The following is a 56576-nucleotide window of genomic DNA, read 5'->3' on the forward strand; positions in this document are numbered from 1 at the left end:
CGCAGCTCCTCTATCCGCCCGGATCGCGGCCGGTCTCGGTGGCGATCAACTTATACGTCTCCGGACTCCACTACGACACGGGCACCGCGATGACGGTCGTCGCCCTCGTCGAGGAGTTCGCGGTCATCGTGATCGCCCTCGGCCTGTTCCGACTCCTCGCCCCGCGCGGATGGCGCCGCGGCCTCGGTCCCACCTGATGCAGTTCAGGCGGAGCGCCGGAGACCCGACGGGCCTGCAGCGGCACGATCCGCCGGCGGTCAGTGTGGAGCGCGTGACGAAGCGGTTCGGATCGAAGGTCGCGCTCGACAGCGTGACCGTGGACGTGCCGCCGGGCGCCTTCCTCGTGCTCCTCGGCCCGTCAGGCTCAGGAAAGACGACGCTCCTCCGCTGCGTCGCGGGGATCGAGCGACTCGACAGCGGCACGATCGCCATCGGCGGCCGGATCGTCGCGGACAGGGTCCGGCACGCGCCCCCGGAGCGGCGCGATCTCTCGATGGTCTTCCAGGACTACGCCCTGTGGCCGCACCTGACCGCGGTCGAGAACGTTCGCTTCGCGCTCCGGCGGCGGCGCCTTGCGACGGCCGATGCGGCACGGCGGGCGAACGAGATGCTCGAGCGGGTCGGTCTGGCCGGGCTCGCCGGACGGTACCCGAACGAGCTCTCCGGCGGCGAGCAGCAGCGAGTGGCCCTCGCGCGCGCGCTCGCCGCGAACACCGGCCTCCTCCTCTTCGACGAGCCGCTCTCGAACCTCGACGCCAACCTCCGGGAGCAACTCCGGGTCGAGATCTCGACGCTCGCTCGCGACGCCAACGCCACTTCCATCTACATCACCCACGACCAGAGCGAGGCGTTCGCGCTGGCCGACGTCGTCGGCGTGCTGCACGGCGGGCGTCTCGTCCAGCTCGGCGCGCCGCAGGACATCTACTCACGGCCGGCGACGACGTTCGTCGCCCGGTTCACGGGACTCGCCGGTGAGGTCGCAGTCGTCGTCGTCGGGGTGGACGGCGGCGGCGCGCCGCTCGTGAGGATCGCCGCGAGCGAGGGCCCGCCGATCAGTGCGCGCGCGACCGCGCCGGCGGCGACGGATGCGGCGGGCCGACTTCTCGTTCGACCGTCGGCGGTCCGTCTCGGACCGCCGAGCGAGGCGTGCGAGGCGGGCGACGGCCTCCGGGGCCGGGTCGCCGACGTCGCGTTTCGCGGTCGTGGCTACGATCACGCCGTCGTCCTCGCGAACGGGACGCGCCTCGTCGGCATCCACGACGAGCGTCCGTGGAACCGGGGCGACGAGGTCGCCGTGACCTTCGATCGAGCCGGCTGCTTCTTCTTCGCCGCCGGCTCCGACCCGGCGATGACACCGGACCAGTCCGTCCAGGCGAGCGCAGGGGCGGTGGTGCCTGCCCCCTCCCTCTGACGCTCGACCGGAGCGCGGCCCCTGAGACAGCCCGGGCCCACAGCCCGCGCTTACCCGAACCTGACGAGAGCGAGCGTCCCCACGACGACGCAGTAGATGGCGAACGGGGTCAGCGTGCGGGTCGTGAAATAGCGGGTGAGGAATCGGACTGACAGGTAGGCGGCGATGCCCGCCGCGACACTGCCGGCGAGGATCTGGGTCCGCACGCCGTCGCCGTTCGGGCCGATGAGATCCGGCAGCTTGTAGACGCCGGCGGCGAGGATGATCGGTGTCGCGAGGAGGAACGAGAACCGGGCCGCATCCTCGTGATCGAGGCCGCGGACGAGGCCGGCGACCATGGTGATGCCGGACCGGCTGATCCCGGCGAGGAGCGCGAACGTCTGGGCGCAACCCACGATGACCGCGACGGGAAACCCGAGGGCACCGAGCCGTCGCTCGGCGGCCTCCTCGTCCGCGGACGCGCGCGCCGCCGACGATGCCGGACGCACTGCCGCCGATCCGGTCCGGGACGTCGGCGATGCGGCCCGGATCGCGCCTCGCGGCACGGCCATGTCGCGCCCCGAGGCTCGTCGCCTGAGCCACTCCCCGGCGGCGAGGATGATGCCGTTGACGACGAGGAACCCGGCCGCGAACAGCGGCGTCGCGAAGACGACGCGGAACGTGTGCTCGAAGATGAGCCCGGCAAGCCCGGCCGGGATCGTCGCGACCACGAGGAGCCAGCCGAGCCGCGCCTCCGGCGTCTCGATCCGCCGGTCACGGAGCGAGCCGAGAACGCCGCCGACGATCCGGATCCACGTCCGCCGGTAGAAGATGAGGAGCGCGGTCGCGGTCGCGACATGGAGGCCGACGAGGAAGGCGAGGAAGTACGACTCCTTGGCGGATTGAGCAGCGACGACGTCCGTCCAGCCGAGGAGCTGCGGCAGGATGACCGAGTGCCCGAGGCTCGAGACCGGGAACAGCTCCGTGACCCCCTGGAGGAGGCCGAGGATGATCGCCTGGGGAAAGGTCAGCACGGATCACTCCTGAGATCGTCGGCGATTCGTTCGGCCGATGGCCGGGAGAGCCTATCGCATGCGGACGGAGGAGCCCCGAATATCCCCGAGACGTCGCGGACCGCGGGGCGCCCGTGCGCGCGGGGTGCGGGGCGTCCGTACGCGTGGACTGCGGGTGTGTCGGGTACGCGCGGGGTGCGTCATGTGCGCGATGTGTCGGCCTCGCGGCCGTGTCCGGGTGCCCGGCCGTGCGCGCTCTGATCCATCCCCGGTCGGATCTGGCCTCGCACGCCCCGGCTGCTCGACGTTACGACGCACCGGGCGCGTAAGCGACGCTGCCGAGCCACGCCCAAGGCTGCGGGCAGTCGCCCAGCCGAGCGCGCCGGAACGCCCGGACCGCGCTCATGGCGAGAGCCGGCCGGCGCCTGCGATGGCACCGGCCGGCCCGGAGTGAGGTGGGAGGGTGTTACTGCTGGACGTTGGACTGGAAGTCGACGTTCTGGCCGCCGATGTCCGTGTGGCCGCCGGGGCCGTCCGTCTCGATGCCGGCCTTCGCCGCCGTCTCGGTGGCTGACTCTGCGGCGATCGTCGTCGACTCGGTGGCCGACTCAGCGGCGACTCCGGGCACGGTGACGTCCGGGGTCAGCTGATCGCCGAGCTGGCCCGTGCCGCCCGTCTGGGTGCTCGGTCCGACGACCGTCACGTTCGGCGTCGGGGATGGGGTGGGGTTGCCGGCGAACGCGATCCCGCCTCCGGAAATCAGGAGGACGGCGGTTGCGGCGAGCGCCGGGGCGCGAAATCGATCGAGCTTCATGGTGGATGCTCCACTTCGACGACCGGGGCATCTGCCCGATCTGGAGGTAGCCTGCTCCCCGGGTCGTGAGCGTTCGGTTAATCGGGAGCGGCCACCGATTCACGATCGATTCACATGAAGGGTGGATGATGACGTCATGAAGATCCTCATGCTCGAGGATGACCAGCGCCTTCGATCGGTCGTCGTCCGCGGACTCCATCGCGCCGGTCACTCCGTCGAGGTCGCGGGCACCCTCGAGGAAGCGCGCTGGTTCCTCTCGGAAACGACCTCCGACGTCCTCATCCTCGACGTCATGCTGCCGGACGGCGACGGGTTCGGCCTGTGCGCCGAGCTTCGTGCCAAGGGCGACTGGACGCCCGTCCTCATGCTCACGGCGCGGGACGCGGTCACGGACCGGGTACGCGGCCTCGACGTGGGTGCGGACGACTATCTCGTCAAGCCGTTCGCATTCGCGGAGCTCGAGGCGCGCCTCCGGGCGCTCGACCGTCGCGGCACGAGCGAGCGTCCGCCGACGCTCATCGTCGGGACCCTCGAGCTTGATCCGGCGAGCCACCGGGCGACCCTGGGATCGCGGCGACTCGAGCTGACCGGACGGCAGTTCTCGCTGCTCGAGTTCTTCGCCCGGCGGGCGGACCAGGTCCTCCCCCGCTCCACGATCCTCGACCAGGTCTGGGACTGGGCCTTCGATGGCGACCCCCGGATCGTCGATGTGTACGTCCGCGCCCTCCGCCAGGCCCTGTCGTCCGGCCCGGGGGACCCGTCCATCGAGACGATCCGCGGCGTCGGATACACACTCCGCCCCGGCGGTCCCGCCGCCGAGCGCGAGCCCGCGCCATCGTGACGTGACGATCAGGGCGCGGCTCGCCGCGACCTACGCCGTGGGGCTCGTCATCACCGTCGCAGTGGTCGGCGCCCTCGTCTGGTGGCAGATGGACGGTGCGCTTCGAGCGTCGCTCGGGATGACCATCCAGACTCGCGCCGACGCCGTCCTCACCGCCGTCGAGAACGCCGGCCAGTCGGGACTCCAGAACACCGATCAGGCCGCCCCAGGCGTGTTCGCCGCACTCTTCTCACCGGCCGGAGTGCGTCTTGATGCAAGCGCGGACACGCCGCCAGGCATCCTCCCAGTGGCGGGCGTCCAGCAGCTCGGCGGCCGGCAGTATCTCGTCCTGACCACGATCGCCCAGGATGGGACGATCATCGTGACCGGCGCGGACCTCCGATCGATCTCCGATGCCGAGGCCGCGCTGGCCCGCGTGCTGGTCGGGGCGGGAGCGGCGACCGGAGCCGCGTCCGTGCTCGTGGCCTGGCTCCTCGCGCGGCGGGCGCTGCGACCGATCGACCGCCTCATCGAGTCCGCCTCCTCCCTCGGCCCGGACGATCTCACGCGGCGGCTCGACGCCCCGGACCGGGCGGACGAGGTGGGCCAGCTCACCGTCACCCTCAACGGGATGCTCGACCGGATCGCTGAGTCCGTCGAGCGCCAGCGGCTGTTCGTCGCCATGGCGTCACATGAGCTGCGCACCCCGCTCGCCTCTCTTCGGGTGGAGCTCGATCTCGTCGATCGGGACGATGCCACGCCGGACGAGCTCCGCGACGCGCTCCGCCAGGCGCGGGGTGACGCGATCCGGCTCAGCGGTCTCTCGACGAGCCTGCTCGAGCTCGCCGCCGTCGGCGTGGACGCGCGGGCGCTCGTCCTCGCGCCGGTCCGTGTCAACGAGCTGCTCCTCGGCGTCGTCCGAGGGCTGGACGGCCTCGCCCGTCAGCGGAGCGTCGAGGTCACCGTGGATGCGCCCGACGTCGTCGCCCGGGTCGACCGGACGAGGATCGAGCACGCCGTCGGCAATCTCATCGCCAACGCGATCGTCCACGGCGGCAGCGGTGGCAGCGTCGAGGTCCACTGCCGCATCGAACCGGCGGCAATGGACAGGAGCCTCGTCGTGGAGGTCCTCGATCGCGGACCCGGCGTTGGGAGCGCACCGATCAGCGCCCTGTTCGAGCCGTTCCAGCAGGGTGCCGGGGGCCGGCATCGCGGCGCCGGGCTCGGCCTGGCGACCGTCGCGAGCGCGATCACGGCCCACGGCGGCACGTTCGGTGCGGCGAATCGCGACGGTGGAGGCGCGCGCTTCTGGTTCGCCGTGCCATTCAGCGACGCCGACCGGCCGGTCCCCGATCCGGTCCCTGAAGCCGCTCCCGGACCGGCGCCGCGATCGGCCCCCCGCTGACGGGACGCGTCAGGCGCGCGAGCGCTGGGCGAGGACGAACAGGGCGACCATCGATGGAACGACCAGGACGGCGCCGACGAGCAGGCTGATGAGGAGCGCGGTGAGGGTCGCCGGCGGGCCGGCCGCTTGGTCGATCGTCAACGAGCCCACGAGCAGATACGGGTACTGGGCCACCGCCCAGCCCCACAGAACCGCACCGACCGCGAGGCCGGCGGTGCCGCGGGCGAGGGCGAACCGGCGCCGTGCGAGGAGTGCGAGCGACGCGATCCCGGTAACGGCGGAAAGCACGACGAGCGGGAGCGCGCCGGCGGTCAGACCGGCGAACAGCGTGGGCGCATCGGCGTGGATGACGACGATGCCGAGGAGGGCGCCGGTGCCCACCGTCAGGCCGCTCGCGAGCGCCCGTCCCCGGAACGCCTCGACGAGCGCGGCGTCGCCGGTCCGTCGAGCATCCGAGGTGAGGTAGACCGCCGCCAGAAACGCGCACAGGCCGACCGCGAGGACGCCGCCGAGCACGGACGTCGGGTTGAGCCAGCTGCCGATCGGATCGCCGGCCGCATTGCCGGGCGGCACCCGGCCCGATGCGACACCTCCCGCGATCGCCCCGAGGAAGAACGGTGTGACGATCGATGAAAGCCCGAAGATCATCCCGAAGCGGCGCCGCAGATCGGGATCCGCGACGGACTTCCGGAACGCGAACCCGGAGCCGCGGAGGATGATCCCGATGGCGACGAGCGTGAGCGGGATGTAGAGGGTCGACGCGACCGCGGCGAAGACCACCGGGAACGCGGTCCAGACCACGACGATGGCGAAGATGAGCCAGACATGGTTCGCCTCCCACACCGGGCCGATCGTGTCCTCGATGAGGTCACGGATCGCGGCGCCCTGACGGCGGCCGGCCGTCAGGTCCCAGAAACCGGCCCCGAAGTCGGCGCCACCGAACAGCGCATACGCCGTGAGGCCGGCCCAGGTGAGGAACAGGATGGCGTCGGCCGTGGTCATGACGGGGGGCCGTCCTCCGGCATCGCGGCGAGGGTCCGGCGGAGGACGAGGATCGTGCCGGCCGTGAGGGCGAGGTAGACGCCGATGAGGGTGAAGAACCCGATCGGGAGCCCGCGCGCCGCGGTCACCGCGTCCTCCACCCGCATGACCCGGTAGACGATCCACGGCTGACGACCGAGCTCGGTGACCATCCATCCGGCCTCCATCGCGACGACGGCGCCCGGGCCGGCCGCGATGGCGGCGAGGATGAACCGTCTCGAGCGCGGCATGTCCCGGCGTCGCCACCACGACCAGGCGAGCCAGGCTCCGAGGGCGAGGAGGCCGAAGCCGATGGCGACCATCACCTGGAAGGCGAGGTGGACCGGCAGGACCGGCGGCCGGTCAGCAGCCGGAACGGTGTCGAGGCCGACGACGAGGGCGTTCGGGTCGCGGAACGCGAGGAGCGACAGCCCGTCCGGGATCTGGAGGGCAAAGTGCATCGCGCCGTCCACCGGGATCCCGCCGATCGAGAGCGGGGCCCCCCGCTGCGACTGGTAGAGGCCCTCGATCGCGGCGAGCTTGATCGGCTGGTTCGTGGCGAGGAACTGGGCCGCCGCATCGCCGACGACGATCTGGGCCGGGGTGAGGATCGCGCCGAGGGAGAACGCGATGAGGAACCCCGTCCGATGGAGCTGCGAGGCCGGGTTCCGGCGGAGCCCCCAGGCGTGGGCCGCCGCCACGCCGAACCCACTCACCATGAACGCGGCGAGGATCATGTGGGTCGTCTCGACCGGCGTCGCCGGGTTGAGGATCGCAGCCCACGGGTCCACGCCGCTGACGACCCCGTTCGTCAGCGTGAAGCCGACCGGCTGATTGAGCCAGGCATTCGCGGTCACGACGAACCACGCCGAGGCGATCCCGCCCACGACGACCGGCAGGCCGGTGAGGAGATGGACGGTCGGCGGCAGGCGATCCCAGCCATACAGGTAGATGCCGATGAAAATCGCCTCGATGAAGAACGCGATGCCCTCGATCGCGAACGGCAGGCCGAGGACGGAGCCGAAGGTTGCCATGAGGCGCGGCCAGAGGATCCCCATCTCGAACGAGAGGATCGTCCCGGACACCGCGCCCACGGCGAAGAGGATGCCGAGGATCTTGGCCCAGCGGTGGGCGAGCGCGTCGTAGACCGCGCCGCCGCCATGTCGGCTGCGGTACTCGGCGATGAGAACGAGCGTCGGGAAGCCCACGCCGAAGCAGGCGATGACGATGTGCCAGGCGAGGGAGAGCGCCATCTGGGCCCGGGCCGCCCAGAGATCCGGCTGGTCGACCGCGCTGAAGACGTCGATGGCGTTCATCGCTCTCGAGCTCCGTTTCTGGGACGATGCCAGCCTACACCGCGCTCGCCGTCACCGCCGTGAGGTCCGCCCGCTCCATGCCGCCCGCTGCCGCCGAGCCGACCGCGCGCGAGCGGCTGGCCGCGCTTCACCCACCGGCGGCGGATCCGTACCGCCGGCTCAACCCGCTCACCCAGGTCGTCGTCGCCGTCGGCGGATTCGCTGCCGCCCTTCTCGCCCCGACCCTGCTCGGTCCGCTGGTCGGCATCGTCGTGGTCGCCATGCTCGCGTCGCTCGCGGGTGCCGCCGGGCCGGTGAGACGGGCTGGCGCGATCTCGGGCCTAGTCGTCGGAGGGGTCGTGGCGGTCGTCGACGTCCTCTCCGGTCACGATGTGTCGACGATCGCCGGAGGACCGCTCGACGCAGGGCTACGCGGCGCGCTGGCCGGGATGAGCCTGCGTCTGTGGACCTCGACCGTCGACCTGCCGGCCCTTCGGCTCGATCTGGAGCGGCGGGGACTCCCCCATCGGGTCGCCGTCGGCCTCGTGGGGGTCCTCGGGGCGGGACCCGGCCTCGCCGAGCGGCTCGACGCGGTGACGGCCGCGCAGCAGGCCCGCGGATACGAGCGCTCCGGCGGTCGGCTCGGCGCCCTCGGTCGCGTCCCGGCGCGGGCGCCGATCCTTTTGCCGGCACTCGTCTCGACGCTGGCGAACCTCACCGAGCGGAGTCTCGCTCTCGAGTCGCGGGCGATCGGGCGGCCCGGTCGGCGGGCCACGCTCTGGACGCCCGCCGATCCGCTGGCCGAACGCCTCCTCCGCTGGGCGATCGTCGTCGCGGGCGCCATCGGGATCGTCGTCCGGCTCCTCGGGATCGTGCGCTGATGCTCCACCTTCATTGCACGGCGTACCGCTACCCGGCCGCGAGGGTCGCCGCTCTCCACGACATCGACCTCGCGATCCCCCACGGTGTGGTCGTGGGGCTGGTCGGACCCAACGAGAGCGGCAAGTCCACGCTCTGCCTCGTGGCGTCCGGGATGGCTCCGGCGGTCGTCGGCGGCGAGCTCGTCGGGCACCTCGAGATCGACGGCGAGTCGATGACCGGCCGGCCGCCACACGAGCTCGCGGAGCGGGTCGGGCTCGGGTTCGCGAACCCCACGACACAGCTGACGGGGCTCACCGCGACGGTCTTCGAGGAGGTCGCGATCGGACCGCTCAACCTCGGGCTGTCCGCGACGGAGACCGTGGCCCGCGTGGACGAAGCCCTCGCCGCCGTGGGGATCGAGCGGCTCGCCGGCCAGAACCCGCGCCGGCTCTCGGGCGGTGAATCGCAGCTCGTCGCGATCGCGAGCCTCCTCGCGATGCGGCCGAGCCATCTCGTCCTCGACGAGCCGACCTCCGAGCTCGACCCGGCAGGAGCGCGGCTCGTCGCCGAAGCGCTCCACGCGGTCGCCCATGGCGGGACGGCCCTCCTCATCGCCGAGCATCGGATGGACCTGCTCGACGGTCTGTGCGACCGGATCGTCGTGCTCGACGGCGGAACGATCGTCCGGGACGGTCCGGCCGAGACAGCCCTCGCCGACCCCGGCCTCGCCGCGCTGGGCCTCGAACGGCCCGCTCGCCATCGCATCGCCGACGCATCCAGGGCCGCCGGAGCCCCGCTCGACCCTGCCGAGCTCCGGTCCGCCCTCGGCGGATGGCCCCACCGGTGATCCCGGCGATCGCCCTCGAGGGGCTCGGGTTCGTCTACCCCGACGGTCATCGCGTCCTCGCCGCCGTCGACCTCGCGATCGGCGCGGGCGAGACGATCGCGCTCGTGGGCCAGAACGGGAGCGGAAAGTCAACCCTCGTCCGGCACCTGAACGGTCTCCTGCGATCCACGGAGGGGCGAGTGCTGCTGGACGGTCGAGACATCGCCGCCGTGCCGGTCGCGTCCCTCGCCGCACACGTCGGGCTCCTGTTCCAGAACCCGGACCGGCAGCTCTTCGAGGAACGCGTCCGCGACGAGGTCGCGTTCGGCCCGCGCAATCTCGGCCGCCGCGGCGATGACCTCGACGCGGTCGTCGCGGACGCTCTCGAGGCCGTCGGTCTGAGCGACCTGGATGACGCGAACCCCTTCGTCCTCGGTCAGTCGCGGCGGAAGCTCGTCGCCCTCGCGTCCATCCTCGCGATGCGGACCCCGATCGTCGTCCTCGACGAGCCGACGACAGGCCAGGACGCCCGCGGCGTCGACCGGATCCGCTCCATCGTCCGCGGACTGGCCGCCGAGGGCCGGACGACGATCGCGATCTCCCACGACCTGCGGTTCGTCGCCGAGACCTTCGATCGGGTCGTCATCCTCCGCGACGGCACGGTCGCCCTCGACGGCACGCCAGCCGAGGTGTTCGGGCCGGAGGCGGGTCCCGTGCTCGCAGCGGCGAATCTCGAACCCCCGCCCGCCGCCCGCGTCGGGATGCACCTCGGACTCGGCAGCACGCCGAGCGAGGCGGACCTGGTCGCCAGGCTTGCCGCCCGGGCCGCCGCGGGGCGCTGACCCCCGGTCACCCCGGCTGCCCTTATTGCGACGTGTTGTAAGAACGGGGTATCCTCACCGTCCGGACCGGCTGCCTGCCGGTCACGAAGCGGAGAGCCGGATTGATCGCGACCGCCATGCGGATGGCGACCACGTCGAGCCCGTTGCGGAACCGGATCGTGGGGATCTACGCGTTCCTCATCGCGTTCACCGTGGCCTGCGTCGGCCTCCTCTTCGCCGTCGGAACGGCCTATCCGGCGCTCATCGGGGCCGGCATCCTCGCCTACACGCTCGGGCTCCGGCACGGCGTCGACGCGGACCACATCGCCGCGATCGACAACACGACGCGCAAGCTCATCCAGGACGGCCAGCGTCCGGTGACGGTGGGGCTCTTCTTCTCGCTCGGCCACTCGACGATCGTCATCGGCCTCTCCGTGGTCCTCGCGATCTCCGGTGCGATCGTCCACGACATCCCGGCGCTCCAGGATGTCGGAGGACTCGTCGGGACCGCCGTCTCGGCCGCGTTCCTCCTCGCGATCGGCCTCGTCAACCTCGTCGCCCTCGTGGAGATCGGACGGCTGTTCCGGACCGTTTCCGGCGGCGGCAGCTACAGCGACGCGTCGCTCGAGGACTTCCTCGCCGGGCGCGGGCTCCTCGCCCGGATCTTCCGGCCGATGCTGCGGCTCGTTCGAAGGAGCTGGCACATGTACCCGGTGGGGGTCCTCTTCGGCCTCGGCTTCGACACGGCGAGCGAGGTCGGCCTCCTCGGCCTTGCCGCGACCGCCGGCGGCCAGGCCATCCCAATCGGGTTCATCCTCATCCTCCCGGCCCTCTTCGCGGCCGGGATGATGACGGTGGACACGACCGACCAGGTGCTCATGCTCGGCGCCTACGAGTGGGCCTTCCTCCGCCCGATCCGCAAGCTGTACTACAACCTGACGATCACCTTCATCTCGGTCGTCATCGCCTTCCTCATCGGCGGGATCGAGGTCCTCAGCATCGTCGCGGCGCGGTTCCGGCTCAGCGGCGGTGTGTGGGACTTCGTCGCCCACCTCGACTTCGAGATCGTCGGCTTCGCGGTCATCGCGATCTTCATCGGGACGTGGATCGTCGCGACGATCATCTATCGCCTCAGGGGCTACGACGAGCTCGGGGGCGATCAGCCCGGGTCGGCGGCCTGACAGGCGGCGCAGCGACCGACGATCGTCAGGTGCGAGAGATCCACCGCGAAGCCTCGACTCCGCTCCAGCGAGGCCATCGTCGCCGCGGCCTCGGCCTCGTCGATCTCCCAGCTCGCACCGCATCCCTCACAATGCAGATGGCCGTGTTCGACCGCCGGTCGGACGTGGTATTCCTCCCGGCCGTCGGCACCATGGGCATGTCTGACGACGCCGAGCTCCTCGAATACACGGAGGGTCCGGTAGACCGTCGAGGGGGTCGTGAGCGGGTCGAGCGATCGGCAGCGATCGACGAGCTCGGCGCCGGTGATGTGGCCATCTGTCCGGTCGAGGACCTCGAGGATCTGGCGGCGCTGCGCCGTCCAGCGCAGACCCAGGGTCCGGAAGTGATCGCGGATCGCGGCAAGCGAGGGTGGCGTGGTGGCGTCCCGCGCCGAACCGGCGCCGCTCGGCCTTCGGACGGTCATGTGGGACGTGCTCGGCGTCGCTGGACGTGCGTCGTGCATCGGGCGCGAGTATAGGGCTGGCCTGAGTGGCTGCCCGGTGTGGCTGCCCCGTGAGGGCGCCCGCATTCGGATGCCGGGCACCGAGTGCGCCAGGACGGCGCATATCCGCCCCGGGAGACGCTTACGCGAGATCGTGGCCCCATCGCGGGTCGGATGAGCCCCATCGGACCGGAGCCGCACGCACGGCACGACTGCACTCCGGGGCGCCTGAGCGTGGATCGGGCCTTCAGTGTTCCGTAACGCTCTCCCAGTGCGGTTCTGCGATGAAATCGCGGGCGCATCGGCCGTGGAGCTCAGCGGCGCAGCGGATCGGAACCGCGAGGGCCGCAACGGAGTGGGAGGCGCGAGGGCCGAGAAGCGCCGAACATGGACGAGCGACGCGCCGGTGATCGGGCGTCGCTCGTCGTGGGAGCGCGAACGGGAGGAGGATCGTCCGCGTCGTATTCGGTTGTTCTTCAGTTGTCGGATGCATCGTGACACCCGGGACCTTGCGATCTCATTACGCCGCAGGGCCGGTCCCTCGATCAGAGCATCCAAAATCGGTGGGCGAGATATCTAGACATCATCTCTCTTGGTGGTGATACTTCCTCGGTATGGATGCGGAACCGTCTGGACGATCCACGGCCGGCATGCGGATGGGTCAGGCGGCCGAGATGGTCGGCGTCACGGTCGAGACGCTCCGCCGCTGGGAGGTGGACGGACGCCTCCGGGTGGAGCGCTCGGGCGGCGGCCAGCGTCTCGTCCCGCTCGCCGAGGTCTCGCGACTCATCGACGAACGACGGCGCGCGGTCGTGGATCGGCCGATCGTCGCCCAATCGGCACGGAATCGGTTCCCTGGTGTCGTGACCCGCGTCGAGCGCGACGGCGTCGCTGCCGTGGTCGAGGTCGTCGCCGGCCCGCACCGGCTCGTGAGCCTCATGACCGCCGAGGCGGTCATCGAGCTCGGTCTTGCCGTCGGCGTCGAGGCGATCTGCGTCGTGAAGGCGACGAACGTCATCGTCGAGATCCCCGCGTCGCGCGAGCGCGGCGGATGAGACACGGCCGGCGGATCGCCACGCTCTCCGCCGCAGCGCTGCTCCTCCTCGCCGGCTGCTCGGGCACCGCCACCGCACCCGGCAACGCCACCGCACCGGGCAGTGCCACGGCGCCACCGATCGCCACAAGCCTGACCGTCGACGCAGCCGCCTCGCTCGCGGGCGTCCTCGAAGCGGCGCGCTCCCGCTACGACGCCACCCACCCCGGGACGTCCCTCACGATCGACACGGACTCCTCGGCTGCGCTCGCGACGCAGATCGAGCAGGGAGCGCCGGTCGACGTCTTCCTCTCCGCCGACACGACGAACCCGCAGGCGCTGATCGATCGCGGTCTCGCCAGCGGCGCGCTCGTGCCGTTCGCGGCCAACCTCCTCACGATCATCGTTCCGACCGCGGATCCGGCCGCCATCCGGACGCCGGCGGACCTCGCTCGGCCCGGGGTCAAGATCATCGCGGCGGGCCCGGCCGTCCCGATCACCAGGTACGCGACCCGGCTCGTCGCGAACCTCGCCGCCCTGCCCGGGTATCCGGCCGGATTCGCCGCCGCCTATGCCGCGAACGTCGCGTCGAGGGAGGACAACGTCGCCGCGGTCGTGGCGAAGGTCGCCCTCGGCGAAGGCGACGCGGCGATCGTCTACGTCACCGATGCGGCGACATCGCCCGGCGTGATCGCGGTCCCCGTCCCGGCCGCCGCGAACGTCCCGGCGACGTACGCGGGCGTCGTCGTGCGGGCCTCGCGAGATCTCATCGGCGCGCAGGCCTTCCTCGCCTGGTTCGCCGGGCCGGACGGTCAGGCGATTCTCCGCTCGTTCGGGTTCCTTCCGCCGCCGTGAGTCGAGCGCCCGCGCGACCCGGCCGGACATTCGCGTCGCGCCGGAACCATGATGGACGAGCGATCATCACCCTCGCGGTCGTGCTCGGCCTCCTGCTCGCCCTGCCGGTCGCGACCCTCGTCGCCAGGGCGATCGTTGACGGCTCGCTGGCGGCGAGCGCGACGAACCGGGTAGTCCTCGACGCGCTGACCTTGAGCCTTGCGACGACCACGGCGAGTCTCGCCATCACCGTCGCCATCGGGCTCCCACTGGCGTTCGTCCTCGCCCGCCGGCGGTTCATGGGTTCCGCGCTCCTCGAGACGGCGGTCGATCTGCCGATCGTCCTCCCGCCGTCCGTGGCAGGGCTCGCGCTCCTCCTCGTCCTCGGCCGGCGCGGACTCCTCGGGGAGCCGCTCGCCGGGGCGGGCATCGAGCTCCCGTTCACGACGGCTGCCGTCATCCTCGCCCAGGCGTTCGTCTCGGCGCCGTTCTTCATCCGCTCGGCGCGGGCCGGGATCGCGGCCGTCGATCGCGATCTCGAGGACGCGGCGCGCGTCGACGGCGCCTCCGAGGCCGGGGTCTTCCGGCAGATCACGATCCCGCTCGCCGGGCCCGCGCTCGCGGCGGGCCTCGTCATGAGCTGGGCCCGATCGCTCGGCGAGTTCGGGGCGACGATCATGTTCGCCGGCAATATCGAAGGGCGGACCCAGACGCTCCCGCTCGTTGTGTACAGCGAGTTCACCGGCGGCGCGCTCGGGCACTCGATCGCCGCCGCGGCGATCCTCGTCGTCGCCGCCTTCGGTGTGCTCGTCGCCGTCCGCGTGCTCCACTGGGGCCGCGTCCTCGACCTCCGCGCCCTCGCCTGATCCGCTCGGGTAGCGCGGCGGCGGCCGGCCGGACCGGACTCGCGACCGTCAGTCGAGGGCGATGCGGAAATCGGCGCCAGTGCGGGCGCGCACCTCCTCCACGGTGACCCCGGGCGCGAGCTCGATGAGGACGAGACCCGCGCCGGGTGCGACCTCGAAGACGGCAAGATCCGTGATCACCCGGTCCACGACCCCTCGGCCGGTGAGCGGGAGCGTGCACTCGCGGAGGATCTTCGGACTGCCGTCCTTCGCGACGTGGTCCATGAGGACGATCACCCGCCGCACTCCCGAGACGAGGTCCATCGCGCCACCCGGGCCCTTCACCATCCGGCCCGGCACCATCCAGTTCGCGAGATCGCCGTTCTCGGCGACCTCCAGCCCGCCGAGGATCACCACGTCGATGTGGCCGCCCCGGATCATCGCGAACGAATCCGCGCTGGAGAAGAAGCTCGAGCCGGCGATCGTCGTCACGGTCTGCTTGCCGGCGTTGATGAGATCGGGATCCACGTCCGCCTCATCCGGGAACGGCCCGATGCCGAGCAGTCCGTTCTCCGACTGGAGGACGACCGTGATCTCCGGCGGGATGTGGTTCGCCACGAGCGTCGGGATGCCGATGCCGAGGTTGACGTAATCGCCGTCGTGGAGCTCCGCAGCGGCCCGGCGGGCCATCCGTTCGCGCGACGGCGAGGTGACGGCGGACAGGTCGGTCCCGGCGACGGTGCGGAACTCGATCCGCCGCTCGTACTTCGCCCCCTCGACGATCCGGTCGACATAGATGCCCGGCGTGTCCACCGCGTCCGGATCGAGCTCGCCGACCTCGACCAGGTGCTCCACCTCCGCGACCGTGACCGTGCCGCAGGTGGCGATCATCGGGTTGAAGTTCCGCGCCGTGCGGCGGTAGACGAGGTTGCCCGCACGGTCGCCGCGCCAGGCCTTGACGAGCGAGACGTCCGTGCGGATCGCCTCCTCGAGGACGTACTCGCGGCCATCGAAGACCCGCGTCTCGCGGTCGGCGGCGATGCTCGTCCCGATCCCGGTCCGGGTGTAGAAGCCGGGGATCCCGGCACCGCCCGCCCGGAGCCGTTCCGCGAGCGTCCCCTGGGGAACGAGCTCGAGCTCGAGCTCGCCGGCGAGCGCCTGGCGCTCGAACTCGCGGTTCTCGCCGACGTACGAGGCGATCACCCGGCGGACCTGCCGCCCGGCGAGGAGGAGGCCCATCCCGAAGTCATCGACCCCGGCGTTGTTGCCGACGATCGTGAGGTCGCGGACACCGCTCGCGACGACGGCAGCAATGAGGTGCTCCGGTATCCCGCAGAGGCCGAAACCGCCGGCACCGATGGTCATCCCGTCGTGGAGGAGCCCATCGAGGGCTGCCGCTGCACTCGGATGGACCTTCTCGCGGCGGCCGCTCATCGCCGTATCGTCGCCGATTCGCCGACCGCGTGGAACACCGGGGCGCGCGTCCGGTGTCTGGTCCTCCGTCAGCCGTTGACCACCGCGAGGAACGGGAACGCCGCCCGTGGATCGAGGGCATCGAGATCCACCCGCCGGAGGTTCGGCGCGGCGGACGGTCGGGCGAGGAGATACCCCTGGGCGGCGGGGACGTCGAGGTCGCGGAGCATCTCGAGCTGGGCCGGCGTTTCCACGCCTTCCGCGATCACGCCGGCCCGCCACCGCGCGGCGAGTTCGGTGAGGCTCCGGATCACCTCGAGTGAGGCGGCGTTGCGGGCACCCGCCTGGATGAGGCTCAGGTCGATCTTCATGATGTCGAAATGGATCTGGCTGAGCAGCCGCAGCCCGGCGTTCCCCGCACCGACATCGTCGATGGCGATCCGGAAGCCGGCATCGCGGCAGGCGGCGAGCCGGCGGCGCACCGCGTCGATGTCGACGACCTCCTCGCGCTCGGTCAGCTCGAGGATGACCCGCTCGGGCGTGAGGCGACCTCGGCGGAGGAGCGCCGTGAGGAACGCCGGCGAGAACTCGGGCGACTCGACCGTCTGGGGCGACAGGTTGAGGCTGATCGACTGGTCGGGACCGAGGTCGCGGATCCCGTCGATGATCGCGGTGATGCACGCCCGATCGAGTTCGACGGACCGGCCGGTCGCCTCCGCGGCCGCGAACATCGAACCCGGGTCCGAGAACCCGGATCCGGGCGCCGGTCGCGTGAGGCCCTCGAACCCGATGACCACGCCGCTGTCGAGCGCGACGATCGGCTGATAGGCCGGCACGAGGAGGCCGGACCCGACGATGTGGGCAATCGCGGCGGACGCCTCGGCGAGCTGGCCGGCCGCGATCCCCTCGATGTGGGCGACCGAGTCGTAGAGACGGACGTCCGTCCGTCCGCCGTGCTTCGCCTCGTAGAGCGCCCGGTCCGCGTTGGCGAGGAGCTCGGCTCGCGACATGCCGTCCGCCGGCGCCGAACTGATCCCGCCGGAGAACGAGAAGCCGCGGGCGAAGCCAGCGCTCGGGCGGGGCTCGACGCACGCGGCGAGCAGTCGGCGGGCCACGACGAGGGCCTCCTGGGCGTTCGTGTGGGGCATGAGGATCGCGAACTCGTCACCGCCGATCCGGAACGCCCGGTCGGATCGGCGGGTCGCGGCGACGAGGAGGTGGGCGAGCTCGACGAGCGTCGCGTCGCCGAGCGCGTGACCGGCCGAGTCGTTGATGAGCTTGAAGTCGTCGAGATCGATCGTGAGCAGCGCGAGCGGCGTGCCGTAGCGTTCGACGTCGGCGAGCGCGCGGTCGAACTCCTCGTGGAACGCCCGGTGATTGCCGAGCCGGGTGAGCGAATCCTCGAGCGCCGTCGAGCGCGCCTCCTCATAGAGCTCACCGTACCGATGGTTCTCGGCCTCGAGCTCCTCTGCCGGGCGAACGACGAGGTGAGCGAGGTAGAGGGTGAGGTCCACGCTACCGGCGAGGGCCAGGACGAAGGCGCCGAGCGCCGCGATCGGCGCCGACCGGACGAAGCTGCCGATCCAGCGGCTCGAGTCCGGCGCGACGAGGGTCCCGAGCACAGCGCCGACGATGAGCGCGATCGTCGCGGTCGAGCCCATGACGAGGGCGAGCCGGAACCTGATACGTCGTGCCTGTCTGCCGCGTGTCGCCCCCGGGAGCAGTTCGTGGACGGCGTGCGGGACGGCCCGGTCGTGCGCGGCGAGGATCGGGGTCCGGAGCGGTTCGGTATGGCTGGCCATCGAAGCGAGTTGTCCCATCGTTTCGATGAGACGGACAGTGTCCCTTCGTACCGCGGCCGGTGGGCCTTTCGGGTGACGCACCGGATGTGGAGGTCGCCGCGACCGCGTTCCGCGCCCATCCGATGTATCGTCACGGCCGACTTTCACGAGAACCTCGTCCCCGAGATCTCTCGGACCGCGTATCAGGAGGAGCCATCCGCATGCGCCGCTGGGCACTGGGATCTGTTATCACGACGGCGGTCATCGTCGTCGGGGCCTGCTCGAGCGCGGCGACGCCGAGCCCGAGCGCCTCGGCCGCCCCATCCGCCGCCTCGGCCGCACCGAGCGCCGCCGCTTCAGCTTCGAGCGCACCGTCCGCATCCGCGAGCGCGGCGCCGTCGGCCGCCGCCATCGCGGTGCCGGCCAACATCACGAGCGCCGGCAAGCTCGTCTTCTGCTCGGACATCTCGTATCCGCCGGAGGAGTCGTACGCCGCCGACGGGACGACCCCGCAGGGGTCGGACATCGACATCGCGAACGAGATCGCCAAGCGCCTCGGCGTGAAGGCCGAGATCGACAACACCGGCTTCGGCGGGATCATCCCCGCCCTCAACGCGAAGAAGTGCGACCTCATCATCTCCGGCATGAACGACACGCCGACGCGGGCACAGCAGGTCAGCTTCGTCGACTACCTCAAGGTCGGCCAGGGCCTCCTCGTCCCGGCCGGCAACCCGAAGAACCTCCAGACGCTCGCCGACCTGTCCGGCCACTCGGTCGCGGTCGAGCTCGGAACGACGAACAAGGACGCCCTCGACGCCGAGAACAAGGTCCTCGTCGCGGCCGGCAAGCCGAAGATCGACATCCAGACGTTCCAGGCGGACACGGACGCGTTCAACCAGCTCAAGCTCGGTCGGGTCGACGCGTATTCCGGCGACTCGCCGGTCTGTGCGTACTACGCGGCCCAGAGCAACGGCAAGTTCATCGTCGGCGGCTCGCCGATCGCCCCGGCCCTGATCGGGATCGCGATCCGCAAGACGGACACCCAGCTGACGGCCGCGGTCCAGGCCGCGATCGACGCGATGTACGCCGACGGGACGATGAAGTCCATCGTCGACAAGTGGGGCATGACGAACGCGGTCGTCCTCCTGAAGTAACAGGCGAGCCGGGCGTCCGCTCGGATACTCTTCCGTTCCATCAACGCCATCGGGTGGGCCGCCGGTCCACCCGATGACCTGGCCCTTCAGACGAGCGTGCCGTGCACCCGCTGTCGCTCCTCGCCGATTCGTCGGGCCTGCAGTTCCAGTTCGACCTCCCGTTCTTCCTCAACTTCGTCTTCCATCCCACGCCGGCCCTCATCGGCGGGCTCGCGATCACGATCTACGCATCGATCATCGCCCAGGCGATGGGCGTCGTCCTCGGCGTCTTCTCCGCCCTCGCCGGGATGGCCCGCAATCGCGTGTTCCGGACGATCAGCCGGCTCTACGTCTGGTTCTTCCGTGGGACACCGGTCCTCGTCCAGATCTCCCTCGTCTACTTCGGGACGCCTTACCTGCTCGGCGGGTTCGACCTGTTCCCGAACCACGCCCTGCTCGGTCCCCTCGACCTCCGGGGGGCCGTCCTCGCCGGCACCTTCGCCCTCGGCGTGAACGAGGGTGCGTACATGAGCGAGATCGTCCGGGCCGGCATCCTGTCCGTCGACCCGGGCCAGACGGAGGCGGCCAAGTCGCTCGGCATGACCTACGGGCTGACGATGCGCCGGATCGTCCTGCCGCAGGCCCTCCGGGTCATCATCCCGCCGCTCGGCAACGAGTTCAACAACATGCTCAAGACGACCTCGCTCATGAGCGTCATCGCCGTCCAGGAGCTCTACGGCAACGCGTTGAACGTCTATTCGGCGTCGTTCAAGCCATTCGAGGTGTTCTTCGGGGTCGCCATCTACTACCTCGCCCTCACCTCGATCTGGAGCTTCATCCAGGGCCGTATCGAGCGACGCCTCGGGACGAGCTCCGTGCGGATCGATGAGCCGGGGCTCATGGCCCGACTCGTCGGCCTCCGCGGCCCGAGCGCCGGAGGTCGCTGATGGCCGGAGTGGGCGGCGGCATCCTCGGCGCGATCGGCGGCGTGCCACGGCCGCCGACGGACGTCGTCGTGGACGCCAGGGACGTCGAGAAGCGGTTCGGCGCCCTCGCCGTCCTCAAGGGGCTGAGCATCCAGGTCCGGCGGGCGGAGGTCGTCGTCATCATCGGGCCCTCCGGATCCGGCAAGACGACGTTCATCCGCTGCATCAACCACCTCGAGAAGATCCAGGGCGGCCGGATCTTCGTGAACGGTCACCTCATCGGCTACCGCGAGGACGGCGGCCGGCTCGTCGAGGACCGCGAGGCGAACATCGCCCGCCAGCGCCAGGAGATCGGGATGGTCTTCCAGCGCTTCAACCTCTTCCCGCACATGACCGCCCTCGCGAACATCATCGAGGCGCCGGTCCGCGTCCGCGCTGTCCCTACCGCCGAGGCGACGGAGATGGGCCGGGCGCTGCTGGACCGCGTCGGCCTCGCTCACAAGGCGGACAGCTACCCGGCCCAGCTCTCCGGCGGCCAGCAGCAGCGGGTGGCCATCGCCCGCGCGCTCGCGATGAAACCCGCCCTCATGCTGTTCGACGAACCGACGAGTGCCCTCGACCCGGAGATGATCGGCGAGGTCCTCGAGGTGATGAAGGAGCTCGCCCGCGAAGGGATGACGATGATCGTCGTGAGCCACGAGATGGGCTTCGCCCGCGAGGTGGCGGACCGCGTGGTCATGATGGACGACGGCCAGATCATCGAGGAAGGCACCCCCGAGCACTTCTTCACCAGCCCGCAGCACGAGCGGACGAAGACCTTCCTCTCGAAGATCCTCTGACGGCCCGCGGCCGTGCGTCGGCCCCGGCCGTGCGTATCGCCCGATATCGGCCTAACAGATGTTCGGTGCGAGGCCCTGCGTATCGCCCGACCCGACGGAGCGGCGCAACCCGTGACCGTGCGGCGGGCGGGACGTGAGGAGTCGGGCGTCGATCCAGCCATCGGCCCTGTGGATATCCGGTCGCCTTACCTCCAGCCGGTCCCGCCCACCATCTGCCTGACGGATATCCGGTCGGGCGCGGCCACCGTGGGCCGCCGCTCGGCGCAAACCGCCGAGGGCGGCGTCGCCGGCCGCCGTGGCACCACGGTCAGGCGGATGACGACCCCCGGGGCGCGGCGAGCGCTCAGGGCGCGGGCACGGGCTCGGCGAGCGTCGCGGTCGCGACCGACGCCAGCGCGTCGATGAAACGCGGATCGGTGTTGAGCGACTCGATCCGGGCGAAGCGGAGCCCGGCGGCCTCGGCCTGTTCGCGGGCCCCCACCTCCACGTCGTAGAGGATCTCGAGGTGGTCGGCGAGGAACTGGACCGGGGCGATGAGGACGGACTGGCGGCCCTGCGCTCGGAGCACCGGCATGAGGTCGGCGAAGTCTGGTTTCATCCACTCCCCCGGTTCATGCCCCGCGCTCTGCCAGCAGAATGTCCACCGCGCAGCCGCGAGGCCGGTCCGGCGGGCGACCTCCGTCGCGGTCGTCGTGAGCTGGGCGATGTAGTCAGGCTCCTCGTCGGCGACCCGGCGCGGGAGGCTGTGCGCGGTGAGCAGGACCGGGACCTCGTCGCGCTCGTCCGGCACGAACGCGGCGAGGGCGGAGGTCACCCGGGCGGCGAGGGCGTCGAGGAATGCCGGCTCCGTATGCCACGCGCCGGCGATGCGGACCTCCGGCGCCACCTCCCCGGCCGCGGCGAGCTCGACGCGGGCCGTGTCCACCGCCCGGCCGTAGCCACCCATGATGAGTGGCGAGTACTGAGGCGAGAGGATGATCCCCGCGACGCGGCGCACGCCGGCTCTCGCGAGCGCCCGGAGCCCGTCGACGATCGACGGGGCCGAGAACCGCATCCCCGTCCGGACCACCGCTCGACCGCCGAGGTTCGCCTCCAGGGCGGCAGCCTGGGCGGCGGTGATCTCGACGAGCGGCGATCCGCCGATGACCCGGTAGCGGCGGGTGAACTCGGCCACGAGATCCTCGTCCGGCGCGCGCCCGCCGCGGACGGCACTGATGTACCGCGGCACGTCGTCGAGGGACCTCGGCGAGCCGTAGGTCATGAGGAGGACGCCGAAGCGATCGGGAGATGGCGCGGTCACGGTCGATCCTTTCGGGCGGGGTCGGATGTCGTCATCGGGCTCGGACGCGCCGTCTGTTCGAGCACGAAGCCCGGACGCGCCGTCTGTTCGTGCACGAAGCTCGCGAGGTCGCGAAGGATGCCCGGATCCGTCCCCCGCGGAATCGCGTGGCCGAGGTTGAAGACGTGGCCGGGTCGGCCGCTCGCCTCGTCGAGGACGGTGCGCGCCCCGGCCTCGACCACCGCCCAGCCGGCGAGGAGGCGAGCGGGATCGAGGTTGCCCTGGACGCCGCGGCGGTCCCCGAGCCGCGCCCACGCTGCCGCCAGAGACTGGCCCGCGTCGATGGAGATGACGTCGCCCCCGGTCGCGGCGACGTGGTCGAGGATCCCGGCCGAACCGGCCACGAAATGGATGGTCGGGACTCCCGCTGCGGCCGCGAAGAGCTCCGCCGTCGATGGCGCGACGCGCTCAACGTAGTCGGCCGGACCGAGCGTGCCGGCCCAGCTGTCGAAGACCTGGACGATCCGTGCGCCGGCCCGCACCTGCGCGGCGACGTATCCGACGAGGGCGTCCGTGAGGCGGCGGAGCAGGGCCGCGAAGGCCACCGGCTCGCGATACATGAACGCCTTCGCCACGAGCTTGTCGCGCGACGGTCCGCCCTCGATGAGGTACGAGGCGAGCGTGAAGGGACCGCCGACGATCCCGATGACCGCCGCCCGGTCACCGACGTCGTGGCGAACGAGCCGGATCGCCTCCAGGATGGGCCGCAGGTCCGTCTCGGCGTCGATCGGGTGGAGGCGGGCGACGTCGTCCGCCGTGCGGATCGGCGCCGCGACGACCGGCCCGGCGGGTGTCAGCTCGAGCTCGATCCCCATCGCCGCCACCGGCAGCATGATGTCGGCGAACATCACCGCGCCGTCGACGCCGTACGCGTCGACCGGCATGAGGCTCACCTGCGCGCACAGCTCCGGGGTCGTGGCGATCTCCTCGACTGAGCGCCGCTCGCGGAGCGCGAGGTAGGCGGGCAGGGAGCCGCCGGCCTGGCGCATGAACCAGACGGGGGTCCGGTCCACCGGTTCGCGGCGACTCGCCGCGACGAGCCGCTCCGCCCCGCTCATCGGCACGCCGGCGACGCGGAGCGCGGTCATCGGACCGTCGCCGGCACGCGCGCCTCGTGGACGAGGTCGACGAGACGCCGGAGCGTGTCAGGTTCCGTTCCGGGGAGCACGCCGTGGCCGAGGTTGAACACGTGGCCCGGCCGGCCGGCCGCCTCGGCGAGCACCCAGCGTGCCTCGGCCTCCACCGCGTCCCACGGCGCGAGGAGCGTCGCCGGATCCAGGTTCCCCTGCACGGCCCGGTCCGGGACGAGCGTCCATGCAGCGCCGAGGGCGATCCGCCAGTCGATGCCGATGACGTCTCCGCCCGCCGCCGCCACGAGCGGCAGCATCCCGGCCGTGCCCGTCCCGAAATGGATCGTCGGGACGCCGAGGTCGGCGAGACCGGCGAAGAGCCGTCGGGTCGGCGGCAGGACCGAACGCTCGTACGCGAACGGCCCGAGAGCGCCGACCCACGAGTCGAAGATCTGGACCGCCTGCACGCCGGCCGCCACTTGCGCCCGAACGTAGATGAGGGTCATGTCGACGAGGCGGTCGAGCAGCGCTCCGGCGACGGCCGGCTCGGAGCCGATGAGCCGCCGGATCTCGGCGCCATCGCGCGAGCCGCGGCCGGCGACGAGGTACGAGGCGAGGGTGAATGGCGCGCCGGCGAAGCCGATGAGGGGGACGGTCGATTCACGACGGACGAGCCGGATCGCCGCGAGGAGCGGCCCGACCGCGTCCTCGGCGTCGAACGGTCGGAGCGCCGCGACGTCGGCGGCGGTTCGGACCGGCCGCTCGATGACCGGGCCCACCCCGTCGACGATCTCGACGCCGATGCCGATCCCCGTCAGCGGGGTCGTGATGTCGGCGAAGAGGATCGCCGCGTCGACGCCGAGCCGGTGGACCGGCTGGAGCGTCACTTCGGCGCACAGCGCCGGATCGTGGACGATCTCGGCGAGCGTCGCCCGTGCCCGGATCGCCCGGTATTCGGGGAGCGAGCGACCAGCCTGTCGCATGAACCAGACCGGTGTCGCATCGACCGGCTCGCGACGACAGGCGCGAAGGAATCGATCGGTCACCCGCTCACGCCCGGAACGCCGCCACGGCGGCGGCCGCGATCGTCTCGATCTCCGCCGGACCATGGGCGAACGAGAGGAACCAGGCCTCGAACTGGGACGGCGGGAGGAGCACGTCATGGTCGAGCATCGCGCCGAAGAACCGGGCGTAGGCCGAACGATCGGCGGTCAGGGCCTCGGCCGCGTCGATCGGGGCGGCGGACCGGAAGAAGACCGTGAGGAGCGATCCGACATGGCTGACGGCGACGGTGCGATCGGCGGCCGCAGCGGCGGCGGCGAGTCGCTCGGCGAGGTCCGCGGCCACGCTCTCGAGGTCGAGGTACCGCTCCGGCGTCAGCCGGTCGAGGGTCGCGATCCCGGCGGCCATCGAGAGTGGGTGCCCGGAGAGCGTGCCGGCCTGATACACGGGACCTTCCGGGGCGACGAGGCCCATGAGGTCCGACCGTCCGCCGTACGCCCCGATCGGCATGCCGCCGCCGATGATCTTGCCGAGGACCGTGAGATCCGGTCGGACCCCATAGCGCGCCTGCGCGCCGCCGGGCCCCACCCGGAACCCGGTGATGACCTCGTCGAAGATGAGGATCGCGCCGTCGGCCCGGGTCACCTCACGAAGTGCCTCGAGGAATCCCGGCTCCGGCGGGATGACGCCGACGTTGGCGACGACGGGCTCGACGATGACACCGGCGATCCGCCCGGCGTGCTCGGCGAACGCGAGGGTGAGGGCGGTCGGGTCGTTGAACGGCAGGACGATCGTCAGCGACGCGACGTCCGCCGGGACGCCGGCGGAGCCGGGGATGGCGAGGGTCGCGACGCCCGAACCCGCCTCCACGAGGAGGCCGTCCGAGTGGCCGTGATACGCCCCGGCGAACTTCACGACGAGGTCGCGGCCCGTCGCGGCGCGCGCAAGCCTGACCGCGCTCATCGCCGCCTCCGTGCCGGACGAGGTGAAGCGAAGTCGCTCGAGCGACGGCATCGCCGCCAGGATCCGCTCGCCGAGCTCGATCTCGAGCGGATGGGTCGCCCCGAGGGCGAAGCCGCTGAGGGCGGCCTCGCGGACGGCCTCCACGACGGCGGGATCGCCGTGACCGAGGATCGCCGGCCCCCAGGCGCCAACGAGGTCGAGTAGTCGACGCCCATCGGCATCCCACACGTATGCCCCGGCGCCCCGCTCGAGGACGACGGGCGCGCGTCCCACCGCGCGGAACGCCCGGACGGGACTGCTCACCCCGCCGGGGAACAGCGCCGCGGCCCGAGCCCGCAGCGCAGCCTGGCGGTCGGCGATCGGCGGAGCGGCGCCGTCCCGGACCGGCGTCGTCATGCGCCGAGGAGCTCGCGGAGCTCGTCCGGGCTCCGTCGGATCGCGAGGAGGATCGGCGTGTCACGGACGGTGGACCGGCGCGAGTCCGTTCCGCGGAGCTCACGCACCAGCTCGCCGAAGGCCGCCAGGTCGTCCGTCTCGTAGGCCACGAGGAAGTCCTGGTCGTCCACGCCGAAGGAGTAGGCGAGCGCCTGGCGGACGCTCGGGTACGTGTGGCCGACCTTCATGTGCTCGTTCATGACTCCCTGGCGCGCCTCTCGGGAGAGGAGGTACCAGTCGGTTGACTTCGTGAACGGGTAGACGATGAGGTACCGATCGCGTTCTCCGCCGATGAGCCCGGCCTCCTGGTCGGACGGCCTGACCGCGTACTGCGATGCGGCCGTCCGCCCGATGAACGAGTGGCGGACGTCGCATGAGGTCCCGAGGCCCGAGAGGAGCGTCCGGGCGGCGGAGCGCTCGAGCGCATCGACCGTCTCCGACCACCGCCACAGGACGAGGTCGACGCCGGGTTCGAGGCCGATGCTCGAGTAGACGACGCTGCGGACGCCATCGCCGGCGGTCGCCGCCTCGGCGCCCTGGAACGCCTCGAGATCCGCGGAGCGCTGCGACGGCGGGCACCGTCGCCACTCGCGGGCGATGGAGAGCGCGAGCGCCTGGACATAGACGTGCGACGTGGACTCGCTCATCGTTCCTCCGACAACCAGGACGCGAGATCCGCGGCCGCGTACGTGATGACGATGCCCGCGCCGGCGCGGACGATCCCGGTGACCGCCTCGAGTGTCGCCCGTCGGCCGTCGAGCCAGCCCCGCTCGGCGGCGGCCGCGAGCATCGCGTACTCGCCGCTCACCTGGTAGGCCGCGATCGGGAGGTCGAACCGGGCCCGGGCGGCCGCGATCTGGTCGAGCTGCGGCATGGCCGGCTTGACGAGGATGATGTCCGCGCCCTCGGCCACGTCGAGGGCGATCTCGCGCATCGCCTCGCGGCCGTTCGCGGGATCCATCTGGTAGCCGCGCCGGTCGCCGAAGGTGGGGGCACTGTCCGCCGCCTCACGGAACGGGCCGTAGAACGCGGAGGCGGCCTTCGCCGCGTAGGCCATGATCGCGGTCCCGAGCCGGCCGTCGCGATCGAGCGCGGACCGGATCGCGGCGACCTGGCCGTCCATCATCGCGCTGGGGGCGACGATGTCGGCGCCGGCCCGAGCCTGGGCGACCGCCGCGTCGGCGAGCCGCTCGAGCGCAGGATCGTTGAGGACGGTCCCGGCGGCATCGATCGGGCCGCAATGCCCGTGGGTCGTGTACTCGCAGAGGCACGTGTCCGCGATGAGCGCGAGCGGCAGTTCGCGATCCCGCAGGGCGCGCAGCGTCACCTGGACGATCCCCTCGTCCGACCACGCGTCGGTCCCGGCGTCGTCCTTCGTCGCCGGCAGCCCGAAGAGGATGATCCCGCCGACGCCGAGCGTCGCGAGCCGCTCCGCCTCGCGGACGACCTCGTCCGGCGAGAGGCGCGCCTGGCCCGGCAGCGACGAGATCGGCTCGCGGACACCCCGGCCCGGACGGACGAAGAGTGGAGCCACGAACATCGAGGGATCGAGGCGCGTCTCGCGGACGAGGGCCCGCAGCGCCGCGTTGCGACGGAGCCGGCGCGGCCGGTCGCGCGGCCTGGGCACGTCGAGCGCCGTCGCCACGTCGAGCGAGTTGGTCGTCGTCATCGGGCGGCGCCGATCGGGGCGCGCAGCAGTTCGGCGGTCCGCTCGGCGAGCGCATCCGTCCGTTGCACGGACGATTCGCCGAGAACGGCGAAGCCGTGCTCGCGGGCGATCTCCGCGGTGGCCGGGCCGATCGCGACGACCGGGATCGCCCTGGCACGCTCGCCGAGCGTCGGTCCCGCGAGCGACATGAGGCCGCGGACGGCGGATCCGCTCGCGAAGAGGATCGCGTCGAGGCGACCTTCCGAGAGGACCGAGTGCAGGCGATCGCGCGACGTCGCCGGTCCCTCGATCGTGCGGTGGGCGACCACCTCCGCCACGCGCGCACCCCGCGCCGTCAACGCCGCCGTCAGCGCGGGATCGCCGGACCCGGCGCGGATCACGACGACCGCATCGCCGACGTGGATCGGCAGGTCCTCGCCGATCGCATGGCCTCGGGCGACGCGCGGCAGCCACACGTCGGGGATCCCGGCGGCGGCGAGGACCGCCGCGGTCGCCGTGCCGACGGCGGCCCAGCGCGCAGCGCCGAGGAGGTCCCCGAGCCGGGCCGCGCCAGCCACCGCCGCGGTCGCGCCGTTCGGACTCGTCACGATCATCCAGGCGATGTTCCCACCGACCTCGATCCCTGCCCGGATCGCCCGTACGAGATCGGCCGGCGCCGCCGGTTCGATCTCGATAGTCGGGATAGGGACCGGATCGATGCCGCGCTCCCGGAGTGCCGCCACGAGCGATCGCGCCTGGCTCGCGGCGCGCGTCACCAGGACCCGCGGTCGCGGCCCGGATCCGCTGTCGTCCGCGGGCCGGTCGCCGTGCCCGGAGCCCGTCGGACGGACCGCAACGCCGGGCACCGAGACCGAAAGGCGATCGACGAGCGCTTCGACGAGCGCCTCCCGATCGTCGATCCGCCCCTCCACCTGCTCGACCGCCACCGCCGAGCCATCCGGGAGCGCGTAGCCACCGATGAACCGCAGGCGATCCCTGTGGATCGTCGCCAGAGCGCCGATCGGGGCGCGGCAACCACCGCCGGATCGGGCGAGGAAGAGGCGCTCGGCCTCGACCGCGATCCGCGTCGGCCGATGATCGATCGCCTCGGCGAGCGCCGCAACCCGGTCGTCCTCTGCCCGCACCTGGACGGCGATCGCACCCTGGCCCGGCGCCGGCGGGATGGTGGACGGATCGAGCCGCTCGACGATGCGATCGTCCCGCCCGAGCCGGCAGAGGCCCGCCGTGGCGAGGACGAGCGCGTCCGTTTCGCCTTCGTCGAGCCGGCGGAGCCGCGTATCGACGTTGCCATGCAGCGGATGGACACGCAGATCGGGCCGTCGGGCAAGGAGGAACCCCGTCCGCCGCGGACTGTCCGTCCCGACCCGGCTTCCCTCCGCCAGCTCCGCCACGGAGCGGGCGGCGTCGCCGAACCGGACAACGAGCGCGTCCGTCGGCTCGGCACGCTCGAGCATCGCGGCGATACGCAGGCGGGGATCCTCGTCCGTCGGGACGTCCTTCGCGCTGTGGACGGCGACATCCACCTCGCCAGCGAGGAGCGCCCGTTCGATGGCCGCGACGAACGCCCCCTCGCCCCACGCCGTGTCGGGTGCGCGCCGATCCCCGGCCGTCTCGATCACGACGATCTCGGCAGCCTCGCCTGCCTGTTCGAACGCGGCGACGACGAGGCGGGCCTGGACAAGGGCGAGCTGGCTCCCGCGCGTCCCGACGCGGACCGATCCCGCGCTCACAGGCCGAAGAGCTCCCGGGCGGCACGGTCATGGCGCCCGTCGGCGTCCTGACCGAGGCGCTCGAGTGGCTCGCGGAGGAGGCGCTCGGCGAGGTGCCGGGTCATCCGCTCGATCTCGTCGCGTTCGGCGGTCGGCAGGTCCGGAAGGCGGCGCCACAGCTCCCCGAGCTCGGTCGCCCGGACCGCTTCCGCCCGTTCGGCCATGGCCCGGGCGGTCGCGCGGACGGGTTCCCGCTCCGCCCACGCGAGGTATTCCGCAACCGTCGCCTCGGCGAGGGCGCGGAGCCGCCGCACGAGCCGATCGTCGGCCACCGGTTCCGGCCCGGTCGCGAGATCGTCGATCGAGATGAACCGCACGCCGAGCGCGGCCCGCAGTTGCGCCGAGGTCGCGGGCGGAGCGGACAGGTCGACGATCCACGTGTCGCCGGTGAGAAGGACGCGCTCCGTCGCCGGACCGATCGTCCACGGGCCGCGGAGCGCGACGATCACGGCCGCGGCCTCGGCGATCGTCGGGCCCGGATCGAACGCCACGACGTCCGCATGGGCGTCGGCCGCCACCGACGCTGCCCGCTCCGGTGTCCGACTCGCCACGCCGACCCGTGCGCCGTGCCGGGCAGCCGCCGCGATCGCGAGACGACCCATGGGCCCGGTCCCGACGACGATGACGCGCTGACCGGCGAGGGATCCGGGAAGCAGGTCGAGGGCCGCATCGGCGAGCGACGGCCGGCGCGCCGGGAGCCAGCTTCGGCCGCGCCGTCCGGCCCGGAGGGCGAGATCGAGGAGCCGATCGACCTCGACCGGCAGCGGCCCGCGGCCGCGCGCCTGCTCGACGCTCGAGCGGAGCTGATGCAGCAACTGGTCCTCCGCGAGGATCGCCGATCGGAGCCCGACCGCCAGGGCGATGAGGTGCTCGGCGGCAGCCCGCTCGTCGAGGCGCCGCGCGCCCGCAGGCAGCTCGCCGGCGAACGACCCGCGGTCGTCGCCGACGCCATAGACCTCGACGCGATGGCATGTCTCGATGACGACCGATGCCGGTGGGGGATCCGCGCGGAGACGGCGAGCGAACCGGTCCCGATCCTCCGCTGGGACGGTCGTCGCATGGGCGACGATCCCTCGGAGGCGCGGCCGATCGATGGAGGGCGACGGGGGCGCCGACGGCGCCGACGCCTCCGAGCGCCGCAGACGCCCTGAACTCGACGGCCGCCCACCCTCGGTCATGCGTCCTCCCCGCCGGGGACCCGCATGCGGACCGTCCGCGCCGGGCGCTCTCCGACACCGACGAGGCCCACGCTGTGGGCGGCCATGGTCGCGACGAGGAGGCGGTCGAGCGAGCGTTCGGCACGCTCGAGGAGCTCGGTCGTCTGGGCCGTTTCGAGACCGCGGCGCGCCGACACAGCGGCGAGCTCGTGGAGGAAGGGCCGCCGGAACTGGAGGAACCCCTCGACGGACTGGCCGAGCGACAGGCCGAGTCCGGCGGCCATCCGTCCGTAGGCTGCCGCTTCGGCGGTCGCCTCCCTGAGGGCATGGTCCACATCGACCGGCTCCGTCGGGTCGAGATGGCCGAGGAGGAGCTCGGCCATTCGCCGGCCGTGCGTGCGGAACCAGTCGCGTTGATCCGCGGTGAGCGATCCGAGCCACGGCAGCTGCTCGCCCGCCGAACCGGCCTCGCGCCGGTAGGCACGGGCGAGCCGCGCGGGCGTGAGCGCGGACCGAACGAGCGAGACCCTCGAAGGCCGATCGCTCGGGAGGAGTCGCTCGAGGGCCGGGCGATTGAATCGGCGATGCCCGCCCGGTGTCGTGTACACCTGGATCCGGCCATCGTCGCTCCAGCGACGGAGCGTGCCCGCCGAGACCCCGAGCAGCGCGCTCGCCTCGCCGAGGGCGAGCCAGTCCGAACGACGCTCGCGGCGGATCGAAGGTCTACTCAAATCTCACCAGAACTGTTCATTCCTCCGACGGAGGATAGCGCATCTCCGGGCGGCGGGCCTTCGTCGTCCGGCTAGCGGATGGCGAACAGGCTGACGAGGAGGATGCCGAGGACGACGAGCGTGATCGCCGTGTACAGCCAGTCCCGCTCGGTTGCGAAGGCGACCACGGACGTCGCGACCCGCATGACCGGCGTCGCGATGAGGACGAGCAGCCCGAGCTGGGCGAACGCGATCGGGCGAAGGGCTCCGATGCCGGTGAAGACGCCCGCGAAGTCGGTCGCGATCGTCGCCGACGGCGCCTGGCCGACGAGCGATCCGTCCCAGCCGACGATCGTCGACCCCACGAGCCCGATGAGGATGAGCACGGCGCTCGCACCGACCCCGAGGATGAGGACGCCGCTCACGAGAACGCGGAACCGGGCCGGCGTCATCGTCAGAGCCCGAGACCGCGGACGAGCATCTGCAGCCCGATGATGATGAGGACCGGGATGAAGACCCAGCGGACGTGGCGATTGGCGAGACGGGGCAGGAGGCGGGCGCCAACCGTCGCGCCGGCGAGGACGCCCAGGGCCACCGGAGTGGCGATCCGCGGGTCCACGTCGCCGCGGGCGAGATAGATCCCTGCGGAGGCTGCCGCGGTCACCCCGATCATGAAGTTGCTCGTCGCCGACGAGACCTTCATCGGCAGCCGCATCGCGCCATCCATGGCGAGGACCTTGAGCGCTCCGGAGCCGATCCCGAGGAGCCCGGAGACGAGCCCGGCGAAGCCCATGAGGAGGAACCCGAGCGGGATCCGCTGGGCGGCATACGGCACGTCGCGACCGAGCCGCGCGTCGGGATAGGCGGAGCTCAGCCCGAGGCGGCGGGCGAGCGGCGATTCCTCGAGCGATGGCGGCAGCTCCTCGCGCAGCTTGAAGGTCTGCTGGACGGACGAGAAGAGGAGGACGACGCCGAGCAGGATGAACAGGAGGGCCGGCGCGACCACGGCCGCGAGGAGGGCTCCGGCGATCGCCCCGCTCGTCGTCGCGAGCTCCAGGAACATCCCGACCCGCATGTCCGTGAGCCGGTCGCGGACGTAGGCGGCCGCCGCGCCGGAGCTCGTCGCGATGACGCTGACGATGCTCGCCCCGATGGCGAGGTGGATGTCCACCCCGAACAGGCCGGTCAGGGCCGGGACCACGAACAGGCCGCCGCCCACGCCGGCAAGGGCGCCGACGACGCCGGCCGCGACACTGATCGCGAAGATCCCGACCTCGGCGCCGACGGTCATCGAGCGAGGATCCGGGCGCGGTCTGCAGCAGGGTGCGCCGAACGCGACGCGCCGCCCGGATGCGGACGGGACGGCGGGACCGAACCCCGAGGGCGGATCAAACCGGTGCTGACTCCTGCGGCGACGGGCGCGACGATCGCTAGGGTACGCGACCAGCGGTCGCTGCCGCTTTGCGGGGCACCTGACGCTCATTCGCGGCGGCGTGCATGACCCGGGCCACGGATCCGTCCGCTACAGTGCCGTGACGAGCAGCGCCCCGGGAGGACCGAGACGGACATGGCCATCGCAAGCACAGCGTCCATCTGCTCCGCCGCCGCGCGCCCGAGCGCCGGGATGACGTGGCTGTACGTGTTGAGCGTCAGGCTGATCTGGCTGTGCCCAAGCGTCTCCATGACGACTTGGGGCGAGACGCCCTGGGCGAGGAGGAGCGAGGCGCAGGCATCGCGGAGATCGTGAAACCGCTGACGGGGCAGGCCGGCGGTCACGAGGAGCGCCTCGAACCGGCGGGTCACGGCGATGCCATCCATCGGCGTCCCGCCCGTCGTCGTGAAGACGAGGCCGCGCGGATCGTCGTGCCAGCGTGAGCCGGCGAGGAGGCGCTCCCCCCGTTGGCGGGTCCGATGAGCACGGAGGGCGTAGAGGACGATCACCGGGAGGGCGACAACGCGGCGGCTTGTCGCCGACTTCGGTTCAACACGACGAGGGTGAGTCGGCCATTCACCCTCTGGAGTGCGTGGCGAGCGGTGAGCGTCGCGCGTTCGACGTCGATGTCGGTCCACGCGAGGCCGAGGATCTCACCCTGCCGAAGTCCCAGCCCGAGGGCGACAAGGTAGAGGGCCTCGAGGAAGACCCGCGCCTCCTCAGGTGACAGGAGGCTCACCTCTCGGCGCGGTACCCGTGGCGGCTCGGCGAGTCGAGCGGCGTTGCGGGTCACGATCCCCCATCGCTCGGCCTGGCCGAGTGCCTGACGGAGGACGGCTCGGATGTACGCGACGGTCCGGGGCGCGAGCCGCTCAGCGGACCTCGCGTTGAGGAAGGCCTGGACCTGCTGCGGGGTGAGGCGGGCGAGGGGAGGTGGCCAAGACCCGGGGCGAGGCGAAGCCGGATGATCCCGGCGTGGCTCGTGTATGTCCGGGGCCGGACGCTCGGCCGAACTGACTCGGCGAGCCACTGGTCGAGGAACGTGCCGACCGTGAGGCGCTCAGATGGCACCGGCAGCCCGGCCGCCTCGGCCCGGAGGGCGGTCTGGAGCTTGTCGCGGACCTCGGCCCTGCTGCGGCCGAGGAGCGAGCGGCGGGTCCGCCGGCCGTCGGAGCGGGTATGGCGGGCGCTGAAGCTGGCGAGGGGAGTGGCCACCGTCCCGTTCGCGACCGGCTTCTCCCAGACCGGCCGGTGTCTCGCGATAGGGCGACGCAAGCCGCGCAAACGAACGTCCGACGCCCGCGATCGCGGCGCGCGCGTTGCCCGGGGAGAGTCGCCCGCCGGGCGGCAGACCCGCCGCTGTGGCCTGCGTCACAGGAGCGTCGACGGTCAGGCGGCGAGAGGCACCGTCGAGGTCGTCAGCGTCACCCGCTCGACGCGGAGAAGGGTCATGTTTTCGAGGGGCTGCCATGCTCCATCCGGCTGGTCGAAACCGGAGGACGCGACGATCACGGCGTCGGCGCCGGCGCGGTAGCGAAGGTCGTAGAACGCGACGTCGGTGGCGGTCGACGGATCATCCCCGCCGCTGGTCTCGCAGAGGGAGGGCGCGCGCGTCGGGTCGTGGGCGCTGACGACGTACAACGCCTCGTTCGTCAGCAGCATGGCGTTGAGGCTGGTCGGGTTGAAGTCCCGGAAGATGCGGCGCACGACGCCGCCGACGGCGTCGTCCATCGAGGCGCCGGCCTGGAGTCGTTCTGCCACCGCGAGGAAGTAGCGCTCGCTGTCGGTGCTCCCCGTCATCTGCGCCGACCAGCCGTCGGGGAGGATGTCGTCGAGACGGTCGAACGGATGGATGGCGCCGTTGTGGGCGAAGGCCATGTCCTCGTGCACGAAGGGGTGAGTGTTGGCCGGCAGCACGGCGTGACCGGGCGTCGCCCAGCGCAGGTGCACGAAGCCAGCGTCAGCGGCCGCGCTGGAGGTGAGGCCGGCGAAGGCCGGATCCTTCGCCGCGCAGGTCGTCGAGCGTTCGACGAGGGGCGGACCGTCTGCCCCCGGCTGCGACCGACGGGCCATACCCCAGCCGTCGGCGTGCTGCCGCGAGAGGGCGACGAAGCCCTCGAGCTCCTCGCGTCCGAGCGAATCGGCGAGACTGACCGGCTGCCTCGCCACCCAGCCGAGCAGACGGCACATCAGACGTACCTGCCCATCCCACCGGCGACGTCGATGGAGCTGCCGGTGAGGTAGCTGGCGCGGTCGCTGGCGAGGAAGGCGACGATGCCGCTGACCTCATCGGCGGTGCCGAACCGACCCAGTGGCACCTCGTCTCTCACCAGTGTCGCGAAAAACTCCTCCTCGGTGGCCTCGGGCGCGCGCATGGCCTTGATGTTCTTCCACTGCGGTGTCACCACGAAGCCGATGTTGACACTGTTGACGAGGATCTTCTCCGGGCCGTACTCGAAGGCGAGCGCCTTGCTGAGGTTGAGGCAGGCCGCGCGATTGACGCTGGTGGCGAAGAACTGCGGGTTGGGATACTTGGCGTAGACCGAGTTGATGTTGATGACCCGGGGAGCGGCGCTGCGGCGGAGGTGGGGGAGGGCGGCACGGGTGCAGCGGACCTGCGAGAAGAGCTTGACGTCGAGGTCGTCCTGCCAGTCCTCATCGGCGAGCGATTCAAAATTGCCCGGGTGCGCGGCGCCGGCGTTGTTGACGAGGATGTCGATGCCGCCGAGCGCGGCGGCCGATCGCTCGACGAAATCGATGACCTGCTGTGGGTCGGTGACATCGGCCACCTCAGCGTGGATCGTCCGGCCGGCGGCTCGCAACTTCTCCGCTGCAGCCTCCACCTCGGCGGGGTTGCGCGCGCAGATGGCGACGTCGGCGCCCTCCGCCACCAACTCCTCGGCGATGGCTAGGCCGATGCCCTTGGAGCCGCCAGTGACCAGCGCGCGGCGGCCCTGCAAGTTGAGGTTCACCCTAGCCGCCGCCGCCCGGGGCCGGCGACTGGTTCCGCGCGTGCTCGAGCAGGGAGCGCCGCGGCGGGTTGAAGACGTCGATCTCGCGGCACGAGGAGTCATGCGTGCGCGCGCCGTGCGGCACCCACGCAGGAACCACGGCGACATCGCCGACGCGCATGGTGCGGACGTCGCCGTCGAGTTCGAACTCGAACTCGCCATCGAGGACGAGCACGATCTGCTCCTCCTCGTGGACGTGCATCGGTGCCTCGGTGTGCGGCTCGAAGGACACGAAGTTGACCATCGTCCGCTCGCCGAGCACCGGTCGGAAACCGAGGCCGGGCACGAACTCGACCGACTCGATGGCGTTGACGTCGACGTAGCGACCGGCCGCGGTGGGCGTGCCGCCGGCATCGATGGTGAAGTGTTGCGAACTGTTGGTCATCAGTTCTCCAGAGCTGAGGTGATCAGTGCGCCGAGGCGGCGGATCCCCTCGTCGATGTCGTCCTCGGTTGCGAGGCTGAAGGCGAGGCGCAGCTGGTTGGCGCCGCCGCCGTGCGGATAGAAGGGACGCCCCGGGACGAAGGCGACGCCCGCGTCGCGCGCGCGGGCGGCGAGGGCGGTGGTGTCGAGCCGGTCAGGGCCGGTCAGCCAGGCGAAGAATCCGCCGTGGGGGCGGGTCCAGCTGATGCCGGCGGGCATGTGGACGCCGAGCGATGCGAGGATGCGGTGGCAGCGGCGCGCGTACAGCGCGTTCGAGGCGCGCAGCTGCGTGTCCATGTGGCCGCCGCGGAGGTACTCCTCGAGGAGCCGCTGCCCGAAAGCGCCGGCACACTGGTCGGAGTTCTGCTTGGCCAGCACCATCTGCGCGATCACCTCCGCTGGCCCGGCCGCCCATCCCAGACGCACGCCGGGAAAGAAGGTCTTCGAGGTCGTGCCCGCTTGGACGACGATGTCGGGCCCCAGCGACCACAGTGTCGGCGGCCGCTCGTCGGTGAAGGTGAGGTCGCGATAGGCGACGTCCTCGATGATGAGCACCCCGTGGCGGCGGCATGCGTCGACCAGCGCCGCGCGGCGTTCCGCGGACATGGTGATCCCAGTCGGGTTCTGGTGATCTGGGATCGTGTAGACGAGCTTCGGCGTCGAGCCGGCGCGGCAGAGGCGCTCGAGCGCCGCGACGTCGATACCACCGTCGTCGACGGGCACACCGCGCACGTCCGCCTCGAAGCCGCGGAAGGCATCGATGGCGCCGAGGTATGTCGGCGCCTCGACGGCGACGCTGTCGCCTGCGTCGAGGAGCGCCTTGGCGAGGAGGCCAAGCGCGTCGATGTTACCGGAGGTGACCATGAGTTCGGCGTCGGCCGGGCGGCGGCCGTCGGTGTCGGCGAGCCGGCCGGCCAGCGCGTCACGCAGCCCGGGCAGGCCGGGGGTCGGCGAGTACTGCAGGGCCACGGCGGCGTCCTCGGCGAGCAGGCAGGTGGTGAGCTCGGCGAGGATCGCGACGGGGAAGGTCTCAGGGTCGGGGAAACCGCCGGCAAAGGTGATGAGATCGCTGCCGCTCGCTAGGGCCAGGATGGCAGCGAGTTCGCCGCTGGCGCCCCGGGTGCGCCGCGCGAAGGCCGGCGACCAGCGGGCGGGCGGAAGCGTCTGCATCCTTCGTCTCCTTGGCGAACCTTGACACTGGGTAATTGCAACCGGCAAACTTTGTCGACCTGCACGTGTGCGTCTGACAGGAATGGTCGCACAATCGCCGCCCAATGGCAACGTAACGACGCGGTATAGTTGGCGAATGGCTGAAGTGACGGCGCCTTTGTCGGGTCTCGTCGATGTGGTCGCGCGGCGGGTTGCACCCGCCGCGCTCGATGTGATCGACCTCGATCTCCTCCGGCTGCTGGCGACCGACGCCCGGATGTCCCAGCGCCGGCTGGGACGCGAGCTCGGCATGTCCGCGCCGGCGGTGGGGGAGCGGATCGCGCGCTTGGAGCGATCAGGGGTCATCCGCGGCTACACCGTCGAAATCGGCTGGGCCACGGTGGGCTACCCGGTGACCGTCTACCTTGCCATCACCGCCGTCCAGGGACATGCCCAAGCGCCCGTGGTCGAGGCGCTCTGGGCCCTGCCCGAGGTTGCCGACATCACCGTGGTCACCGGCACCATCGACCTGCTCGCCCGGCTGCTCGTGCGCGATCACAACCATCTGCGCGAACTGCTGCTGGAGAGAGTGTGGCAGATCCCGGGCGTGCAGCGCACCGAAACGCTTGTGACCTTGGCGGAGATGCAGCCGAAGTCCTTCGCCACGCAGCTCATCGATTCCATGCGCGCCGCGGTGGACGGGCGGGACAAGCAGGGAGGCACGGCGTGACCAGGGCGACCCAGCGCGAAACCACGGATCACGGCATCGGCAGTCCCGGCTTTGTGGAGAAGCACGGACTGTACAGCGAGGAACAGCGTGCGGCGGCCGGGAAAGTGGCTGCGGAGATTCGCGAGAAGATGCTTCGCACCGTCCGTGTCGTGCTCGTCGACCAGCATGGGGTGCCCCGCTCGAAGTTCCTCTCCGCCGAGGCGGCCATCGCCGCGATGCGCAACGGAGCCGACTTCTCCGGAGCCATCTACAGCCTCGACACCGCCAACAGCGTGTTCCCGCCCGCCTTCGCGGCGGGCGGCGGCTTCGGCATCGACGAGTTCACCGGCTTTCCTGACGTGCTCATCGTCCCCGACCCGGAGACGTTCCGTGTGCTGCCCTGGGCGGACCGCACCGGCTGGCTGATCTGCGACGTCTACTTCAGCAACGGTCAGCCCGTGCCGCTCGACGGCCGCGCCATCCTTCGCGAGCAGCTACGCCGGCTCGAAAAGGCGGGCTCTGCCTACATGGCCGGCCTGGAGGTGGAGTTCTACATCGTCCGCCTCGTCGACGATCGGATTGCCCTCGACCAGACGGGTATGCCGCCGGCGACGCCGACCGTCGACGTGTTCGAGCAGGGCTACCAGTTCCTGTCGGAGTCGCGGCTCGACGGCGTCGAGGCGACGATCACCGCGCTGCGCGATGGCCTGTTCGACATCGGTCTGCCGCCGCGGTCGATGGAGGACGAGTGGGGCCCGGGGCAGATGGAATTCACCTTCAGTCCGCTGCGCGGCCTTGCCGCGGCCGACGCGATGATCATGTTCCGAACCGCCACCAAGGCGATCTGCCGGCGCCGCGGCCTGCTGGCGACCTTCATGTGCCATCCCGGGTTGCCCAACTTCTTCCCGTCCGGGTGGCACCTCCACGAGTCGCTTGTCGACGCCGAAACCGGCAGAAACCTCTTTGCCTCCAACACCGAGGTGTTGTCGACGGTCGGCCGGCACTTCGTCGCTGGGCTGATCGACCACGCCAAGCCGATGACCATCTTCACCACCCCGACGATCAACGGCTACGGGCGCTTCCGGCCATACTCCTTTGCCCCCGATCGCATCTGCTGGGCGGTGGAGAACCGCGGCGCCATGGTGCGTGTCCAGGGCGGTCCGGGCGACGAGGGAACGCACGTCGAGAACCGGCTCGGTGAGCCCTCGGCCAATCCGTATCTGTACATGGCCGCCAACGTCGCGGCGGGGCTCGACGGCATCACCAGCGGCGCGGAGCCGCCCCCGCCCGTGTCCGCAGATCCATACGCGGCTGAGGCCGAGCTGCTGCCGACGTCCATGAGCGAGGCCATCGCGGCGCTCGAGAACGACACGCTGTTCCGCCGTGAGTTTGGTGAAAGATTCATCGACTACTACCTCATGATGAAGCGCGCAGAGAACGCCCGCTACCAGGCGGCCGTGGCGGAGAACCCGACGCCGGAGGGACAGGCGGTGTCGGACTGGGAGATGCGTGAGTATTTCGAGGTCTACTGAGGCATGACCCTGCAGCACATCGTCCTCTTCTCCTTTCCCGAGCAGCTCTCGGCGGAGGACGCTGCGGAGATGCGCGCCATGGTGGCGACGTGGCCGGCGGAGATCGGCAACATGAGCAAGTTGCGCTTCGGCACCGATCTCACCGGTGCGCGTACCAACAGCTACTCGCAGCTCCTGTACATGGAGTTCCCCGGGGCCGACGAGATGAAGGCGTACCAGCAGCACCCGGTGCACCAGGTGTTCCTGCGCTGGGTGATGGACCGGCGATGCACCCCCTTGGCCTTCGACTACTTCCTTGGCGCGGAGACGGTGCTCATTCCTGAGCATCGCGATCACGAGACGGAGGAGAGGCAATGACAGAAACACGAGTCCCGCCTGTCGAGGCGGCGGCGGGGCCGGCAGTTGTCGCCGGGGGTTCCAATCAACTGGCGCGAGGCGCGCTCAGTACCTGGGACGCCATCGCCATCTCGGTCTCGGTCCTGGCGCCGGGCATGGCCATGCTGCTCAACGTCCCAGGCGTTGCGCTGGTTGCCGGGGGCTCGACCCCGCTGTCATTCCTGCTCGGCGGCATCGGCGTGCTGGCCCTCGCCTTCGTGGTCATCGGCTTCACCCGCCGCATGGCCTCGGCGGGATACGCGTACACCTACGTGTCGCGGAGCATCGGCAAGGAGAGCGGCTTCGTCGCCGGCTGGCTGTACGTCTTCGGGCTGTCGTCCTTTGTGCCCATGACCATGGCCGGCGTCGCCGGGCTGGCCATCAACCTGCTCGGCCTCGACATCACGTGGTGGTTCCCGCTGTTCCTCATCGGCATGGTGCTGCTCGTCGTGCTCTCCATCATCCGGATCAAGGTGACCACCCAGGTTCAGCTGCTGGTCGGAGCCATCACCGTGGCGCTGATCCTCATCGTCGACCTGGTCGTCATCGGCAAGGGCGGAGTGAGCGGCAACACCCTGGAGCCCTTCACCTTCGGGCATACTGTCTCCGGCGGTCTCAACGGCGTCTTCTACGGGATCATCCTCGGCGTCACCTCGTACATCGGCTTTGAAACCGCCGCCGACTTCGGCGAGGAGACGGCCAATCCCCGGCGCTCGATCCCCATCGCGATCATCGCCGCCACCGGCTTTGCCATCGTCTTCTACCTGCTCACCACCTACGCGATCGTCATCGGCTTCGGCGTCGACAACGGCGCCACCGCCGGCGCGGATCCCTACGCGCTCAAGACCGTCGCCCAGAAGTTCGTCGCTGGCCCCTTCCCCGTGCTTGTCGAGATCGGCGGCATGCTGTCCGCATTCATCGTCTGCCTGGCGTGCGCCACCGCGGGCGCGCGGACGCTCTTCGCGATGGGCCGCGAGGGCGTGCTGCCACGGTGGTTCGGCAAGACCAACCCGCGCTTCCAGACGCCTGTCAATGCCACCATCACCGTGGCCGTGGTCAGCACCGCGGTGGCGGCGCTCGTCGGTTTCGTGTACGCCCAGGACGCCTTCGGTGGCGCACCGAACACCATCTACTACTTCTTCGCGACCCTCGGCACCCTCGCTGTCATCCTCGTCTACATCATGCTCTGCGTCGGCGGCATGTTCTTCTTCCGGCGCACCAAGGCGAGCTACAACCCGGTTCTGCATGCCGTCATCCCGCTCATCGGTGCGCTGGTCTTCGGCGCCGCGCTCTACGGCTCGGTCAACCCGGCGCCGCCATTCCCGCTCAACCTGACCCCGTACATCACGGTCATCTGGCTGGTGATCGGCATCGTGGCCGTCCTGGTGCTGCGCTCACAAAATCCCACCGCGGTGGAGCGGATCGGCTCCATCCTCGGCGAGGAGGGAGGCGAGGATGCCAAGCTGCTTGGATGATCGATGACCACGTACACCCGTTTCCGCTCAGCTTCGAGCCAATGGAGCTGGCCTCCCTCACGCTCGACGCGAATGCGGGGACGGATGTCGCCCAGCGGCGGCTGACGCTGGGGCCGACGCGGCTGTCATCGGAGATGCTGCGCGTCCGCCTGGCCGATCACCTCGGGTGCGCGGCGGCGGACGTGGTCGCTGTGCGTGACGAGCGCGCCGCGGCTGCGTGGCCAGACTACGTCCGCGAGTTGTTCACGGATGCGGGCACGACGGGCATGCTGCTCGATGCCGGGTGGCGGGGCCTGCCGTCCGGCGGCGCCGAGCCGTACGCCGAGCTCGCTGGGGTGCCGGTGTGGGAGCTGGCCAGGCTGGAACCGCTGGTCGATCGCCTGCTGGAGGAAGGCGCGGGAGCGCGCGAGACCGTCGAGGGGGTCGACACGTTGATGGAGAAGCGCGCGCGCGCCGGCGCGGTGTGCTTCAAGACGGTGCTCGCCTACCGCACCGGTCTCAGCGTCGACCCCGCGGCGACTCTCGACGCGGCCGAGCGCGGGCTCGCCGCTGACCGCGCGGCGGGCACGCCGGTCCGGCGCACCGGCAAGGTGTTGCGCGATTTGCTCTTCCGTCATGAGCTCCGGCGCTGCGCGGACCTGGGCCGTCCGCTGCAGGTGCACACCGGCTACGGCGACTCCGACATCCGCCTCGCCGAGTCCGACCCGCTGCTGCTCGAGGAGGTGCTGCGCACCCCGGAGGGGTCGGCGACGGACGTGGTGCTGATCCACGCGTCGTTTCCCTGGCACGAACAGGCCGCGTACCTGGCCGCGGTGCGCCCGCGGGTGTGGACGGAGTTCTCGCTATGCAACCTGTTCAGCCCGGCCACCACCGCCGACCGGCTGCTGCGCATCCTCGACACCGCCCCTGCCGGACGGGTGACCCTTGGCAGCGACGGCCACGGCATCCCCGAGAGTCACTGGTTCGCCACCGTCGTGCTGCGCGACGCGTGGTCGGCGGTGCGGCAGCGTCTCGCCGGCACGGTGACCGCGACCTGGCTCGACCGGACCGGCGAGGCCATCTTCGAGGGCAACGCGCGCCGCCTCTACCGGCTTCCTGAGTGCGCCAGCTGACCGCGCCCATCAACCAGGCGGTCGCGCGCATGCAGCTGGATCGCGCCTGGGGCCGGCCCGGAGTGATCCGGCTAGAGGTGGGCGAGCCCAACTTCCCTTGCGAGACGTCCCGCGGACGTCGCGGCCGGCTGAATCCCCGCAGGGGTCGGCGCAGGGGTCAGACCGGGCGAGAAAAGGCGCAGCCGGCTACCACGGTGGACGATCTGTGCGTGGAACAGGTGGAGCCGAGACTCGGATTCGAACCGAGGACCTGCTGTTTACGAAACGGCGAGGACGCCGTCCAGCCGGTAGTGTCTCAGCTGAATCGTGAGGAGCGCTGTCGTCGGTATGCCGATGTCCTCTGACGCGATCGTGCCGTCGGCCGGCGGGGCGCTGGGCGTCGTGGCGGACGGGCCGCACGCCGAGCTCGACCGGTTCATCGAGACGATCGGACTCGTGGACCACCACACCCACGGCATCGTCCGCGGAGTCGTCTCGGCAGCCGACTACGCGTTCATGCTCGACGAATCGGATCGACCGGACGCCGCAGCGGTGGCAGGTCTCGACACGCAGGTCGGGTTCGCTGTCCGTCGCTGGATCGGGCCGCTCCTCGGGCTGGAACCGCACGCCCCCGTCGAGCACCTCCTCGAGCGACGCCTGGTGTTGACCAACGAGGCCGCCGCAGCCCTTCTCCTGCCCCCGGCCGGCATCGATCGGCTCATCGTCGAAACAGGATTCCGCGGCGACGAGCTCGTGCCGCCGGATGAGCTCGGCCGACTCGCCGGTGCGCCCGCCTCCGTGGTCGTCCGGCTCGAGGCGCTCGCCGAGCGGATCGCGATCGGCGGTTCCACGGCTGCCGGATTCGCCGACACGGTCCGCGCCGGCATCGCCGGCGAGCTGGCCCGCGGAGCCGTCGGTCTCAAGTCCATCGTCGCGTATCGCCACGGCCTCGACATCGACCCGGGGCGTCCGTCGGAGGAGGAGATCGCCGCCCATGCCGGCGCGTGGCTTCGCGAGGTGGACGCGACGCATCGTGCGCGCCTCGTCGATCCGGTCATCCTCCGGTTCCTCCTCTGGGCGGCTGTCGACACCGGTCGGCCACTCCAGATCCACACGGGTTTCGGCGACCCGGACCTCGAGCTTCGCCGCGCGGATCCCCTCCTTCTCACGGACTTCCTCCGATCGACGGAGGGGCGCTGCGCGATCCTCCTGCTCCACACGTACCCGTTCCAGCGAAACGCGGGCTACCTCGCCCAGATGTTCGCCCACGTCCATCTCGACGTGGGCCTGGCGGTGAACTATTCGGGCGCTCGAGCCAGCGCGGTCGTGGCCGAGTCCATGGAGCTCGCGCCGTTCTCCAAGGTTCTCTATTCCTCGGACGCATGGGGCCTCCCGGACCTCCACCTCCTCGGGGCGATCCTCTTCCGGCGTGCGATGTCGCGGGTCCTCGGCGAATGGGTCGTCGCCGGCGACTGGTCCCTCGCCGACGCGCAACGCGTGGTCCGGTTCGTCGCAGCGGAGAACGCCGAGCGCGTGTACGGTCTGCGTCGCGCCTGAGGCGCAGGCCACGCCCGGCGATCGCCCGCCGACACGCGACCGTCACACGTCCCTGCTTCAATGGCAGCCATGCGAACCAGCGCCCCACCGGTCGCCGCCACGGATCGGCCCGCAGCGACGCCTCCACGCGATCGCCTTCGGACCATCGGCGGCCCCGCCCTGGCCGGAGCCGTCGCCGCGGGAGTCGCGATCGCGGTGGCCGAACTCATCGCCGGCCTCATCGACGGGGCGCCGTCCCTCGTCCTCGCCATCGGCGCGCTCGTCATCGACCTCCAGCCCCCGGGCGCCAAGGACCTCGTCGCCAACCTCTTCGGGACGAACGACAAGCTCGCCCTCAACATCGTCATCATCCTCGTCGCGCTCGCCGTGGCCGCGGCGGTGGGGATCGTCGGCAGTCGCGCGATCGGCCGGGCGGACACCGCGTTCGCGGTCTTCGGCTTCCTCGCCCTCTTCGCCGCCCTCCGTGAGCCGCTCGTCTCGGCGCCGCTCGCGATCGTCACGACGGTCGCGGCGGTCGCGGGCGGGATCGGCGTCCTGCACGCCCTCATCGGCCGGCTCGCCTCGCGTCCGGTCGCTGCGTCGTCTGGCGCGCGGCCCTCGTCGCCGGTCGCCGAGATGCCGGACTGGGACCGCCGCAGGTTCCTCCTTGGCACCGCCGCAGCCGCCGGAGCTGCGGTCGTCGCGGGCGGGATCGGCCGCTCCCTCCTCCAGGCCCGGGCGGCGACGGCCGCGCCCACCCCTGCGATCCCGCGCATCGCCGACGCGGTGGCGCCGCTCACCCCTGGGGAGTCGCTCGCCGTCCCCGGCATCACCCCGATCGTCATGCCGAACAACGACTTCTACCGGATCGACACGGCCCTCCTTCCGCCGCGCCTCGACGCGGGCACGTGGAGTCTCACCGTCAAGGGGATGGTGGAGCGGACCGTCAGGCTCGATTACCGCGAGCTCACGACGATGCCCCTGTTCGAGCAGTACGTGACGATCGGGTGCGTCTCGAACCAGGTCGGCGGCAACCTCGTCGGGAACGCCCTCTGGAGCGGCGTCCACCTGCGCGACGTCCTCGCCCTGGCTGGCGTCCAGTCCGGCGCCAGCCAGATCGTCGGCCGCTCGGCGGACGGCTGGACGGCCGGCTTCCCGACCGAGTGGGCGATGGATCCGGCCCGCGATCCGATGATCGCCCTCCTGATGAACGGCGCGCCGCTGCCGATCGCGCACGGCTACCCGGCCCGCCTCATCGTGCCCGGGCTGTACGGTTACGTGAGCGCGACGAAGTGGCTGACGGAGATCGAGCTGACGACGCTCGAGGCGTTCGACGGCTACTGGGTCCCGCTCGGCTGGGCGAAGCTCGGCCCGATCCTCACCCAGTCGCGCATCGACGTCCCGCGTAACGGCGCGTCCATCGCGACCGGACGGACCACGATCGCCGGGGTCGCCTGGGCCCCGGACCGCGGGATCTCGCGGGTCGAGGTATCCGTGGACAGCGGCGCCTGGCAGCCCTGCATGCTGTCCCAGGCGATCTCGAAGGCGACCTGGGTCCAGTGGGAGCTGCCGTGGGCGGCGACTGCCGGGACCCACACGATCGAGGTCAGGGCGACCGACGGGAGCGGCGCGGTCCAGACCGCGCAGCGCTCGGACCCGGCCCCCGATGGCGCCCGCGGCCATCACACGATCCAGGTCCGGGTGGGCTGAGCGGGCGGCGCCGCCCGGGCCCGGGGTCCGTCGCGATCCGGCGTTCGGTGTACAGTCCCGGCCATGCCCCGGCGGATCTTCTCCTTCGATGAACCCGAGCGCTTCGTCGCCGGGACGGTCGGCGAACCCGGCGCCCGGACGTTCTTCCTGCAGGCCCGGGACGGCCGGCGTGTCGTGAGCATCGTCCTCGAGAAGGCCCAGGTGGCGGTCCTCGCCGAACGGCTCGGGGCCCTTCTCGACGAGCTCGGCCGGCGCGGTGTCGAGCTCGCCGCCACCGACGGACCGGAGGACACGGCCCCGCTCGACGAGCCGCTCGTCGAGGCGTTCCGTGCAGGCCCCCTCAGCCTCACCTGGGATGGCGACCGCGAGCGGATCATCGTCGAGGCCCGCGAGCTCGCCGAGGTCGAGGATGCGGAGAGCGGCGAACCGGTCGATGTCGCGGACGACGACGAGGACGGGCCGGACCTCATCCGGGTCGTCATGCGCCCGGCCGCGGCACGAGGGTTCGCCGAACGGGCGGCGTCGATCGTCGGAGCCGGGCGCCCGCCCTGCCCCCTGTGCGGCCGGCCGCTCGAGCCTCAGGGCCACCTCTGTCCACGACGGAACGGCTACCTCAACTGACGGTGCTCGACCGAGCGACCGCGCTCGAGGTCCTCCGCGACGGCGAGCTCGAACTCACCGCCCGGCTCGTCGCGTCCTCCAACAACGCCCTGTACGGGACCGTCACCCGGCGTTGCCCGGATCCCGAACCGGACCTCGCCCTGGCGTGCGTGTACAAGCCGACGCTCGGCGAGCGACCGCTCGACGACTTTCCCGACGCGACGCTCTCCCGCCGCGAGGTCGCCGCCCACGCGGTCTCGGAGGCAGCGGGCTGGGACATCGTCCCGCCGACGGTCCTCCGCGACGGGCCGTTCGGTGAGGGGATGGTCCAGCTGTGGATCGATACGGATGAGGACGCCGACCCATGGGATCTCGTCGAGCGGACGGACCCGGCGCTCCGGCCGATGGCCATCTTCGACGCGGTCGTCAACAACGCGGACCGGAAGGTCGGCCATATCCTCCCGCTCGCCGGCCACCTCTTCGGGGTCGATCACGGCATCTGCTTCGCCGTCGAGCCCAAGCTCCGGACCGTCCTCTGGGGCTGGCGCGGACGATCCCTCGGCAACGACGAGATCGCCACCCTCGAGCGATTGCGGAACGACCTCCGGGGAGGGCTCGGCGCCAAGCTCCGGGGGCTCCTCGCGGAGGACGAGGTGGCGGCGACGGTCGCGCGGACGGAGCGGCTCCTTCGGACGCGACGCTTCCCGCTGCCGGATCCCGATCGCCCGGCGATCCCGTGGCCGCCGTTCTGACCCGGCCCGCCGCGAACGTCGAGCATCTTCGCGGAGCGGCTGGCAGAGGACGCCCGGAGCGGCTGGCAGAGGACGCCCGGAAGGCGCATCATGGGCGCTTCCGGTGGCGCGCGCGCGGTCCCTTTCGCGCGGTGGGCGTCGCCGACGATACAGCCCAGGAGCGCGCCGGTGAATCCCAACCCGCCGAAGTCGTCCGCCACCCTCACGGAAGAGCCGCTCAAGCATGTCATCGAGACCTACGTCCACCGGCTCCAGCATGTGACCTGTGTGTGCGGCTGGCAGGGCAGCTCGGCGACGAACGACGGCCAGACCTCCGAATGGACGGCGCATCTCCTCCTTGTGCGGGGCAAGCGCCGCTAGGCCGCGAACCGCGTGTCGGGGCATCCTTCGCGCGCCGTGACCGAACCAGCGCCGACTGCCGGTGATGCCCTCCGCGGCGTCTGGAACATCGTCCCCACGCCGTTCACCGCGGATGGCGGGCTCGATGCGGCGAGCCTCCGGCGACTGACCGAGTTCGTCGTCGAGAGCGGGGTCGACGGGATGACGATCCTCGGGTTCATGGGCGAAGCGCACAAGCTCTCGGACGCCGAACGGAACGCCGTCATCGCGGCGACGATCGCCGCCGCCGGCCGGTTGCCGGTCTGCGTCGGGGTCACCCACGGCGCCACGGACCGCGCGGTCGCGTTCGCCCGCGAAGCCGCCGCCCGAGGGGCCCATTCGATCATGCTGGCCCCACCGGCCCTGACTCGACCCACGGACGAAGCGCTCCGCCGTCACTTCCTCGCCGTCGCCGCGGCGGTGGACGTCCCGATCGTCGTCCAGGACTACCCGGCCGGTTCCGGCGTCCCGATGTCCGTCGACTTCATCGCTGCGCTCGCGAACGAGGCGCCTGGTTGCGCCCACCTCAAGCTCGAGGACGAGCCCTCCCCGCCGAAGGTCGCCCGGGTCCGAGCCGCGGCTCCGTCGGTCCGGATCCTCGGCGGCCTCGGCGGGATCATGCTCCTCGAGGAGCTGGCGGCTGGCGCGGACGGGACGATGACCGGCTTCGGCTTCCCGGAGATCCTCGTCGACGTGGTCCGGCGGTTCCGCTCCGGTGACCGCGACGGGGCCCGCGACGCCTTCTATCGGGCGCTGCCGCTCATCCGGTTCGAGAACCAGCCCGGCATCAACCTGTCGCTCCGGAAGCACCTCTACCGCCGCCGCGGCGCGATCGCCTCCGAGCGCGTGCGGGCGCCAGCCCCCGCTCTCGACCGCGGCACGCTCGAGAGCCTCGACTCGATCCTCGCCCACCTCGGCCTGGCCACCGGACTCGGCCCGATCCTCGAACCCGCCGCCTGAGACGCGGACTCGCACTCGCCCTCGCGCCGGGCCGGGCGGTTGACAGGAACGCGGTCCGTACCCCACACTCGGGCCATCGACCGACGTCGAGGCAGCAGGTCAGAGCACGACTCCGCTCCCGCTCCTCGGACATCGGCGAGTTCATCCGTTCCGATCCAGACCGGATCGTCATGAGCGGACCCATCGGCCGACGCGGCCACCGGACACGAAACCGTCGCGGCGCCGGCCACCGAGAAGAAGGACTCCTGTACCCGTGATGACACGATCAACGACGTCGAGCCTCAACGGCCGGGCGAGCGCGATGCGCCGCCTCCGCCGGCGAAGCGCGGCGAGCACACAACTCTACTGCCAGACGAACGGCTGCACGAGCTTCCTCGCACTGGATCCCGCGACGGGCCTCGCGACCTGCCAGATCTGCGGTTACGAGCGGCGCCTCTCGTAGCCGACCGTGGAGGCTCACCTCGCGCACCGGGCGCATCTCGCGGGCACGCGTCGCGCATCATCGACGCCGGCGGGATGGACGAGACACCGCCGCCTTCGTCGAATCCGTCCGGAGGGATGCCCCGAGTGACCGCCGCCACCCTCGACCGCGCTCGACTCGAGCGCCTCATGGCTCGCGAACAGCAGGCCTTCGTCGACGCCCATCCGCGCTGTGCCGCCCTCTTCGAACGCGCGAAGGGATCACTCCTTGCCGGTGTTCCGATGAACTGGATGGTGAAGTGGCCGGGGGCATTCCCACCGTTCGTCGAGTCGGCCCACGGCGCCCATTTCACCTGCGTCGACGGGCACGATCACGTCGATCTCTGCCTCGGCGACACGGGAGCGATGGCCGGCCACGGCGCCGCCGAGACCATCGCCGCCGTCGAGCGACAACTGCCGCGTGGCATCACCCACATGCTGCCGACGGAGGATGCGGCCTGGGCCGGCGAGGAGCTCCAGCGCCGGTTCGGCCTGCGGTACTGGCAGTTCGCGATGACCGCGACGGACGCGAACCGGTTCTCGCTCCGACTGGCCCGGATGATCACCCGGCGTCCGTTCGTCGCCGTCCACGAGTTCAACTACCACGGCTCGGTGGACGAGACGTTCGCCTGGCTCGCGCCGGACGGTCGCGTCGAGAGCCGCCGCGGGAATGTCGGGCCCCAGGTGGATCCGGCGCTGACGACACGGGTCGTCCCCTTCAACGACATCCCGGCCCTCGAGGCCGCCCTCGCCGATCGGCAGGTGGCCGCGCTCCTCATCGAGCCGGCCCTGACGAACGTCGGCATCGTCCTGCCGGAACCGGGCTACCACGAGGCGGTCCGCGAGGTCACCCGGCGGACCGGCACCCTCCTCATCATCGACGAGACGCACACGATCTGCGCCGGCCCGGGCGGGATGACCAAGGCCTGGAACCTCGATCCGGACCTCTTCGTCATCGGCAAGACGATCGGCGGTGGCATCCCGGCCGCCGCGTACGGCTTCACGGCGGAGGTGGCCGACCGAATCGTCGCGGACATCACGCTCGAGGATTGCGACGTCGGCGGCATCGGCGGGACGCTCGCCGGTTACGCGCTCGCGTCCGCCGCCATCCGGGCGACGCTGGGGCTCGTGCTGACCGAGGAAGCGTTCACCCGGATGATCCAGCTCGCCGAGCGCTGGACCGCCGGGGTCGAGGGCGTCCTTGCGGAGCACGGCGTCCCGTGGCATGTCACCCGCCTCGGCGCTCGAGCCGAGTACCACTTCATGCCGGATCCGCCCCGGACCGGCCGCGAGCAGTGGGAGCACGGCGACTTCGAGCTCGAGCGATTCCTCCATCTCTACGCACTCAACCGGCGGATCCTCATGACGCCGTTCCACAACATGGCGCTCATGTCGCCGGCGACGTCCGCGACCGACGTCGATCGACACACGGAGGTCTTCGGCCAGGCGGTCGCCGAGCTCTTCGGATAGAAGTGCGGGCCGTGGCTGGTGACAGGCAAGGTGGCATGCCGGTCCGCTAGGCTCCGCCGATCGCCGCCAGCTCCGCCCATCGCCCGGAGGACTTCGTGCAGCTCGTCGACGGGACGATCATCGTCAGCGCCACGGACCTCGTCGGATACCTCGCCTGCAACCACCTCGCGACGCTCGAGCTCGGCCGGATGGAGGGTCGCTGGGAGAAGCCGCCGCACCGCACGGATCCCGAGCTCGAGCTCCTCCAGCAGCGCGGCGACGCCCACGAGCACGCGTACCTCGAGCGGCTGCGATCGGCGGGCCGGTCGATCCACGAGATCGAGAACCGCCACCCGGCGTCACCGGCCGAGCTTCGCGCCGCGGAGGAAGAAACGGTCGAGGCGATGCGCCGCGGTGTGGACGTCATCTACCAGGCGACATTCTTCGACGGTCGCTGGCGCGGCCACGCCGACTTCCTCCTGCGAGCAGAGCGACCGAGCCTCCTCGGCCCGTGGAGCTACGACGTCGCGGACACGAAGCTCGCCCGAGGCGTGAAGGCGGGCGCGATCCTCCAGGTCTGCGTCTACGCGGAGCGGCTCGCGCAGCTCCAGGGCAGCCCGCCGGAGCGGCTCGTCATCGTCACCGGCGACGGCGCCGAGCACGAAGAACGCCTCGCCGACTTCGCGGCCTTCCATCGCACCGTCAAGGCTCGCTACGAGGCGTTGATCTTCGGGTCCGGCCCTCGCCCGGCGACGTACCCGGATCCCGTCGACCACTGCCGGGTCTGTACCTGGTTCCCGACGTGCATGGACCGCCGCCGCGCCGACGACCATCTCTCGATCGTCGCGGGGGCAACGCGGACGTACACGCAGCGGCTCGTCGAGGGCGGTGTGCCGACCCGGCGTGCCCTCGCCGTGCTCGACCCGGAGCGGGCGATCGCCGGCATGAACCCACGACCCCTCGCCCGGCTCCGCGACCAGGCGCGCCTGCAGGTGAGCGGCCAGGACAGCGGCAGGCTGCTCTACGAGCTCGTCGAGCCGGATCCGGAGACGCCGGGGCACGGTCTGGCTGCACTGCCCGAACCGTCATCGCTCGACGTCTTCTTCGACATCGAGGCGGACCCGTGGATGGGCGAGGCCGGGCTCGAATACCTCCTCGGCGTCGCGTGGCGCGAACCGGACGGGCGGACCGAGTACCTGCCGATCTGGGGGCACGACCCGGCCGGCGAGAAGGCCGCGTTCGAGGGGTTCATCGACCTCGTCGTCGGCCGTCTCCACCGCGATCCCGCGATGCACGTCTACCACTACGCGGGCTACGAATCGGGCGCCATCAAGCGCCTCATGCAACGCCACCAGACCCGCGAGGATGAGGTCGACGTCCTCCTCCGGGGGGAGGTCCTCGTCGACCTCTACCAGGTGGTGCGGCAGGGCGTCCGCGCCTCCGTCGAGTCATATTCGATCAAGAAGATCGAGAAGTTCTACCTGCCCTCCCGGGACGGCCCGATCACCGAGGCGGGGTTCAGCGTCGTCGAATACGAGCACTGGCTCCGCGACGGTGACGAGCGCCACCTCCGCGACCTTGCCGACTACAACCGCGACGACTGCGTCTCCACCCTGCTCCTGCGAGACTGGCTCGAGGAGCGGCGCAACGACGGCATCATCGCGCACGGCTGGGACCTCCCACGGCCGACGCTGGCGGATGGCGAGCCCTCGGAGGCGCTGTCCGAGCGGCAGGCCGCGACCCGCGCACGCGAGGACGCATTACGCGCCGGGATCGCCGCAGATCCCACGGTGCGGAGCCCCGAGCAGGGGGCGCGCTGGCTGCTCGCCGGCCTCATCGACTGGCATCGACGGGACGCGAAGCCGGCCTGGTGGGAGTACCACCGGATCAGGCGGCTCTCGGTCGAGGATCTCCTTGGCGAGAGCGGGGCCATCGCCGGCCTCGGATATCTCGGAGTCGTCGGCGAGGAGAAGCGATCGCTCATCCATCGCTATCGCTTCGACCCGCGGCAGGACACGAAGATCCACGTCGGCGACGACACGTGGGTCGACCCCGGGACCGGGAAGCCGGCCGGGGCCGTCGTCGCCCTCGACCTGCTCGATGGGACGATCGACCTCAAGCGCGGAACATCGAGCGGCGTACCGCACCCGGCCGCGCTCATCGAACCGCCGCCGATCCGATCCGATCCGCTTCCCGGCGCACTCGCCGACATCGCCGACCACGTGGCCACCCACGGGATCGCTGGAGCGGGCCCCTATCGAGCCGTCCGAGAGCTGCTCCTCGGGTCGCCACCGCGCATCGCGGGCATGGTCGCTGGAGCGCCCCTGCGGCGTGACGGGGAGACCACGCTCGCCGCCGCGAGCCGGGTCGTCGGCGACCTCGGCGAGAGCACGCTCGCGATCCAGGGGCCGCCCGGCACCGGCAAGACCTGGACCGGGGCACGGATGGCGGTCGCGCTCGTCGCGGCAGGCCGGAGGGTCGGCATCGCGGCCGGCACGCACAAGGCGATCACGAACTTCATCAACGCGGTCCATGACGCCGCCCGAGACGAAGGCCGAACGCTCCGGATCCTCCAGCGCGGCACCGCCGACGACGGCGCCGTCGGCGCCGAGGGCGTTGAGCTCACCGGCGACTCGGCGGCGGTCGGTCCGGCACTGCGGGCCGGGCGCTATGACGTCGCCGCTGGGACTGCCTGGCTGTTCGGTCGGCGGGACATGCACGATGCGGTCGACGTCCTCTTCGTCGACGAGGCCGGACAGATGTCGCTCGCGAACGTGGTCGCGATGGGCGGCGCGACGCGGTCGATCGTCCTGCTCGGCGACCCGAACCAGCTGCCGCAGGTGTCCGCAGGCACCCATCCGGACGGCGCCGGGCGGTCAGCCCTCGAGCACGTCGTCGGTGACGCGGCGACGATCGCGCCGGACCGCGGCCTCTTCCTCGAGACGACCTTCCGGATGCACCCACGCGTCAACGGCTTCGTCTCCGACACGTTCTACGCGGGCCGCCTCGCGGTCGACCCATCGACCGCACGACAGCGCCTCGAGGCGCTCGACGGCAGCGACGCGCTCGGGCTGCGGTACCGGGCCGTCGAGCATGATGGCGACGCCGCCCGCTCCGCGCTCGAGGCAGAAGCGGTGGCCGATGCGATCTCCCGGCTCGTCGGCGGCCGCTGGACGGACAGCCACGGCGAGACGCGCCGGCTCACCCTCGACGACGTCATCGTGGTCTCGCCGTACAACGCCCAGGTCGCGGAGATCGGTCGCTCGATCGAGCGTCGCTTCGGCCGCGCCGGCAGGGTCGGCACCGTCGACAGGTTCCAGGGACAGGAGGGCGTCGTCGCCATCTACTCGATGGCGACCTCATCACCGGACGAGATCCCGCGCGGGATGGAGTTCCTCTACGACGGCCACCGCTTCAACGTCGCCGTGTCCCGGGCGCGCGGCCTCGCCGTCGTCGTGAGCAGCCCCGAGCTCCTCACCGTCCGGCCCAGGACGCCGGAGCAGATGCGGCTCGCGAACGCGCTGTGCGCCTACGTCGAGCGGGCGACGGACCTCGAGCGAGCCTGAGTTCGGCGGCACCGGCGGATACCGTCATCCGCGGCGGATCGGCCGCGTGATGCACGTCGGGCCGCCCGACCCGTTGATTCCGATCTCCGTCGCGGCGTACGGGTGGACCTCGCAGCCCGCGGCGGCGAGCGCCCGGGCCGTGGCAGGGTTTCCGGCCGCCACCACCACGACGCCGGGTCGGACGGCGAGGACGTTGCAGCCGAGCGTATCGAACTCGTCCGGCGGCACGTCGATGAGCCGGATCCCGAAGTCGACGAGGAGCGCCCACAGCCCCACGGGTAGGAGACGCCGGTGGACGACCGCGAGATCGTCCGCGACCGGGGAGACGACCGACAGGAGATGGAGGAGCTCCGCGGGCCCCTGCCAGTACGGGACGTCGAAGATCCGGACATCGCCGCCGACGATCGCCGCAAGCTGGCGGGCACCAGCGTCGTTGGTTCGCAGTGTCCGGCCGATGCACAGCAGGTCCGGGCGGAGCCAGAACGTGTCGCCGCCGTCGACCGTCCCCGGTTCCTCGATCGTCCCGTGCGTCGGGATTCCGTGGTCGAGCGTCCATCGCTCGAGCGCGAGCTCCTCGCCCCGGCGCGTCGGCTTGCCCGAGCGGAGCGGGATCGCGCCGGCACGGGCCACGAGGAGCGGATCGTAGGCGTAGACGAGATCGGGGCTCGCCGTCTCGATGTCGAGGTGGTGGACGGTCACCCCGAGCCGCACGAGGATCTCGACAAACGCGTCGTGCTCGCGCTGGGCAACCGCGAGATCGACCGGGTGGCGGAATCCGCGGGCCGGGTCGTCGTACGCCCGGCCGAACGCCGCGCCCGGCCGCTTGACGAGGACCTCGCGGAGTGGCGCCGTCATGCTCTGGGCGCCGAATACGCCCGGATCGATGGTGCTCAGGAGGCCGATCCCGGCATCGTCCCCGCGTCGCTGCTCGTGGCGGCCGCCTCGACGGTCGTCGCGTCGGCGTTCATGAGCGCTTCGAGCTCTGTCGCCAGCTCCGCGAGCTCATCGCCACCGCCCATGAGGCGAAGGAGCTCATCCTGCCCGACCTCGCCACGGACGAACTCGCCGGCGAGGCGGCCATGGGAGAGGATCGTGAACCGGTCGCCGACCGGCAGTGCGTGCTGGACGTTATGGGTGATGAAGATGACCCCGAGTCCCTTGGCCCGGGCGCGGATCACGTGGCGGAGGACGATCGCGGCCTCCTTCACGCCGAGCGCGGAGGTGGGCTCGTCGAGGATGAGCACCCGGGCCCCAAAGTACTCTGCCCGCGCGATCGCGAGCGTCTGGCGCTCGCCGCCGGAGAGCGTTCCGACGAGCTGGCTCGTGTCGCGGATCCGGATGCCGATCTCGAGCATCTGCTCCGTCGCGATCCTGCCCGCGGCCGCGACGTCGAACCGCTTGAACGGTCCCCAGCCCACGGTGGGCTCCGACCCGAGGAAGAAGTTCCGGCTGACGCTCATGAGCGGCAGCACGGCCAGATCCTGGTAGACCGTCGCGACACCCCGGTCGAGCGCGTCCCGTGGCGAACGGAGTGTCACGGGGATGCCGTCCATGAGCATCGTTCCCTCATCCGGCGTGTGGACGCCGGAGAGGATCTTGATGAGCGTCGACTTCCCGGCACCGTTGTCGCCGAGCAGGCAGTTGACCTCGCCCGGCCGAACGGAGAGTGAGACATGCTCGAGGGCGATCACCCTCCCGAAATACTTCGAGATGTCGCGCGCCTCGAGGATCGGCGTCGCGGAGGGCGCCGGCCCCGCACCCTGCGTCCCGTAGCCCGCGATCCGGGCCGCGGTGTCGGCGGGCAGCGTGAACGGGGCATCGTCGTGGGGCATCGGCTCGAGGCCGTGGGGCGGTCGCATCAGCGGGTCCCCGAGGCGCGGCGCAGGACGTACTGGTTGACGAGCGACGCGGAGAAGAGGAGCAGCCCGAGCACCGCGAGATACCAATCGGTGTTGATTCCGGCATAGAAGATGCCGAGGTTCGTCACGCCGAGGATGAATGCGCCGAGCGCGGAGCCGATGGCGGAGCCATAACCGCCGGTGAGGAGGGTTCCGCCGACGACGGCGGTGATGATCGCCTGGAACTCGAGGTTGGTGCCGACAAGGACGTTGGCGCTCCCGACCGCTGGGGTGACGATGCAGGCGTACAGCGCGGCGGACGCGGCGGTCGCCATGAACAGGATGATCTTCACCCGGTTCACCGGGACGCCGACATAGCGGGCCGCGACCGGCGAGCCGCCGACGGCGAAGATCCAGTTCCCGAAGCGGGTCCGAAGGAGGACCCAGCTCGCCACGGCGACCACGATGATCCACCAGACGAGCTCCATCTTGAACGAGCCGGTGTCGATCTTGAAGAGCGTCGTCGCGAACGGCGCGAAGGCCGGATCGCTCGCTGCGCCGGTCGGGAGGGCGACGATTGTCTGCTGCGTGATGGCCCGGGTGAGGGCGATCGTCGTCCCGCGAAGGACGAACTGGCTGGCGAGGGTGACGATGAACGACGGGAGCCGCGTCTTGACGACGAGCCACCCGTTGAGGGCCCCGATCGCGAGGGCGAACGCGAACGTCAGCGGGATGGCGACGACCGGCGGCACACCAAACTGGCTGATCAGCAGCGAGAGGAAGATGGACGCCGCGCCGACCATCGAGCCGATCGAGAGGTCGAACTCCCCGGCGATCATGAGAAGCGTGACGGCGGCGCCGAGGATGCCGACCTGCGCGGCGAGCTCGAGGTAGCCGCCGAAGCCGGCCGGGCTGAGGAAACCCGAGCGTCCGCCGAGGATGGCGAAGATGGCGAAGACGAGGATCGCCCCGACGAGGGCGCCCACCTCGGGACGCGAGGCGACCCGGCGGAGCGGACCCTCTGCCCGGAGCCGGCTGGGCGGTGCCGCCGGGGCGACGACGGTCATCGGTTCGACCCTCCGAGACGCGAGGGGCCGGCCGTCTCCGGCCGGCCCCTCAGAGCGACGAACGAGCTGCGGACTACCGGGTGGTGCCGGTGTTCGCGATCACGGTCGCGACGTTCGTCTTGTCGACGACGCCGGGGCCGGTGAGGACGGGCTGCCCACCGCCGGGCATGAGCCCGTAGAGGTGATAGTAGGTGAGGAAGACGACCGGCAGGTACCCC

Annotated in this window: 57 protein-coding genes and 1 tRNA gene (2 of these 58 running past the window's edge); 28 read left to right on the plus strand and 30 right to left on the minus strand. The window is 71.3% G+C overall.

Annotated features, from left to right (window positions below):
• Together IVW53_06475 and IVW53_06480 are read left to right on the plus strand one after the other, a co-directional pair.
• A protein-coding gene (locus IVW53_06475; GenBank protein MBF6605213.1) for an iron ABC transporter permease crosses the window boundary here: on the plus strand, positions 1-197 show its final stretch. It extends 1624 nt beyond the left edge of the window; the window shows 197 of its 1821 coding nt (coding positions 1625-1821); its start codon lies beyond the left edge, outside the window; it ends in the stop codon at positions 195-197.
• The gene (locus tag IVW53_06480; GenBank protein ID MBF6605214.1) at positions 197-1411 is read left to right on the plus strand and encodes an ABC transporter ATP-binding protein; all 1215 of its coding nucleotides are present in this window, start codon (positions 197-199) and stop codon (positions 1409-1411) included. The genes IVW53_06475 and IVW53_06480 overlap by 1 nt, the downstream gene beginning before the upstream one ends.
• Positions 1412-1461: 50 nt before the next feature.
• Here IVW53_06480 and IVW53_06485 read toward each other — a convergent pair whose 3' ends face one another.
• Together IVW53_06485 and IVW53_06490 are read right to left on the minus strand one after the other, a co-directional pair.
• Positions 1462-2424: an undecaprenyl-diphosphate phosphatase gene (locus tag IVW53_06485; protein ID MBF6605215.1), complete on the minus strand. Its 963-nt coding sequence runs from the start codon at positions 2422-2424 to the stop codon at positions 1462-1464.
• Positions 2425-2869: 445 nt separating this feature from the next.
• Complete coding sequence (locus tag IVW53_06490; GenBank protein ID MBF6605216.1) at positions 2870-3217, minus strand: hypothetical protein; 348 nt, start codon at positions 3215-3217, stop codon at positions 2870-2872.
• 136 nt (positions 3218-3353) lie between these two features.
• Between IVW53_06490 and IVW53_06495 the strand changes: the two genes are divergently transcribed.
• Positions 3354-4058, plus strand: a complete 705-nt coding sequence (locus IVW53_06495) for a response regulator transcription factor (GenBank protein ID MBF6605217.1) — start codon at positions 3354-3356, stop codon at positions 4056-4058.
• A gap of 1 nt (position 4059) precedes the next feature.
• Positions 4060-5442, plus strand: coding sequence for a HAMP domain-containing histidine kinase (locus IVW53_06500; protein ID MBF6605218.1), 1383 nt, complete (start codon positions 4060-4062; stop codon positions 5440-5442).
• Positions 5443-5451: 9 nt separating this feature from the next.
• Here IVW53_06500 and IVW53_06505 read toward each other — a convergent pair whose 3' ends face one another.
• On the minus strand, positions 5452-6444 hold the full coding sequence (locus IVW53_06505) for a cytochrome d ubiquinol oxidase subunit II (GenBank protein ID MBF6605219.1): 993 nt from the start codon (positions 6442-6444) through the stop codon (positions 5452-5454).
• Positions 6441-7778: a cytochrome ubiquinol oxidase subunit I gene (locus tag IVW53_06510; GenBank protein MBF6605220.1), complete on the minus strand. Its 1338-nt coding sequence runs from the start codon at positions 7776-7778 to the stop codon at positions 6441-6443. The genes IVW53_06505 and IVW53_06510 overlap by 4 nt, the downstream gene beginning before the upstream one ends.
• 26 nt (positions 7779-7804) lie before the next feature.
• Here IVW53_06510 and IVW53_06515 point away from each other — a divergent pair, with 26 nt between their 5' ends.
• The 4 genes from IVW53_06515 (at position 7805) to IVW53_06530 (ending at position 11446) form a co-directional block, all read left to right on the plus strand.
• A complete protein-coding gene (locus tag IVW53_06515) occupies positions 7805-8638 on the plus strand; it encodes a hypothetical protein (GenBank protein MBF6605221.1) in 834 nt (277 codons plus the stop codon).
• Positions 8638-9465, plus strand: coding sequence for an ABC transporter ATP-binding protein (locus IVW53_06520; GenBank protein MBF6605222.1), 828 nt, complete (start codon positions 8638-8640; stop codon positions 9463-9465). The genes IVW53_06515 and IVW53_06520 overlap by 1 nt, the downstream gene beginning before the upstream one ends.
• Positions 9450-10286, plus strand: a complete 837-nt coding sequence (locus IVW53_06525; GenBank protein ID MBF6605223.1) for an ABC transporter ATP-binding protein — start codon at positions 9450-9452, stop codon at positions 10284-10286. The genes IVW53_06520 and IVW53_06525 overlap by 16 nt, the downstream gene beginning before the upstream one ends.
• 122 nt (positions 10287-10408) lie before the next feature.
• Positions 10409-11446 (plus strand): HoxN/HupN/NixA family nickel/cobalt transporter, encoded by a 1038-nt coding sequence (locus IVW53_06530; protein ID MBF6605224.1) that lies wholly within the window; start codon positions 10409-10411, stop codon positions 11444-11446.
• Here IVW53_06530 and IVW53_06535 read toward each other — a convergent pair.
• Positions 11425-11949 (minus strand): transcriptional repressor, encoded by a 525-nt coding sequence (locus IVW53_06535; GenBank protein ID MBF6605225.1) that lies wholly within the window; start codon positions 11947-11949, stop codon positions 11425-11427. The genes IVW53_06530 and IVW53_06535 overlap by 22 nt on opposite strands.
• 629 nt (positions 11950-12578) lie before the next feature.
• Here IVW53_06535 and IVW53_06540 point away from each other — a divergent pair.
• The 3 genes from IVW53_06540 (at position 12579) to modB (ending at position 14661) form a co-directional block, all read left to right on the plus strand.
• The gene (locus IVW53_06540) at positions 12579-12983 is read left to right on the plus strand and encodes a TOBE domain-containing protein (protein MBF6605226.1); all 405 of its coding nucleotides are present in this window, start codon (positions 12579-12581) and stop codon (positions 12981-12983) included.
• Positions 12980-13816, plus strand: a complete 837-nt coding sequence (modA, locus tag IVW53_06545) for a molybdate ABC transporter substrate-binding protein (GenBank protein ID MBF6605227.1) — start codon at positions 12980-12982, stop codon at positions 13814-13816. Before IVW53_06540 ends, modA begins: the two co-directional genes overlap by 4 nt.
• 62 nt (positions 13817-13878) lie before the next feature.
• Positions 13879-14661 (plus strand): molybdate ABC transporter permease subunit, encoded by a 783-nt coding sequence (gene modB / locus IVW53_06550; GenBank protein ID MBF6605228.1) that lies wholly within the window; start codon positions 13879-13881, stop codon positions 14659-14661.
• Positions 14662-14709: 48 nt separating this feature from the next.
• Here the strand turns inward: modB and IVW53_06555 are convergent, their stop codons facing one another.
• Together IVW53_06555 and IVW53_06560 are read right to left on the minus strand one after the other, a co-directional pair.
• Positions 14710-16074 carry a 3-oxoacid CoA-transferase subunit B gene (locus IVW53_06555; GenBank protein ID MBF6605229.1) on the minus strand — a complete coding sequence of 455 codons (1365 nt, stop codon included), beginning with the start codon at positions 16072-16074 and terminating at the stop codon, positions 14710-14712.
• 68 nt (positions 16075-16142) lie between these two features.
• The gene (locus IVW53_06560; protein ID MBF6605230.1) at positions 16143-17855 is read right to left on the minus strand and encodes an EAL domain-containing protein; all 1713 of its coding nucleotides are present in this window, start codon (positions 17853-17855) and stop codon (positions 16143-16145) included.
• A gap of 200 nt (positions 17856-18055) precedes the next feature.
• Between IVW53_06560 and IVW53_06565 the strand changes: the two genes are divergently transcribed.
• From IVW53_06565 to IVW53_06575, 3 genes are all read left to right on the plus strand, one after another.
• Complete coding sequence (locus IVW53_06565) at positions 18056-18988, plus strand: ABC transporter substrate-binding protein (GenBank protein ID MBF6605231.1); 933 nt, start codon at positions 18056-18058, stop codon at positions 18986-18988.
• A gap of 200 nt (positions 18989-19188) precedes the next feature.
• Positions 19189-19914 (plus strand): amino acid ABC transporter permease, encoded by a 726-nt coding sequence (locus tag IVW53_06570; GenBank protein MBF6605232.1) that lies wholly within the window; start codon positions 19189-19191, stop codon positions 19912-19914.
• Positions 19914-20732 carry an amino acid ABC transporter ATP-binding protein gene (locus IVW53_06575; GenBank protein ID MBF6605233.1) on the plus strand — a complete coding sequence of 273 codons (819 nt, stop codon included), beginning with the start codon at positions 19914-19916 and terminating at the stop codon, positions 20730-20732. The genes IVW53_06570 and IVW53_06575 overlap by 1 nt, the downstream gene beginning before the upstream one ends.
• A gap of 343 nt (positions 20733-21075) precedes the next feature.
• On the opposite strand, the gene hemH is transcribed toward IVW53_06575, so the two are convergent.
• The 18 genes from hemH to IVW53_06665 form a co-directional block, all read right to left on the minus strand.
• Positions 21076-22032, minus strand: a complete 957-nt coding sequence (hemH, locus tag IVW53_06580; protein ID MBF6605234.1) for a ferrochelatase — start codon at positions 22030-22032, stop codon at positions 21076-21078.
• Complete coding sequence (hemE, locus tag IVW53_06585) at positions 22029-23159, minus strand: uroporphyrinogen decarboxylase (GenBank protein ID MBF6605235.1); 1131 nt, start codon at positions 23157-23159, stop codon at positions 22029-22031. Before hemE (IVW53_06585) ends, hemH begins: the two co-directional genes overlap by 4 nt.
• Positions 23156-24250: a uroporphyrinogen decarboxylase gene (gene hemE / locus IVW53_06590; protein ID MBF6605236.1), complete on the minus strand. Its 1095-nt coding sequence runs from the start codon at positions 24248-24250 to the stop codon at positions 23156-23158. Before hemE (IVW53_06590) ends, hemE (IVW53_06585) begins: the two co-directional genes overlap by 4 nt.
• Positions 24192-25502, minus strand: coding sequence for a glutamate-1-semialdehyde 2,1-aminomutase (hemL, locus tag IVW53_06595; protein ID MBF6605237.1), 1311 nt, complete (start codon positions 25500-25502; stop codon positions 24192-24194). The genes hemE (IVW53_06590) and hemL overlap by 59 nt, the downstream gene beginning before the upstream one ends.
• A complete protein-coding gene (locus IVW53_06600) occupies positions 25499-26188 on the minus strand; it encodes a chlorite dismutase family protein (protein MBF6605238.1) in 690 nt (229 codons plus the stop codon). Before IVW53_06600 ends, hemL begins: the two co-directional genes overlap by 4 nt.
• On the minus strand, positions 26185-27210 hold the full coding sequence (hemB, locus tag IVW53_06605) for a porphobilinogen synthase (protein ID MBF6605239.1): 1026 nt from the start codon (positions 27208-27210) through the stop codon (positions 26185-26187). Before hemB ends, IVW53_06600 begins: the two co-directional genes overlap by 4 nt.
• Positions 27207-28940: a hydroxymethylbilane synthase gene (gene hemC / locus IVW53_06610; GenBank protein MBF6605240.1), complete on the minus strand. Its 1734-nt coding sequence runs from the start codon at positions 28938-28940 to the stop codon at positions 27207-27209. Before hemC ends, hemB begins: the two co-directional genes overlap by 4 nt.
• Positions 28937-30157: an NAD(P)-binding domain-containing protein gene (locus IVW53_06615; GenBank protein ID MBF6605241.1), complete on the minus strand. Its 1221-nt coding sequence runs from the start codon at positions 30155-30157 to the stop codon at positions 28937-28939. The genes hemC and IVW53_06615 overlap by 4 nt, the downstream gene beginning before the upstream one ends.
• Positions 30154-30867 (minus strand): helix-turn-helix domain-containing protein, encoded by a 714-nt coding sequence (locus IVW53_06620; protein ID MBF6605242.1) that lies wholly within the window; start codon positions 30865-30867, stop codon positions 30154-30156. Before IVW53_06620 ends, IVW53_06615 begins: the two co-directional genes overlap by 4 nt.
• A gap of 71 nt (positions 30868-30938) precedes the next feature.
• Entirely contained in the window at positions 30939-31298 is a 360-nt protein-coding gene (locus IVW53_06625; protein ID MBF6605243.1) for a DUF1634 domain-containing protein, read from the minus strand.
• 2 nt (positions 31299-31300) lie between these two features.
• On the minus strand, positions 31301-32137 hold the full coding sequence (locus tag IVW53_06630) for a sulfite exporter TauE/SafE family protein (protein MBF6605244.1): 837 nt from the start codon (positions 32135-32137) through the stop codon (positions 31301-31303).
• Positions 32138-32325: 188 nt separating this feature from the next.
• Positions 32326-32787: a tyrosine-type recombinase/integrase gene (locus IVW53_06635; GenBank protein ID MBF6605245.1), complete on the minus strand. Its 462-nt coding sequence runs from the start codon at positions 32785-32787 to the stop codon at positions 32326-32328.
• The gene (locus IVW53_06640; protein MBF6605246.1) at positions 32784-33071 is read right to left on the minus strand and encodes a hypothetical protein; all 288 of its coding nucleotides are present in this window, start codon (positions 33069-33071) and stop codon (positions 32784-32786) included. Before IVW53_06640 ends, IVW53_06635 begins: the two co-directional genes overlap by 4 nt.
• A complete protein-coding gene (locus IVW53_06645; GenBank protein ID MBF6605247.1) occupies positions 33068-33493 on the minus strand; it encodes a hypothetical protein in 426 nt (141 codons plus the stop codon). The genes IVW53_06640 and IVW53_06645 overlap by 4 nt, the downstream gene beginning before the upstream one ends.
• 174 nt (positions 33494-33667) lie before the next feature.
• Positions 33668-34468, minus strand: a complete 801-nt coding sequence (locus tag IVW53_06650) for a class II glutamine amidotransferase (GenBank protein ID MBF6605248.1) — start codon at positions 34466-34468, stop codon at positions 33668-33670.
• On the minus strand, positions 34468-35250 hold the full coding sequence (locus tag IVW53_06655; GenBank protein MBF6605249.1) for an SDR family oxidoreductase: 783 nt from the start codon (positions 35248-35250) through the stop codon (positions 34468-34470). Before IVW53_06655 ends, IVW53_06650 begins: the two co-directional genes overlap by 1 nt.
• Before the next feature lies 1 nt (position 35251).
• Positions 35252-35674 (minus strand): cupin domain-containing protein, encoded by a 423-nt coding sequence (locus tag IVW53_06660; protein MBF6605250.1) that lies wholly within the window; start codon positions 35672-35674, stop codon positions 35252-35254.
• On the minus strand, positions 35674-36993 hold the full coding sequence (locus IVW53_06665; protein ID MBF6605251.1) for a PLP-dependent aminotransferase family protein: 1320 nt from the start codon (positions 36991-36993) through the stop codon (positions 35674-35676). Before IVW53_06665 ends, IVW53_06660 begins: the two co-directional genes overlap by 1 nt.
• 25 nt (positions 36994-37018) lie before the next feature.
• Between IVW53_06665 and IVW53_06670 the strand changes: the two genes are divergently transcribed.
• The 5 genes from IVW53_06670 to IVW53_06690 all read left to right on the plus strand — a co-directional run bounded on the left by IVW53_06670 (position 37019) and on the right by IVW53_06690 (position 42064).
• Complete coding sequence (locus IVW53_06670) at positions 37019-37591, plus strand: Lrp/AsnC family transcriptional regulator (GenBank protein MBF6605252.1); 573 nt, start codon at positions 37019-37021, stop codon at positions 37589-37591.
• 128 nt (positions 37592-37719) lie between these two features.
• Positions 37720-39102, plus strand: a complete 1383-nt coding sequence (locus IVW53_06675; GenBank protein MBF6605253.1) for a glutamine synthetase — start codon at positions 37720-37722, stop codon at positions 39100-39102.
• Positions 39103-39105: 3 nt separating this feature from the next.
• Positions 39106-39459 (plus strand): Dabb family protein, encoded by a 354-nt coding sequence (locus IVW53_06680; protein ID MBF6605254.1) that lies wholly within the window; start codon positions 39106-39108, stop codon positions 39457-39459.
• Positions 39456-40952, plus strand: a complete 1497-nt coding sequence (locus IVW53_06685) for an APC family permease (GenBank protein MBF6605255.1) — start codon at positions 39456-39458, stop codon at positions 40950-40952. Before IVW53_06680 ends, IVW53_06685 begins: the two co-directional genes overlap by 4 nt.
• Entirely contained in the window at positions 40949-42064 is a 1116-nt protein-coding gene (locus IVW53_06690) for an amidohydrolase (GenBank protein MBF6605256.1), read from the plus strand. The genes IVW53_06685 and IVW53_06690 overlap by 4 nt, the downstream gene beginning before the upstream one ends.
• A gap of 219 nt (positions 42065-42283) precedes the next feature.
• Here the strand turns inward: IVW53_06690 and IVW53_06695 are convergent.
• Positions 42284-42364 (minus strand) — tRNA-OTHER (locus IVW53_06695).
• A gap of 33 nt (positions 42365-42397) precedes the next feature.
• On the opposite strand from IVW53_06695, the gene IVW53_06700 reads away from it, so the two are divergent.
• The 9 genes from IVW53_06700 to IVW53_06740 all read left to right on the plus strand — a co-directional run bounded on the left by IVW53_06700 (position 42398) and on the right by IVW53_06740 (position 53453).
• Positions 42398-43600 (plus strand): amidohydrolase family protein, encoded by a 1203-nt coding sequence (locus IVW53_06700; GenBank protein ID MBF6605257.1) that lies wholly within the window; start codon positions 42398-42400, stop codon positions 43598-43600.
• Positions 43601-43669: 69 nt separating this feature from the next.
• A complete protein-coding gene (locus tag IVW53_06705) occupies positions 43670-45289 on the plus strand; it encodes a molybdopterin-dependent oxidoreductase (GenBank protein ID MBF6605258.1) in 1620 nt (539 codons plus the stop codon).
• Between the two features lie 63 nt (positions 45290-45352).
• Positions 45353-45910: a DUF3090 family protein gene (locus IVW53_06710; protein ID MBF6605259.1), complete on the plus strand. Its 558-nt coding sequence runs from the start codon at positions 45353-45355 to the stop codon at positions 45908-45910.
• Complete coding sequence (locus tag IVW53_06715; GenBank protein MBF6605260.1) at positions 45880-46641, plus strand: SCO1664 family protein; 762 nt, start codon at positions 45880-45882, stop codon at positions 46639-46641. Before IVW53_06710 ends, IVW53_06715 begins: the two co-directional genes overlap by 31 nt.
• Before the next feature lie 168 nt (positions 46642-46809).
• A complete protein-coding gene (locus tag IVW53_06720; protein MBF6605261.1) occupies positions 46810-47001 on the plus strand; it encodes a hypothetical protein in 192 nt (63 codons plus the stop codon).
• A gap of 36 nt (positions 47002-47037) precedes the next feature.
• Positions 47038-47979: a dihydrodipicolinate synthase family protein gene (locus IVW53_06725; protein MBF6605262.1), complete on the plus strand. Its 942-nt coding sequence runs from the start codon at positions 47038-47040 to the stop codon at positions 47977-47979.
• A gap of 253 nt (positions 47980-48232) precedes the next feature.
• Positions 48233-48421, plus strand: coding sequence for a hypothetical protein (locus IVW53_06730; GenBank protein ID MBF6605263.1), 189 nt, complete (start codon positions 48233-48235; stop codon positions 48419-48421).
• 116 nt (positions 48422-48537) lie between these two features.
• Positions 48538-49908, plus strand: coding sequence for an aspartate aminotransferase family protein (locus IVW53_06735; protein ID MBF6605264.1), 1371 nt, complete (start codon positions 48538-48540; stop codon positions 49906-49908).
• Positions 49909-50003: 95 nt separating this feature from the next.
• Entirely contained in the window at positions 50004-53453 is a 3450-nt protein-coding gene (locus tag IVW53_06740) for a TM0106 family RecB-like putative nuclease (protein MBF6605265.1), read from the plus strand.
• 24 nt (positions 53454-53477) lie between these two features.
• Here IVW53_06740 and IVW53_06745 read toward each other — a convergent pair whose 3' ends face one another.
• The 4 genes from IVW53_06745 to IVW53_06760 form a co-directional block, all read right to left on the minus strand.
• The gene (locus tag IVW53_06745; protein MBF6605266.1) at positions 53478-54308 is read right to left on the minus strand and encodes a hypothetical protein; all 831 of its coding nucleotides are present in this window, start codon (positions 54306-54308) and stop codon (positions 53478-53480) included.
• A gap of 35 nt (positions 54309-54343) precedes the next feature.
• Positions 54344-55285: a sugar ABC transporter ATP-binding protein gene (locus tag IVW53_06750; GenBank protein ID MBF6605267.1), complete on the minus strand. Its 942-nt coding sequence runs from the start codon at positions 55283-55285 to the stop codon at positions 54344-54346.
• A gap of 26 nt (positions 55286-55311) precedes the next feature.
• Positions 55312-56358 (minus strand): ABC transporter permease, encoded by a 1047-nt coding sequence (locus tag IVW53_06755; GenBank protein ID MBF6605268.1) that lies wholly within the window; start codon positions 56356-56358, stop codon positions 55312-55314.
• A 73-nt stretch (positions 56359-56431) separates the two neighbouring features.
• On the minus strand, positions 56432-56576 hold the final stretch of the coding sequence (locus tag IVW53_06760; GenBank protein MBF6605269.1) for a sugar ABC transporter substrate-binding protein. The gene runs 842 nt beyond the window's last position; only the last 145 of its 987 coding nucleotides appear in the window; the start codon falls outside the window, past its right edge — the gene reads right to left on this strand; it ends in the stop codon at positions 56432-56434.

The sequence above is a fragment of the Chloroflexota bacterium genome, assembly GCA_015478725.1.
GTDB lineage: Bacteria > Chloroflexota > Limnocylindria > Limnocylindrales > CSP1-4 > C-114.

Coding starts and splice junctions, on each gene's coding strand:
- IVW53_06480 (MBF6605214.1), top strand. CDS start 197: ATGCAGTTCAGGCGGAGCGCCGGAGACCCGACGGGCCTGCAGCGGCAC.
- IVW53_06490 (MBF6605216.1), bottom strand. CDS start 3,217: ATGAAGCTCGATCGATTTCGCGCCCCGGCGCTCGCCGCAACCGCCGTC.
- IVW53_06495 (MBF6605217.1), top strand. CDS start 3,354: ATGAAGATCCTCATGCTCGAGGATGACCAGCGCCTTCGATCGGTCGTC.
- IVW53_06505 (MBF6605219.1), bottom strand. CDS start 6,444: ATGACCACGGCCGACGCCATCCTGTTCCTCACCTGGGCCGGCCTCACG.
- IVW53_06510 (MBF6605220.1), bottom strand. CDS start 7,778: ATGAACGCCATCGACGTCTTCAGCGCGGTCGACCAGCCGGATCTCTGG.
- IVW53_06515 (MBF6605221.1), top strand. CDS start 7,805: ATGCCAGCCTACACCGCGCTCGCCGTCACCGCCGTGAGGTCCGCCCGC.
- IVW53_06520 (MBF6605222.1), top strand. CDS start 8,638: ATGCTCCACCTTCATTGCACGGCGTACCGCTACCCGGCCGCGAGGGTC.
- IVW53_06525 (MBF6605223.1), top strand. CDS start 9,450: ATGGCCCCACCGGTGATCCCGGCGATCGCCCTCGAGGGGCTCGGGTTC.
- IVW53_06530 (MBF6605224.1), top strand. CDS start 10,409: ATGGCGACCACGTCGAGCCCGTTGCGGAACCGGATCGTGGGGATCTAC.
- IVW53_06535 (MBF6605225.1), bottom strand. CDS start 11,949: ATGCACGACGCACGTCCAGCGACGCCGAGCACGTCCCACATGACCGTC.
- IVW53_06540 (MBF6605226.1), top strand. CDS start 12,579: ATGCGGATGGGTCAGGCGGCCGAGATGGTCGGCGTCACGGTCGAGACG.
- modA (MBF6605227.1), top strand. CDS start 12,980: ATGAGACACGGCCGGCGGATCGCCACGCTCTCCGCCGCAGCGCTGCTC.
- IVW53_06555 (MBF6605229.1), bottom strand. CDS start 16,074: ATGAGCGGCCGCCGCGAGAAGGTCCATCCGAGTGCAGCGGCAGCCCTC.
- IVW53_06560 (MBF6605230.1), bottom strand. CDS start 17,855: ATGGCCAGCCATACCGAACCGCTCCGGACCCCGATCCTCGCCGCGCAC.
- IVW53_06565 (MBF6605231.1), top strand. CDS start 18,056: ATGCGCCGCTGGGCACTGGGATCTGTTATCACGACGGCGGTCATCGTC.
- IVW53_06575 (MBF6605233.1), top strand. CDS start 19,914: ATGGCCGGAGTGGGCGGCGGCATCCTCGGCGCGATCGGCGGCGTGCCA.
- hemE (MBF6605235.1), bottom strand. CDS start 23,159: ATGACCGCGCTCCGCGTCGCCGGCGTGCCGATGAGCGGGGCGGAGCGG.
- hemE (MBF6605236.1), bottom strand. CDS start 24,250: ATGGTCCGGCGGAGATCGAGACGATCGCGGCCGCCGCCGTGGCGGCGT.
- hemL (MBF6605237.1), bottom strand. CDS start 25,502: ATGACGACGCCGGTCCGGGACGGCGCCGCTCCGCCGATCGCCGACCGC.
- IVW53_06600 (MBF6605238.1), bottom strand. CDS start 26,188: ATGAGCGAGTCCACGTCGCACGTCTATGTCCAGGCGCTCGCGCTCTCC.
- hemB (MBF6605239.1), bottom strand. CDS start 27,210: ATGACGACGACCAACTCGCTCGACGTGGCGACGGCGCTCGACGTGCCC.
- IVW53_06615 (MBF6605241.1), bottom strand. CDS start 30,157: ATGACCGAGGGTGGGCGGCCGTCGAGTTCAGGGCGTCTGCGGCGCTCG.
- IVW53_06625 (MBF6605243.1), bottom strand. CDS start 31,298: ATGACGCCGGCCCGGTTCCGCGTTCTCGTGAGCGGCGTCCTCATCCTC.
- IVW53_06630 (MBF6605244.1), bottom strand. CDS start 32,137: ATGACCGTCGGCGCCGAGGTCGGGATCTTCGCGATCAGTGTCGCGGCC.
- IVW53_06650 (MBF6605248.1), bottom strand. CDS start 34,468: ATGTGCCGTCTGCTCGGCTGGGTGGCGAGGCAGCCGGTCAGTCTCGCC.
- IVW53_06660 (MBF6605250.1), bottom strand. CDS start 35,674: ATGACCAACAGTTCGCAACACTTCACCATCGATGCCGGCGGCACGCCC.
- IVW53_06670 (MBF6605252.1), top strand. CDS start 37,019: ATGGCTGAAGTGACGGCGCCTTTGTCGGGTCTCGTCGATGTGGTCGCG.
- IVW53_06675 (MBF6605253.1), top strand. CDS start 37,720: ATGCTTCGCACCGTCCGTGTCGTGCTCGTCGACCAGCATGGGGTGCCC.
- IVW53_06680 (MBF6605254.1), top strand. CDS start 39,106: ATGACCCTGCAGCACATCGTCCTCTTCTCCTTTCCCGAGCAGCTCTCG.
- IVW53_06685 (MBF6605255.1), top strand. CDS start 39,456: ATGACAGAAACACGAGTCCCGCCTGTCGAGGCGGCGGCGGGGCCGGCA.
- IVW53_06690 (MBF6605256.1), top strand. CDS start 40,949: ATGATCGATGACCACGTACACCCGTTTCCGCTCAGCTTCGAGCCAATG.
- IVW53_06700 (MBF6605257.1), top strand. CDS start 42,398: ATGTCCTCTGACGCGATCGTGCCGTCGGCCGGCGGGGCGCTGGGCGTC.
- IVW53_06705 (MBF6605258.1), top strand. CDS start 43,670: ATGCGAACCAGCGCCCCACCGGTCGCCGCCACGGATCGGCCCGCAGCG.
- IVW53_06710 (MBF6605259.1), top strand. CDS start 45,353: ATGCCCCGGCGGATCTTCTCCTTCGATGAACCCGAGCGCTTCGTCGCC.
- IVW53_06735 (MBF6605264.1), top strand. CDS start 48,538: ATGCCCCGAGTGACCGCCGCCACCCTCGACCGCGCTCGACTCGAGCGC.
- IVW53_06745 (MBF6605266.1), bottom strand. CDS start 54,308: ATGACGGCGCCACTCCGCGAGGTCCTCGTCAAGCGGCCGGGCGCGGCG.
- IVW53_06750 (MBF6605267.1), bottom strand. CDS start 55,285: ATGCCCCACGACGATGCCCCGTTCACGCTGCCCGCCGACACCGCGGCC.
- IVW53_06755 (MBF6605268.1), bottom strand. CDS start 56,358: ATGACCGTCGTCGCCCCGGCGGCACCGCCCAGCCGGCTCCGGGCAGAG.